51 protein-coding genes, 1 rRNA gene and 1 riboswitch (1 of these 53 running past the window's edge) are annotated in these 57,671 nt (G+C 55.1%); of the genes, 27 read left to right on the forward strand and 25 right to left on the reverse strand.

Translation table 11 applies throughout. From position 1 onward, the window contains the following. A partial coding sequence (locus tag V3C63_RS06405) for an IS3 family transposase (RefSeq protein ID WP_329886973.1) occupies positions 1 to 180 on the forward strand: 180 nt, incomplete at its 5' end. A gap of 67 nt (positions 181 to 247) precedes the next feature. Here the strand turns inward: V3C63_RS06405 and V3C63_RS06410 are convergent. From V3C63_RS06410 to accB, 11 genes are all read right to left on the reverse strand, one after another. Then, complete coding sequence (locus tag V3C63_RS06410) at positions 248 to 694, reverse strand: MarR family winged helix-turn-helix transcriptional regulator (protein WP_329886974.1); 447 nt, start codon at positions 692 to 694, stop codon at positions 248 to 250. Between the two features lie 49 nt (positions 695 to 743). Beyond that, on the reverse strand, positions 744 to 1,190 hold the full coding sequence (fabZ, locus tag V3C63_RS06415) for a 3-hydroxyacyl-ACP dehydratase FabZ (RefSeq protein ID WP_329886975.1): 447 nt from the start codon (positions 1,188 to 1,190) through the stop codon (positions 744 to 746). A gap of 1 nt (position 1,191) precedes the next feature. Then, a complete protein-coding gene (gene fabF, locus V3C63_RS06420; protein WP_329886976.1) occupies positions 1,192 to 2,436 on the reverse strand; it encodes a beta-ketoacyl-ACP synthase II in 1,245 nt (414 codons plus the stop codon). A 24-nt stretch (positions 2,437 to 2,460) separates the two neighbouring features. Continuing rightward, positions 2,461 to 3,219 (reverse strand): 3-oxoacyl-[acyl-carrier-protein] reductase, encoded by a 759-nt coding sequence (gene fabG / locus V3C63_RS06425; RefSeq protein ID WP_329886977.1) that lies wholly within the window; start codon positions 3,217 to 3,219, stop codon positions 2,461 to 2,463. A gap of 25 nt (positions 3,220 to 3,244) precedes the next feature. Then, entirely contained in the window at positions 3,245 to 4,168 is a 924-nt protein-coding gene (gene fabD / locus V3C63_RS06430) for an ACP S-malonyltransferase (RefSeq protein ID WP_329886978.1), read from the reverse strand. Positions 4,169 to 4,192: 24 nt separating this feature from the next. Further along, a complete protein-coding gene (locus tag V3C63_RS06435) occupies positions 4,193 to 5,128 on the reverse strand; it encodes a nitronate monooxygenase (protein WP_329886979.1) in 936 nt (311 codons plus the stop codon). A 65-nt stretch (positions 5,129 to 5,193) separates the two neighbouring features. After that, a complete protein-coding gene (locus V3C63_RS06440) occupies positions 5,194 to 6,150 on the reverse strand; it encodes a beta-ketoacyl-ACP synthase 3 (RefSeq protein ID WP_329886980.1) in 957 nt (318 codons plus the stop codon). Beyond that, positions 6,147 to 7,142, reverse strand: a complete 996-nt coding sequence (locus V3C63_RS06445; protein WP_329886981.1) for an acetyl-CoA carboxylase carboxyltransferase subunit alpha — start codon at positions 7,140 to 7,142, stop codon at positions 6,147 to 6,149. Before V3C63_RS06445 ends, V3C63_RS06440 begins: the two co-directional genes overlap by 4 nt. A gap of 13 nt (positions 7,143 to 7,155) precedes the next feature. Further along, complete coding sequence (gene accD / locus V3C63_RS06450) at positions 7,156 to 8,025, reverse strand: acetyl-CoA carboxylase, carboxyltransferase subunit beta (RefSeq protein WP_329886982.1); 870 nt, start codon at positions 8,023 to 8,025, stop codon at positions 7,156 to 7,158. Next, positions 8,022 to 9,416, reverse strand: a complete 1,395-nt coding sequence (gene accC / locus V3C63_RS06455) for an acetyl-CoA carboxylase biotin carboxylase subunit (RefSeq protein WP_329886983.1) — start codon at positions 9,414 to 9,416, stop codon at positions 8,022 to 8,024. Before accC ends, accD begins: the two co-directional genes overlap by 4 nt. 3 nt (positions 9,417 to 9,419) lie before the next feature. Continuing rightward, positions 9,420 to 9,869, reverse strand: coding sequence for an acetyl-CoA carboxylase biotin carboxyl carrier protein (accB, locus tag V3C63_RS06460; protein ID WP_329886984.1), 450 nt, complete (start codon positions 9,867 to 9,869; stop codon positions 9,420 to 9,422). A 379-nt stretch (positions 9,870 to 10,248) separates the two neighbouring features. Between accB and V3C63_RS06465 the strand changes: the two genes are divergently transcribed. The 13 genes from V3C63_RS06465 (at position 10,249) to V3C63_RS06525 (ending at position 26,054) form a co-directional block, all read left to right on the forward strand. Beyond that, positions 10,249 to 10,410, forward strand: coding sequence for a hypothetical protein (locus tag V3C63_RS06465; protein WP_329886985.1), 162 nt, complete (start codon positions 10,249 to 10,251; stop codon positions 10,408 to 10,410). A 179-nt stretch (positions 10,411 to 10,589) separates the two neighbouring features. Continuing rightward, positions 10,590 to 11,774 (forward strand): acetyl-CoA C-acetyltransferase, encoded by a 1,185-nt coding sequence (locus V3C63_RS06470; protein WP_329886986.1) that lies wholly within the window; start codon positions 10,590 to 10,592, stop codon positions 11,772 to 11,774. Between the two features lie 29 nt (positions 11,775 to 11,803). Beyond that, complete coding sequence (locus V3C63_RS06475) at positions 11,804 to 12,580, forward strand: enoyl-CoA hydratase-related protein (protein WP_329886987.1); 777 nt, start codon at positions 11,804 to 11,806, stop codon at positions 12,578 to 12,580. Positions 12,581 to 12,656: 76 nt separating this feature from the next. Beyond that, positions 12,657 to 13,502 carry a 3-hydroxyacyl-CoA dehydrogenase family protein gene (locus tag V3C63_RS06480; protein WP_329886988.1) on the forward strand — a complete coding sequence of 282 codons (846 nt, stop codon included), beginning with the start codon at positions 12,657 to 12,659 and terminating at the stop codon, positions 13,500 to 13,502. A 187-nt stretch (positions 13,503 to 13,689) separates the two neighbouring features. After that, entirely contained in the window at positions 13,690 to 14,649 is a 960-nt protein-coding gene (locus V3C63_RS06485; protein ID WP_329886989.1) for an NAD(P)H-dependent glycerol-3-phosphate dehydrogenase, read from the forward strand. A 496-nt stretch (positions 14,650 to 15,145) separates the two neighbouring features. Further along, positions 15,146 to 18,289: a SpaA isopeptide-forming pilin-related protein gene (locus tag V3C63_RS06490; protein WP_329886990.1), complete on the forward strand. Its 3,144-nt coding sequence runs from the start codon at positions 15,146 to 15,148 to the stop codon at positions 18,287 to 18,289. 115 nt (positions 18,290 to 18,404) lie between these two features. Beyond that, positions 18,405 to 19,994: an isopeptide-forming domain-containing fimbrial protein gene (locus tag V3C63_RS06495; RefSeq protein WP_329886991.1), complete on the forward strand. Its 1,590-nt coding sequence runs from the start codon at positions 18,405 to 18,407 to the stop codon at positions 19,992 to 19,994. A gap of 83 nt (positions 19,995 to 20,077) precedes the next feature. Further along, positions 20,078 to 20,950 (forward strand): class C sortase, encoded by an 873-nt coding sequence (locus tag V3C63_RS06500; protein ID WP_329886992.1) that lies wholly within the window; start codon positions 20,078 to 20,080, stop codon positions 20,948 to 20,950. A 50-nt stretch (positions 20,951 to 21,000) separates the two neighbouring features. Beyond that, positions 21,001 to 21,885, forward strand: a complete 885-nt coding sequence (locus V3C63_RS06505; protein WP_329886993.1) for a class C sortase — start codon at positions 21,001 to 21,003, stop codon at positions 21,883 to 21,885. A gap of 4 nt (positions 21,886 to 21,889) precedes the next feature. Continuing rightward, a complete protein-coding gene (locus V3C63_RS06510) occupies positions 21,890 to 22,651 on the forward strand; it encodes a hypothetical protein (RefSeq protein WP_329886994.1) in 762 nt (253 codons plus the stop codon). Positions 22,652 to 22,836: 185 nt separating this feature from the next. Continuing rightward, positions 22,837 to 23,877 (forward strand): helix-turn-helix domain-containing protein, encoded by a 1,041-nt coding sequence (locus tag V3C63_RS06515; protein ID WP_329886995.1) that lies wholly within the window; start codon positions 22,837 to 22,839, stop codon positions 23,875 to 23,877. A gap of 68 nt (positions 23,878 to 23,945) precedes the next feature. Next, a 5S ribosomal RNA gene (gene rrf, locus V3C63_RS06520) occupies positions 23,946 to 24,062 on the forward strand. A gap of 78 nt (positions 24,063 to 24,140) precedes the next feature. Further along, positions 24,141 to 26,054 carry a bifunctional metallophosphatase/5'-nucleotidase gene (locus V3C63_RS06525; RefSeq protein WP_329886996.1) on the forward strand — a complete coding sequence of 638 codons (1,914 nt, stop codon included), beginning with the start codon at positions 24,141 to 24,143 and terminating at the stop codon, positions 26,052 to 26,054. A gap of 70 nt (positions 26,055 to 26,124) precedes the next feature. Here the strand turns inward: V3C63_RS06525 and V3C63_RS06530 are convergent, their stop codons facing one another. From V3C63_RS06530 to thiC, 7 genes are all read right to left on the reverse strand, one after another. Beyond that, the gene (locus V3C63_RS06530) at positions 26,125 to 27,366 is read right to left on the reverse strand and encodes a cation:dicarboxylate symporter family transporter (RefSeq protein WP_329886997.1); all 1,242 of its coding nucleotides are present in this window, start codon (positions 27,364 to 27,366) and stop codon (positions 26,125 to 26,127) included. Between the two features lie 160 nt (positions 27,367 to 27,526). Next, positions 27,527 to 29,011, reverse strand: coding sequence for a B12-binding domain-containing radical SAM protein (locus V3C63_RS06535; RefSeq protein WP_329886998.1), 1,485 nt, complete (start codon positions 29,009 to 29,011; stop codon positions 27,527 to 27,529). 27 nt (positions 29,012 to 29,038) lie between these two features. Continuing rightward, positions 29,039 to 30,391, reverse strand: a complete 1,353-nt coding sequence (bzaD, locus tag V3C63_RS06540) for a B12 lower ligand biosynthesis radical SAM protein BzaD (protein WP_329886999.1) — start codon at positions 30,389 to 30,391, stop codon at positions 29,039 to 29,041. 13 nt (positions 30,392 to 30,404) lie between these two features. Next, positions 30,405 to 31,955, reverse strand: a complete 1,551-nt coding sequence (locus V3C63_RS06545; protein ID WP_329887000.1) for a DUF2284 domain-containing protein — start codon at positions 31,953 to 31,955, stop codon at positions 30,405 to 30,407. Between the two features lie 4 nt (positions 31,956 to 31,959). After that, the gene (gene cobT, locus V3C63_RS06550) at positions 31,960 to 33,033 is read right to left on the reverse strand and encodes a nicotinate-nucleotide--dimethylbenzimidazole phosphoribosyltransferase (protein WP_329887001.1); all 1,074 of its coding nucleotides are present in this window, start codon (positions 33,031 to 33,033) and stop codon (positions 31,960 to 31,962) included. Between the two features lie 81 nt (positions 33,034 to 33,114). Beyond that, positions 33,115 to 34,407 carry a B12 lower ligand biosynthesis ThiC-like protein BzaB gene (gene bzaB, locus V3C63_RS06555; RefSeq protein WP_329887002.1) on the reverse strand — a complete coding sequence of 431 codons (1,293 nt, stop codon included), beginning with the start codon at positions 34,405 to 34,407 and terminating at the stop codon, positions 33,115 to 33,117. Between the two features lies 1 nt (position 34,408). Further along, a complete protein-coding gene (thiC, locus tag V3C63_RS06560) occupies positions 34,409 to 35,722 on the reverse strand; it encodes a phosphomethylpyrimidine synthase ThiC (protein ID WP_329887003.1) in 1,314 nt (437 codons plus the stop codon). A 114-nt stretch (positions 35,723 to 35,836) separates the two neighbouring features. Then, positions 35,837 to 36,035: riboswitch (cobalamin riboswitch) on the reverse strand. A 65-nt stretch (positions 36,036 to 36,100) separates the two neighbouring features. Here thiC and V3C63_RS06565 point away from each other — a divergent pair. Further along, on the forward strand, positions 36,101 to 36,298 hold the full coding sequence (locus V3C63_RS06565; RefSeq protein ID WP_329887004.1) for a hypothetical protein: 198 nt from the start codon (positions 36,101 to 36,103) through the stop codon (positions 36,296 to 36,298). 127 nt (positions 36,299 to 36,425) lie between these two features. On the opposite strand, the gene V3C63_RS06570 is transcribed toward V3C63_RS06565, so the two are convergent. From V3C63_RS06570 to V3C63_RS06585, 4 genes are read right to left on the reverse strand one after another with little or no spacing between them, the layout of a single operon-like run. After that, positions 36,426 to 37,559: a metal ABC transporter permease gene (locus V3C63_RS06570; protein ID WP_329887005.1), complete on the reverse strand. Its 1,134-nt coding sequence runs from the start codon at positions 37,557 to 37,559 to the stop codon at positions 36,426 to 36,428. After that, positions 37,556 to 38,437, reverse strand: a complete 882-nt coding sequence (locus V3C63_RS06575) for a metal ABC transporter permease (protein ID WP_329887006.1) — start codon at positions 38,435 to 38,437, stop codon at positions 37,556 to 37,558. The genes V3C63_RS06570 and V3C63_RS06575 overlap by 4 nt, the downstream gene beginning before the upstream one ends. Next, on the reverse strand, positions 38,424 to 39,155 hold the full coding sequence (locus V3C63_RS06580; RefSeq protein WP_329887007.1) for a metal ABC transporter ATP-binding protein: 732 nt from the start codon (positions 39,153 to 39,155) through the stop codon (positions 38,424 to 38,426). The genes V3C63_RS06575 and V3C63_RS06580 overlap by 14 nt, the downstream gene beginning before the upstream one ends. Before the next feature lie 34 nt (positions 39,156 to 39,189). Beyond that, complete coding sequence (locus V3C63_RS06585; RefSeq protein ID WP_329887008.1) at positions 39,190 to 40,134, reverse strand: metal ABC transporter solute-binding protein, Zn/Mn family; 945 nt, start codon at positions 40,132 to 40,134, stop codon at positions 39,190 to 39,192. Between the two features lie 219 nt (positions 40,135 to 40,353). Here V3C63_RS06585 and V3C63_RS06590 point away from each other — a divergent pair, with 219 nt between their 5' ends. Together V3C63_RS06590 and V3C63_RS06595 are read left to right on the forward strand one after the other, a co-directional pair. Then, the gene (locus V3C63_RS06590; RefSeq protein WP_329887009.1) at positions 40,354 to 41,877 is read left to right on the forward strand and encodes a chitobiase/beta-hexosaminidase C-terminal domain-containing protein; all 1,524 of its coding nucleotides are present in this window, start codon (positions 40,354 to 40,356) and stop codon (positions 41,875 to 41,877) included. 35 nt (positions 41,878 to 41,912) lie between these two features. Beyond that, complete coding sequence (locus tag V3C63_RS06595) at positions 41,913 to 42,674, forward strand: formate/nitrite transporter family protein (protein ID WP_329887010.1); 762 nt, start codon at positions 41,913 to 41,915, stop codon at positions 42,672 to 42,674. Positions 42,675 to 42,789: 115 nt separating this feature from the next. Here V3C63_RS06595 and V3C63_RS06600 read toward each other — a convergent pair whose 3' ends face one another. Next, positions 42,790 to 43,416 (reverse strand): hypothetical protein, encoded by a 627-nt coding sequence (locus V3C63_RS06600; RefSeq protein ID WP_329887011.1) that lies wholly within the window; start codon positions 43,414 to 43,416, stop codon positions 42,790 to 42,792. Between the two features lie 211 nt (positions 43,417 to 43,627). On the opposite strand from V3C63_RS06600, the gene V3C63_RS06605 reads away from it, so the two are divergent. The 3 genes from V3C63_RS06605 to V3C63_RS06615 all read left to right on the forward strand — a co-directional run bounded on the left by V3C63_RS06605 (position 43,628) and on the right by V3C63_RS06615 (position 45,316). Beyond that, the gene (locus tag V3C63_RS06605) at positions 43,628 to 44,416 is read left to right on the forward strand and encodes a helix-turn-helix domain-containing protein (protein ID WP_329887012.1); all 789 of its coding nucleotides are present in this window, start codon (positions 43,628 to 43,630) and stop codon (positions 44,414 to 44,416) included. A gap of 172 nt (positions 44,417 to 44,588) precedes the next feature. Beyond that, positions 44,589 to 45,179: a hypothetical protein gene (locus V3C63_RS06610; RefSeq protein ID WP_329887013.1), complete on the forward strand. Its 591-nt coding sequence runs from the start codon at positions 44,589 to 44,591 to the stop codon at positions 45,177 to 45,179. Between the two features lie 5 nt (positions 45,180 to 45,184). Then, positions 45,185 to 45,316, forward strand: a complete 132-nt coding sequence (locus V3C63_RS06615) for a hypothetical protein (protein ID WP_329887014.1) — start codon at positions 45,185 to 45,187, stop codon at positions 45,314 to 45,316. An 84-nt stretch (positions 45,317 to 45,400) separates the two neighbouring features. Here the strand turns inward: V3C63_RS06615 and V3C63_RS06620 are convergent, their stop codons facing one another. After that, positions 45,401 to 48,169 (reverse strand): UPF0182 family membrane protein, encoded by a 2,769-nt coding sequence (locus V3C63_RS06620; protein WP_329887015.1) that lies wholly within the window; start codon positions 48,167 to 48,169, stop codon positions 45,401 to 45,403. Between the two features lie 153 nt (positions 48,170 to 48,322). Next, a complete protein-coding gene (gene mutY / locus V3C63_RS06625) occupies positions 48,323 to 49,417 on the reverse strand; it encodes an A/G-specific adenine glycosylase (RefSeq protein WP_329887016.1) in 1,095 nt (364 codons plus the stop codon). Positions 49,418 to 49,783: 366 nt separating this feature from the next. Here mutY and V3C63_RS06630 point away from each other — a divergent pair, with 366 nt between their 5' ends. The 7 genes from V3C63_RS06630 to V3C63_RS06660 all read left to right on the forward strand — a co-directional run. After that, positions 49,784 to 50,371: an ANTAR domain-containing response regulator gene (locus V3C63_RS06630; protein WP_329887017.1), complete on the forward strand. Its 588-nt coding sequence runs from the start codon at positions 49,784 to 49,786 to the stop codon at positions 50,369 to 50,371. A gap of 1 nt (position 50,372) precedes the next feature. Next, positions 50,373 to 51,791 carry a sensor histidine kinase gene (locus V3C63_RS06635; protein WP_329887018.1) on the forward strand — a complete coding sequence of 473 codons (1,419 nt, stop codon included), beginning with the start codon at positions 50,373 to 50,375 and terminating at the stop codon, positions 51,789 to 51,791. 160 nt (positions 51,792 to 51,951) lie between these two features. Next, positions 51,952 to 53,403 (forward strand): ethanolamine ammonia-lyase reactivating factor EutA, encoded by a 1,452-nt coding sequence (locus V3C63_RS06640; protein WP_329887019.1) that lies wholly within the window; start codon positions 51,952 to 51,954, stop codon positions 53,401 to 53,403. 28 nt (positions 53,404 to 53,431) lie between these two features. Further along, positions 53,432 to 54,799 (forward strand): ethanolamine ammonia-lyase subunit EutB, encoded by a 1,368-nt coding sequence (locus V3C63_RS06645; RefSeq protein WP_329887020.1) that lies wholly within the window; start codon positions 53,432 to 53,434, stop codon positions 54,797 to 54,799. Between the two features lie 15 nt (positions 54,800 to 54,814). Further along, positions 54,815 to 55,711, forward strand: a complete 897-nt coding sequence (eutC, locus tag V3C63_RS06650; protein WP_329887062.1) for an ethanolamine ammonia-lyase subunit EutC — start codon at positions 54,815 to 54,817, stop codon at positions 55,709 to 55,711. Between the two features lie 10 nt (positions 55,712 to 55,721). Continuing rightward, positions 55,722 to 56,372 (forward strand): ethanolamine utilization microcompartment protein EutL, encoded by a 651-nt coding sequence (gene eutL / locus V3C63_RS06655; protein WP_329887021.1) that lies wholly within the window; start codon positions 55,722 to 55,724, stop codon positions 56,370 to 56,372. Positions 56,373 to 56,390: 18 nt separating this feature from the next. Then, positions 56,391 to 57,671, forward strand: partial view of an acetaldehyde dehydrogenase (acetylating) gene (locus tag V3C63_RS06660; protein WP_329887022.1) — the 5' portion only. 201 nt of this gene lie beyond the right edge of the window; 1,281 of the gene's 1,482 nt are visible here — the first part of the coding sequence; its start codon is at positions 56,391 to 56,393; the stop codon falls past the right edge of the window.

A 57,671-nucleotide genomic window follows, 5' to 3' on the forward strand; every position in this document is an offset into this window, starting at 1 on the left:
ACATTCTTTGGCAGGCTTAAGAACGAAATGTATGATGACTATGAAAGGGAATACCAATCGTTTGATTCCTTCTCCAAAGCAGGAAGGAACTATATAAACTACTACAATAACGAACGGATCCAGAGCAAAACAAAATGGATGCCTCCTGTAAAATACAGGGGAACATCCATCTATTGCTAACCTAGGTTCCAATGATGTGTCCAGGATTTTGGGTACATATCATCGTTCAGCACCGTTTTTTAGTGAATTATTTGACGGGAAAAGGCTTAACCAATTCTTCGTTGATCGTGGTTAGAAGTTCGTTGAGCTTTTCGAGCTCGTGGGTCGGGAAATGCTCGCCGATGCGCTTCATGGTTTCGTCATAGCCGCTCCTGTTCATGGCGTGATAGCGCATGTATTTCTCGGTGGGTTGCAGATAGTATTCCCGTTTATCCTTGGGGGACTGAATTTTCTCGAGATAGCCCTTGGCGATCAGATGATGGATTTTATAGGTCGCGTTGGGAGAAGAGATATTCATGAAATTGGCAAACTGGGCAATGGTGGGATGATCCAGCGCATAGATGGACTCCATGCAAAAGGATTCGGTGATGGACAGGCCGTTGTCCTCGCGGTTGGTGTGCAGGGCCATTTCCCGGTAAAAATACAATTTGAGTTTGCGGTAAATTTCATCCAAAGGTTTTTCAAATGCGTTCATTGTCGTGCTACCTCTAAAAATTGTAAAAAGTGCAGAAAAAATGTGTCGATTAGGCCGGATCGGAAAGGGCGAAGGTGATTTCGGCGCGGCAGGCGATTTTGCCGTCGACGCGCACGATACCCTGACCGGTGCCGACCGGCCCGCGCATGCCGGTGATCTCGGTTTCGATGGTCATCATGTCGCCGGGCGTCACCTGTTTTTTGAAGCGGGCGTTCTTAATACCGCCGAAGAAGGCGAGTTTGTCGCGGTTTTCCGGCATCGAAAGCAGAGCGATGGCACCGACCTGGGCCATCGCCTCCACGATGAGCACGCCGGGCATCACCGGATAACCCGGGAAGTGGCCGAGAAACTGCATTTCATTGGCGGAGACGCACTTGATGCCGCAGGCCCGCTCGCCGGGGACGTGATCGGTGATGCGATCCACCAATAGAAAGGGATAGCGGTGGGGCAGGATCTGCATGATTTCGTCGATGGTTAACGGGTGGGGTTCGGCCATGTCAGTCCTCCCATTTTTTCATGACGACGACGGCGTTGTGACCGCCGAAGCCCAGCCCGTTGGACAGGGCGTAATGCAGATCGGCCGCGCGGCCTTCGTTCGGCACGATGTCGAGATCACATTTGGGATCCGGCGTGCGGTAGCCGATGGTCGGCGGGATAAAGCCGTCGCGCAGCGCACAAAGGGTAAAGATCGCTTCAATTGCGCCGGTGGCTCCCAGCAAATGGCCCGTCATGCTCTTGGTGGAACTCATGGCCAGGGCCTTGGCGTGGTCGCCGAAGACGCCCTTGACGGCTTTGGTTTCGATGGCATCGTTCATGCTGGTGCTGGTGCCGTGGGCGTTGATGTAGTCGATGGCGTCCGGTGTGATGCCCGCGTCGCTCAGGGCCTTTTGCATGGCGACGATGGCGCCGCGGCCTTCCGGCTGGGGAGCGGTGATGTGGTAGGCGTCGGTGGAAGTGCCGTAGCCCACGACCTCGCCGAGAACGGCGGCCCCCCGGGCTTCGGCGTGTTCCAAGGATTCGAGGATCAGCGCGCCGGCGCCCTCACCCATAACAAAGCCCGAGCGATCGGCGTCAAAGGGCGTGGAGGCGCGATCCGGATCGTTGGTGGTGCACAGGGCCTTCATGCTGGTGAACCCCCCGATGCATAGCGGCGTGACACTGGCTTCCGCCCCGCCGGCCATCATCACGTCGGCATAGCCGTCGCGGATCTGGCGGAAGGCGTCGCCGATGGCGTTGTTGCTCGAAGCACAGGCGGTGACGACGCAGGTGCTGTAGCCCTGAAAGCCGTAGGCGATGGCGATTTGTCCGGCGGCCATATTGGCGATGCTCGACGGGACAAAGAAGGGGGAAACCCGGTCGAATCCCTTGTCGCGGCCTCGGTCCTGGGAGTCGGCGATGGTGCCGATGCCGCCTATGCCGCTGGAAAAAATCACCCCGCAGCGGGTGGGATCGGCCTCCTGGGCCATATCGAGTCCGGCAGCGGTCACCGCTTCGTGGGCGGCTATCATGGCGAACCGGGTGAAGCGATCCATGTGGCGGGCATCCTTGCGGCTGATGACCGGGCTGATGTCCAGGTCTTTTACTTCGCCGGCGATTTGCACCTTCAAATCGCCGGCGTCGAATTGGGTGATGGGGCCGATGCCGTTTTGTCCGTCCCTGGCCGCGGCCCAGCTGGCGGCCACGTCATTGCCCAGCGGGTTGACAGTCCCCATCCCGGTGATGACAACACGTCTTTGATTCATAAAAAGTCCTTTCGTCTTGAATGCTTAAACGGCCATGCCGCCGTCCACCGCCAAAACCTGACCGGTGATATAACCGCTGTCTTCATCTGCGAGAAAGGCCACTGCGTGGGCCACGTCTTCCGGAGTGCCCAGACGCTTTAGGGGGATATCCCCAGCGGCGGCGGCCTTTTGTTCGTCATTTAGGGCATCGGTCATGTCCGTCTCGATAAAGCCCGGAGCTACGGCGTTGGCGGTGATGCCCCGACTGGCCAGTTCTTTGGCGACGGACTTGGTCAGACCGATGATGCCGGCCTTTGAAGCGGCATAGGTCGTCTGGCCGGCATTGCCCCGCAGCCCGACGACGGAGCTCAGGTTCACAATGCGCCCGTAACGCTGCTTCATCATCAGGCGGGAAACCGCCTTGGTGCACAAAAAGGCCCCGCGCAGGTTGGTGGCGATCACGGCGTCAAAATCCTCGGGCTTCGTCATCATGATGAGGTTGTCCCGGGTGATGCCCGCGTTGTTGACCAGCACGTCGATGTGGCCGAAATCTTTCTTGATGCGGGCTATCATGGCGGTGACGGCGTCCGCATCGGCGACATCGGCCTGAATGGACGCCGCTGCAATACCGGGGTTGGTATCGCGGCAGGCGGCGACGGTTTCGGCGGCGGCGGCTTCGTTGCCGGCGTAGTTGACGGCGACGTTGAGTCCTTTGGCGGCCAGCGCCAGGCAAATGGCCCGGCCGATGCCCCGGCTGCCGCCGGTCACCAGGGCCGTGCGGATTTCTGTTTGATGTTCGCTCATAAATTCTCCTTTGGCCATCGGCCGATTAAGCTAAAGCAGTTTTCAACACTTCAATATCATCCGCGGTTTCCACCCGCAGGGGTTTGGTGCCGCGGAGGGTTTTTTTGATAAAACCGGAAAGGGCTTTGCCCGGGCCGATCTCCACAAAGGTGTCGACGCCCAGGTCGGCCATCCGGCGGATGGTCTCTTCCAGATAGACCGGGCTTTGCACCTGTTTTTCGAGCAACTCGGGGATGCTCACGCCTTCGGGTTTGACGTCGCCGAGGGTGTTGAAGAGCACCGGAATGCGGGGCTCGTTAAAAGGGATCGTCCGGAATTTCTGGGCCAAGGCGTCGCCGGCTGGTTTCATAAAGCTCGTGTGAAAGGGGCCGGACACAGCCAGCGGCACACAGCGGCGCGCGCCGGCCGCTGCCGCCAGCTCGCAGGCGCGGTCGACGGCAACTTTGTCGCCGGAGATGACGATCTGCCCCGGACAGTTGAAGTTGGCCATTTCCACCACGCCGGCCGAAGTGGCTTCGGCGCAGACAGCGGCAAGGGCATCGCGGCCTAAGTTCATCACGGCGGCCATGCCCACATCGAGCCCTTCGGAGGCCTTGGCCATGGCCTGTCCGCGAAAGGCGATGAGGTCAAGGGTGGTGGCGGCGTCCCAGACGCCGGCAGCGTAGAGCGCCGAGTATTCGCCGAGAGAAAGCCCCGCGGCCACGTCGGGCATGATGCCGGCTTCCCGCAGCACATTGGTCGCGCCGATGGCAAAGGCGACCATGGCCGGCTGGGTATAGGCCGTCTGATTGAGTTTTTCGGCTGGGCCGTCAAAGCAGAGGGCCTTCAAGTCGAAGGGCAGCTTCGCTTCATCAAAAACTTTGGCAAAAGCCGGGTAGCGTTCGTAAAGATCGGCCCCCATGCCGACGTGCTGGGCTCCTTGGCCGGCGTATAAAAATGCGATGGTCATGGGATCTCCTTGGAATTGAACAATTTAAACAAGGGTTTGCAGCCGGGCGATTACATCCCGGGACTCGCGGTCTAAGGACTCGAAGATTTCGGTCAGCGGGCGGATTTCGTGCACCAGGCCGGCGATCTGCCCGGCCATCAGGCTGCCGTTTTTCACGTCGCCGTCGAATACGGCTCTGCGCAGGCTGCCCAGGGTGAATTTTTCCAGCGCCATCAAATCGGCGCCGGCGGCTTCTTCCTTCAGATAAGCCTTGGTCATTTGATTTTTGAGGACGCGCACCGGGGCGCCGGAGCTTCGCCCGGTGACGACGGTGCTGCGATCCTTGGCTTTGAGCACAGCCTTTTTGTAATGCTCGTGAATCGGGCATTCCTCGGAGGCGAGTAGAACAGTGCCCAGCTGCACCCCGGTCGCGCCCAGCGCATAGGCCGCGGCGACCCCCCGGCCGTCGGCAATACCGCCGGCGGCGATTACCGGGACATCCACCGCGTCAGCCACCTGGGGCACCAGGGCCATCGTGGTGATGTCGCCGACGTGGCCGCCGCTTTCGGTGCCTTCGGCGACGACGGCGTCTGCGCCTTCGGTGACGAGGCGGCGGGCGAGGGTGGCAGAGGCCACCACCGGTACGATCAGAATGCCGGCGGCTTTCCAATCAGCCATGTATTTGCCGGGGTTGCCGGCGCCGGTGGTGATCACCGGGATCTTTTCCTCGATGGCCATGCGGGCAATGTTGTCCACGTCGGGGTTCATGAGCATCAAATTCAGGCCGAAGGGATGATCCGTGAGGGAGCGACATTCCCGGACTTCTTTGCGAATGGTTTCGGCGTCGAGGCCGCCGGAAGCGATGAGGCCGAGCCCTCCCGCATTGGAGGAGGCAGCGGCGAAGCGCCCGGTGGCGATATTGGCCATGCCCCCTTGAATGAAGGGATAGCGCGTGTGCAGCAGCGTATTGATTCGTTCCATAAAATTCCTTTCAAGTACAGTCGATGGGCATCCTATGCGTGATGCGAAAAGCGAGGGTTTGGCGGTTAGCCTTCCGGACCGCGGTAGGTGATGGCGGTGCCGCCGTAGGTCAGGCCGCCGCCGAAGCCGGCGAGCAGCAGCCTCGCGCCGGGCTCAATGCGCCCTATTTGAACCAATTCGTCCAGCGCCAGCGGAATGCTCGCGCCGCTGGTGTTGCCGAAATGGTCGAGGTTCTGATAAAACTTTGCGGGATCGGCCTTGAGTTTTTTCACCGCGTGATTGATGATGCGGCTGTTGGCCTGGTGGCAGATCACCTGGTCGATATCGTCCAGCGTCTGACCGCTCATGGCGAGCATATGACGGATGATCCTCGGGATGATGCGCACGGCGAAGCGAAACACCGGCCGGCCGTCCATCGTGATGTGGCCGTCGGGATTGCTTGCGCCGGGCACGCCGATGGCCTCTGCGTATTCGGCGCCGAGCCAGCTGTGAAAAGCCGCGTCGGGATCGGCTTTAACGACCGCCGCGCCGGCCCCGTCGGCAAAGAGCACATAGGTAGTGCGGTCGGTCATGTCTGCGGAGCGCGAGAGCGACTCCGCGCCGATCACCAGGGCGTAAGGCCGGTCGCTGTCGGCGGTGACGAGTCCCTGGGCCACGCGCAGGGCATAAATAAACCCGGTGCAGGCCGCGCCGATATCGAGGCTGGGAATGTCTGCCGGCAGTTCCAGTGCCGCGGCGACTTTATTGGCCGTGCTCGGGGTCATGGTGTCCGGGGTGATGGTGGCGACGACGCAGGCGCCGATTTGATCCGGCGGGATGCCCGATGCCTGAAGGGCACGCCAGCCGGCCGTGATGGACAGGCTGGTGGTGCTTTCGTCTCCGGAGATGAAGCGGCGGCGGCGGATGCCGGTGCGTTCGGCGATCCATTCGTCGCTGGTGTCGACCAACCGGGCCATATCGTCGTTGGTGACCACCTTCGCTGGGGTGGCCGAGCCGGTCGCAATGATGCTGATGCCGTTCATGCGTCTCCTTTCTTGGATGCCGTTTTGGGCGTCGTTGCTCCGTAGGCGCGGAACCGGGCGTAGCGCTTGTTTATCAATTCCGAAGCGCTCATTTTATTTAGTTCCTTCAGTTCTTCGGCTAATATCCTGTCGAGGGCGGTATAAACCGCGCCGGGGTTGCGGTGGGCGCCGCCCAAAGGTTCGCGGATAATGCGGTCGGCCACCCTGAGGTCCTTCAGATCCCGGGCGGTGAGCTTCATTACCGAGCACGCCTCGTCACTGCGGTCGGGATCCTTCCACAGGATGCTGGCGAAGCCCTCGGGGCTCAGGATGGAGTAGATGGCGTTTTCAAGCATAATGACGCGATTGCCCACGCCGAGAGCCAGGGCACCGCCGCTGCCACCCTCACCGGTGAAGACGGCGATGATGGGCACCGGCAGTCGGCTCATGACGGCCAGGTTGCGCGCGATGGCCTCGCCTTGTCCGTTTTCTTCGGCTTCCTTGCCGGGATAGGCTCCTGCCGTGTCGATGAAAGTGATGATCGGTCGCTTAAATTTGGCGGCCTGGCGCATCAGGCGCAGGGCCTTGCGATAGCCCTCGGGGCAAGGCATGCCGAAATGGCAGGCCAGGTTCTCGTCGAGGGTTTTGCCCTTGCGGGTGCCGACGACGGTGACCGGTTGCCCGTGAAAGCGGGCGATGCCGCCGTAAATGCTTGGATCTTCTCGAAAGAGGCGGTCGCCGCGCTGTTCAAAAAAATCGGTGAACAGATGGTCGACGTAGTCCACGACGCCGGGACGCCCGGCGTGACGCGCAAGGAAAACCCGATCGGCGGGATCGGGATGAGCGCAGAGGTGGAGCAGTTCGGCGCGATCCCGTTCAAATTGCCGGCGCTGAATGACCTGAGCCGGCGTGATGGGGTCGCCGATATCGGCGAGGCGCTGATCGAGGTGATCAATGCGGCTTTCCAGCTCCCGCAGGTTGATTTTGGATTTATCTGTGCTTGTTGATTTCAACCGTGATCCCTCCTCAGGCCTTGTGTAATCCCAGCAGCCGGCTTAACGTGTCGCGCATGACATCCCGGGGAACAATCTGATCCACAAAACCGTGCTCCTGCTGAAATTCTGCGCGCTGAAAACCTTCCGGCAGTTGTTCGCCGATGGTCTGCTCGATCACCCGGGGGCCGGCAAAGCCGATGAGGGCGCCGGGCTCCGCCAGGGTGATGTCGCCGAGCATGGCAAAGCTCGCCGTGACGCCGCCGGTGGTCGGGTGGGTGAGGCAGACGATGGACAGGCCGCCCTTTTGGGAAAAGCGCTCCATTGCCGCCGAAGTTTTGGCCATCTGCATCAGCGAGATGATTCCCTCCTGCATGCGGGCGCCGCCGCTGGCGCAAAAGAGAATCAGCGGCCATTTCTTTTTCGTGGCGTACTCGATGGCCTGGGTGATGCGCTCGCCAACGGCAGAGCCCATGCTTCCCATAAAGAAACGAGTATCCATCACCGCGACGACGACGCTGATGCCGTCGATTTTGCCCTGGGCTGTGGCAACGGCCTCGGTGGAGCCGGATTTTTGACGCTGCACCTTGAGTTTATCCGGATAACCGGGGAAGTGCAGCCAGTCAAAAGGTTTGATGCCGCGGCCGAACTCCCGGATGGTGCCGGGGTCGAGCACGAGCTGGAGCCGATAGTGGGAGCCGATGGGAAAATGATAACCGCAGCGGCACACGTGCAGATTCTTTTCCAATTCGTCGAGGGTCAGGGCGTGACCGCATTGAGGACAGAGGGTGGTTTGCTGCTGAACGGGGATGGCGTCGGGCATCGTAGTGATGCTGCGGCGTTCCCGCATCGCTTTTAAATTGAAGATTTCCTGTTTGCGTTTTTGAAAAGGATTCTTGCTCATTGCTTCACCTCGATGGGATCGAGTCCGGCACCGACGCGGTTCCATTTCATCAATTCATCCATTTCGCTTTCGAGAAAGCCGGTGTTGTAATTGCCGCGCACAAAAATCGGATCGTGCAGAATCAGATAGCACAGCTCGACCGTAGTGGGATAACCGTCGATGACGATTTCCTCCAGGGCGCGGCGCATGCGCTGAATGGCCTCGAGCCGGTTGGCCCCGTGGGCGACGACTTTGGCGACCAGACTATCGTAAAAAGGGCTGGGGCTGTAGCCGGCATAAAGGGCAGACTCGACGCGAATGCCGCAGCCGCCGGGAAAGTGCAGAAAGTTTGTCTTCCCCGGAGAAGGGCGGAAGCCGTTCATCGGGTCTTCGGCGTTGATGCGGCATTCGATGGCCCAGCCCCGCTGGCGGATGTCGGCTTGTTTGTAGGCAAGGGTCAGTCCGGCGGCCACGCGAATCTGCTCGCGCACCAAATCGACGTCGCAGACCATTTCGGTCACGGGGTGCTCCACCTGAATTCGGGTGTTCATTTCGATGAAATAATAATGAAGGTCATCGTCCATCACGAATTCGATGGTACCCGCGCCTTCGTAGCCGGCGGCCTTGGCAGCCGTCACGGCGGCGTCTCCCATGGCGGCGCGGACTTCCGGCGTCAGCAGATGAGAAGGGCTTTCTTCCATGAGTTTTTGGTTCTTGCGCTGAATGGAGCATTCGCGCTCGTCAAAATGGACGACATTGCCTTTGCTGTCGGCCATCACCTGAAATTCGATGTGGTGGGGATTGACGATGAGCTTTTCGACGTACATTTTGTCGTCGCCGAAGTTGGCCATGGTTTCGGATTGGGCTTCGGCGAAGAGAGCGGCGAAATCCTCCGGCTTGTCGACCCGGCGCATGCCCCGGCCGCCGCCGCCGGCACTGGCTTTGATGAGCACGGGGTAACCGATTTTTGCCGCGACGGCCGCACCGGTTTCAACATCCACATTGCCGTCGCTGCCCGGCACCACCGGTACGCCGCTTTTCTGAATCAGGCTGCGGGCTGCCGATTTATTACCCATCTGACGGATAACGTCGCCGGTGGGCCCGATAAACTTGATCCCTTCCGCCGTGCAGCGATCCGAGAAGACGTCGTTTTCCGACAGGAAGCCGTAGCCCGGATGGATGGCGTCGCAGCGGGTGGCGATGGCCACCTGCAAAATCGCATCCATATTGAGATAGCTTTGACCGGCCTGAGGCGGGCCGATGCAAACCGAGCGGGTGGCCAGCTGCACGTGGAGGGCGTCGGCGTCGGCGCTGGAATAAACCGCGACGGTTTCGATTTCCATTTCCCGGCAGGCACGGATCACGCGGACGGCAATCTCCCCCCGGTTGGCGATTAAAACTCTTCGAAACATGGATTACAGCTTTCTGACGCGCATCAGGGGTTCGTCGTAGGCGGCGAGTTGCCCGTTATCCACGAGGATCTCTTCGATCACGCAGTCAAAGGGAGCCGGCACTTCGCTCATCATCTTCATCGCTTCGATAAGACCGATGGTTTCGTTCTTTTTCACTGACTGGCCGACGGTGACATACGGCGGATCATCGGGAGAAGCGGCATGATAAAAAGTGCCGACCAGCGGCGCGTTGATGGTGTCGCCCCGCGCGGGAGTGGATGTTTGATCGTCGGCCGGTACTGCGCTTTGGGCGGCCGGCGTTGCCACGGGTGCGGCGACGATGGTTTCAGTTTTGGGCGCGTAGGCTTCGGCCTTTTTGAGCGACAATTCGTCATCGCCCAGTTTGATCGTCATTGATACCGATGCGCTTTGCTCAAAACGATCAATCAAATTTAAAATATCCTTTAACTCCATAGAACCTCCGAAATGTAGGTGCACTTTCTCATCACGTTACTCTGACAGAAAAGCTTAGCTAAAAATTTTTAGTCATTATATCATTGGTGAAAAATTTTCACAAGCAGCAATTATCGGCAGCAATTTTAATCCTTTCATAAATTTATGATGCCTTTGGCGAACGAAAAATGAAAGCAATATATAAAAATGATTTTCACCAGCGAAGACAGCAGAGCTTGCCTAGTGATTCAATATGCAATTGATTAAATCAAACAACTAAATTATATCGTGTTTTAGGGTAAAAAACTATTAAAATTTAAAATTATTTTAATGGTGTTATGTTTCAGAGCAATATGCGCAGAAAAAGGCAGCGACAGCGCGGAGAAATATAGGGGAACGCTTGAGCGCTTTAAAAAACAAAAATCGGATAGACAATCAGCAAAAACATGATAAAATAAAAGTACAATATTATGTAAACTATCACAGTATTGTTGAATCGCTTCAAATTTCAAATTATGATGCTAAGCATGTCGAAATGGAAAAAGGAGGAATGTGTGCGTGAAGTTGGTCCGACCAATTTTGAAAAAATCCTTAAAGGATCATCCAGATAGAGGGATAATATTGTTATCTTCTTGACAAGAAAGAAAAATGTGATATGATTGTTATATATTTAACAGGTTATCAACACAGCCCTGTTAATTGGTTTTAGCATTCACAAAAATAGTGATGGAGGGAAATTTTATGGCTAAAGAAGTTGTTGTTGTTAGCGGTTGCCGTACAGCGATTGGTTCCATGGGTGGTTCTTTAAAGAACACACCGGTTGTCGAATTGGGATCGACGGTTATCAAGGAAGCGATCAAACGCGCGGGCATCAAGCCGGAAGATGTCGATGAAGTACTGATGGGGTGTGTTCTTCAGGCGGCCCAAGGGCAATCTGTTGGGCGTCAGGCAGCGGTTTACGCCGGCATTCCGGTCGAAAAACCGGCTTTGACCCTGAATAACCTTTGCGGTTCCGGGATGAAGTGCGTCAATCTTGCTGCCGATATGATTATGGCCGGCGATGCCGATGTCCTGGTTGTCGGCGGGATGGAAAACATGACCAGAGCACCCTATGTGGTTCCGAATGGCCGTTATGGTTACAGAATGGGACCTGGTGAATTCCTGGATACCATGATTTGCGATGGCTTGGAAGACACTTTCAACCACTACCACATGGGTATGACAGCTGAAAACATTGCTGAAAGATATAACCTGACCCGTCAGGAATGCGATGAAATCGCCGTGATGTCTCAGGAAAGAGCTGTGGCCGCCATTGACGCCGGCAAATTCAAAGATGAAATTGTCCCGGTTACCATCAAACAAAAGAGAAAAGAAGTCATCTTCGATACCGACGAACATCCGCGCCGCGGCGTGACTTTGGAAGGCATCAGCGGCTTGCGTCCGGCCTTCAAAAAAGACGGTGTGATTACTGCGGCTAACGCTTCTGGGATCAACGACGGGGCTGCGGCTTTGGTCATCATGTCTGCAGAAAAAGCGGAAGAACTCGGTGTGAAACCGCTGATGAAATGGATCGGCGGCACCTCCGCCGGCTGCGAACCGGAAGTCATGGGCTTAGGTCCGATTTACGCCGTTCGTAAACTTTGGGAACGCACCGGTCTTTCCATGGACGATATGGATCTGATCGAACTGAACGAAGCGTTCTCCGCTCAGGCGCTGGCCTGCATCCGCGATCTGAATGTCCCGATGGATAAATGCAACGTTAATGGTTCCGGGATTGCTCTGGGTCACCCGGTAGGCTGCACCGGTGCGAGAATCGTTGTCTCCCTGATGTATGAAATGGCGAAGAGAGGCTCTAAGAAGGGCTTGGCTTCCCTCTGTGTCGGCGGCGGCATGGGCGTTGCCTCTGCTTGGGAAAACCTGCAGTAGTCACATTTTAACCAGGAAAGAAGCGAATCATGAGTTTTGTTAAATACGAAGCGAAAGATCTGATCGGGATTATTACCATCGATCGTGAAAAAGCTTTAAACGCGTTGAATTCTCAGGTGCTGGACGATCTGGAAGCCGTGGTGGACGCGGTCGATTATGACGCCATTCGCTGCCTGATTATCACCGGCGCCGGCAGCAAATCCTTTGTTGCCGGAGCGGACATTGCCGAAATGGCCGACGATAATAAGGCCGAAGGCAGAGCTTTTGCCGAACATGGCAACAAATTATTCCGGAAAATTGAAACCCTGCCGATCCCGGTGATCGCAGCGATCAATGGTTTTGCGCTGGGTGGCGGCTGCGAACTTTCGATGGCCTGCGATATTCGCCTGGCAGCAGACAATGCCGTTTTCGGGCAGCCGGAAACCGGCCTCGGTATCACGCCGGGCTTTGGCGGCACGCAGCGCTTAATGCGCCGCATCCCGGTGGGCATGGCCAAGGAAATGATCTATGCCTGCAACAATATCAAGGCGGAAGACGCTTTGAAGTGGGGGCTTGTCAATGCGGTTTATCCGCAGGAAGAACTGATGCCCGCCGCTGAAAAACTGGCTGGCAAAATCGCCAAGAACGCTCCAATTGCCGTCCGCATGTCCAAAGCGGCCATGAACGAAGGCATCGAAGTGGATATGGATCAGGCGATCGGCATCGAATGCGATCGCTTCTCCGCATGCTTTGAAACAGCCGACCAGAAGGAGGGCATGACCGCATTCCTCGAAAAGAGAAAGCACGAGCCGTTCCAGAATAAATAATCCGTCACGGCGATAAATTGCGGGGAAATCACAATGATTTCCTCGTCTTTGGTATTTTGAATTTGGAGGTAAGTTAATGAAAGTTGGCGTTATTGGTGCGGGCACCATGGGAGCTGGCATTGCCCAGGCCTTTGCCCAGACAGATGGTTATGAAGTGGTTCTTTGCGATATCAAACAGGAATTTGCCGACGGCGGGAAAGCTAAAATTGACAAAAACTTGAGCAGAAGCGTTGCCAAAGGCCGCATGGAACAGGCAAAAAAAGATGAAATCATGGGCAAGATCGTCACAGGTCTGGTTGAAAAGGATCTGGTTGGCGACTGCGACCTCATTGTCGAAGCTATCCTTGAAAAGATGGATCTGAAACACGAAATGTTCCAGAATCTGGATAAGATCTGCAAACCAGAATGTGTTTTCGCATCCAACACCTCTTCGCTTTCTATCACGGAAATCGGTCAGGGCGTCGAACGTGACGTGATTGGTATGCACTTCTTCAATCCGGCTCCGGTCATGAAGCTGATTGAAGTGATCGCCGGCTACAACACAACCGACGAAACCGTCGGAAAAATCAAAAAGATCTCAGAAGAAATCGGCAAGGTGCCGGTTCAGGTTCAGGAAGCGGCCGGCTTTGTCGTTAACCGCATTCTGGTGCCGATGATCAACGAAGGGATCGAAATCTACGCAGCGGGCACCGCTTCTGCGGAAGATATCGACACTGCGATGAAACTTGGCGCAAACCACCCGATGGGGCCGCTGGCTCTGGGCGATTTGGTCGGCCTCGACATCGTGTTAGCCGTTATGGAAGTGCTTCAGGCTGAAACCGGCTCCGATAAATATGCGCCGGCTCCGTTGCTGCGCAAGATGGTGCGCGCTGGTGCTCTCGGCGTTAAGACAGGCCACGGCTTCTACGACTATACCAAATAAGACCATTCGGTCTTCTAAAAACACCTGCTCTCCATCCGGAAAGCGGGTGTTTTTTCGTGCATGATCTTAAAAGGAAGCAACCGGTTCCGGATCGCGGGCAGAAAAGATGGCCGCGGCGCGATGCGATCGGGTATTCGCGGTTATAATGAGAGCAAGTGACAGGACATGAGAGAGGAGTGTGTTAAAAATGAAGATCAGTGTTTTAGGATGTGGACGATGGGGGAGCTTTCATGCCTGGTATGCCGATCGTCTCGGGCATGAGGTGACGCTCTGGGGGCGGCCGGGATCGGCACGACTTGAAGCATTGCGGGCTACCCGGCGCAACGATTATCTGGATCTGCCGACTTCGGTAGCGCTGACAGATGATCTGACAACGGCCCTGTCGGGATGCGGCCTGTGCATCATCGCCATCAGCGCACAGCAGCTGCGCGCCTTTGCTGGGGATTTGAGGCGCACCGGCGTTCCGCTGACGATGCCTTTTATTTTGTGCATGAAGGGGCTGGAAATCGGCAGCGGCAAACGCCTGACCGCGGTGATGCAGGAAGAGCTGGGCCGGCAGATCCGAGTGGCGGTCTGGGTTGGGCCGGGACACGTGCAGGATTTCGTGCAGGGGATGCCCAACTGCATGCTGATGGCATCAGAAGACGGGACGCTGACGCGTCAGCTGGTAGCGGCGCTGGATGGCCCGCTCATCCGGTTCTATTATGGCCGGGACCTTCTGGAAATTGAAGTCGGTGCGGCGGCCAAAAATGTCATGGGGATCGCGGCCGGGATGCTGGACGGCCTGCATTTGTCGAGCCTGAAGGGGTCGCTGATGGCGCGGGGGACTCACGAGCTTTCGGTGTTGATCGCGGCCCTGGGAGGCGATGCCCAGACGGTGTACGGATTGAGTCACCTGGGGGATTACGAGGCGACGCTATTTTCGGCACACAGCAATAACCGACGCTTCGGCGAGGATTTTATTTTGGGCAGGCCTTTTGACAAGCTGGCGGAAGGGGTTTACACGACAAAGGCTCTGCTTGATCTGTCGGCGCAAGTGGGCGTGGAGCTGCCCATCACCCGGGCGATACAGGCTATTGTGGCGGAAGGCGCCGATCCCCGGCAGGAGTTGGAAAAATTATTTTTGCGGGCAACCAAAACAGAATAGCAACCAGTCAAATATCGGTCCCTGTCGCATGACGGGGATTTTTTATTGGCAAAAATCGCCTTCGGCGGGGATCGGCACGGCAAAGGCGTGTGACGGGCGAGGTTGCCTTAATAAAAGCTTGAATTTTAGCCAAATGCGATGAAAAAGCTATTTGGAATAAAAAATGGCGATTAAAAGCAAGGATTGAAAACGACACAATAGAAAGCGGTCATCATTGGATGAAATATCGAAGAAATGGGGGAGAAAAAGGTCAAAGTGATGAAAATTATGACAGTTTGGTCATGAACCATGGCAGCTGATGATGATCGGGAGATTGCTTTCATTAAGTTTCAACCGCTAAACGGATAAAAAACTTCATTCGGGTTATATAATTCAGGAAATTTTATTAAGTCCTTTGAGTAAGGGTTGCTATTCTTTTCAGGATCTGTTAATTTACCCATGAAGTTTAGAAAAAAAGTTATCGGAAATTCAGAACGTTTGTCGAAGGAGACATGGGATGAAATCGAACCTTGTCACAATTAAGAATAAAAAAACCTGGGCCTTGGCCGGCTTTGTCTTTGCATTGGTGCTCTGTATTTTGCTGGGAAGCAAGAGCTTATGGGTGGAGGCGGCCCCGGGAGAGGTCAATACCGCCGATAGCCGGGCGGACGGTATCACGATGAATCTTTTCGATTATTGGGGAAGAGATTATTCGGGAAAAACCTTAGACGATGGTGGGAATGTGCCGCCGAGTCCCTTTAATGTGGGCATTAATCAAAATCATTCTTTAAAGTTCACTTCCTATGGCGTGAAAGGATCGGGCATTAACCATTTTACCGGGGCGAACCAGCCCGCCAGAACAGGGATTGTGAAGAAAACGCTGGGAAACGATGGTTACCCGGTGCTCTCCGGCGGGAGCGAGAGTCTCAAATACCTATTTGATACTAATAATATTAATAATGCCAAGAATACCTATGCCAATGTTAATCATCTGATGACGCGGGACGGTCAGGGAACCTACCAGTACGACAGTAATAAAAACTATGCGTACTACAATTCCAGCCAGGGTAGCGGCGGCAATTTTAAGGTCTATAACGGGACGTACAACACATCGAATAACAGCAGCTATAAAATCGGATTTTTTCCCTTTACCGATTATAACAGCAGCCAAACGTACATCGATAATAACACGCCGAATCAGCCCTATAGTAATATCAATCACCAATACTACAACCACCATTTCGGGATGACGATGAATGCGAACTTTTCGCTGCCCCATAACGGCAAACTGCCGAACGGGAAGGATATGGTCTTTGAATACAGCGGCGACGACGATATGTGGCTCTATATCGACGGGGTGCTGGTGCTGGATATCGGCGGCATCCACGAGCCGGTGCACGGCACCATCAACTTTGCAACCGGCGAAGTGAAGATCTGGCCGCAAAACAACCCGAGTAATGTGAAGACAACGACCCTGAGTGCCATTTTTGCCGAACAGGGGATTAACTGGCGCAACGACACCAACCACAAATTCGACATGTTCTATCTGGAGCGGGGCGGTCAGTATTCCAATCTGGCGCTCACCCTGAACATTCCCATCACCAAAACCGTGACGGTGAACAAATCGGTGGAGGGCGAACAAAGCGCGGATTATCTGAACAAGGACTTCCAATTCCAGGCGCTGGTGGATAAGGGCGATGGTCGTTATGTGCCCTACGAAGGCAACGTCGAAATTTACGGCAAAACCAAACATGTGTCTGACGGCAAATTCACATTGAAGCCCACTCAGAACGCCAAACTGCTGGATATGAAATCCAATTGGAAATATAAAATCGTTGAGCTGGGACTGGACGGCAGCCATTTTTCCGGTGTAGATATCAGCGGTAGCGATACGCAGACAGTCAATTTGTCTGACGGGCAAAGCAGCTTGACGGCCAGCAGCGCCGGAGTGAGTGCCAACGCTGGCAATAATGTGCTGAATTTCAAGAACAAGATCCGGGAAGAAAAGAAAAACATTACCGTTGAAAAAAAATGGGAAGGGGACAGCGCGTCCGAACGGCCGGCGAAAATCCAATTTCGGCTGTATCGCATTAAGAACGGGGATACCGCGCATAAAGAGGTTTACCGAGATGCCAGCGGCGCGACAACCTTCACGCTGACATCGAATGACGGCTGGCGAAAAACATTCGGCGGATTGGTAATGAAAAGCGGAACGGATAACTATACCTATGAGGTGGAAGAAATTTCCGTGCCAACTGGTTATGTGGTGAGCTATTCAGAAAGCTCCGGTCAATCGGGCACCACGCTAACCATTAAAAACGAGATGAAAACCAAGGTAAAGGTGGAAAAAAAATGGCAGCAGGCCGACGGATCACCCTTGGAGAGTCCGCCGGATAAGGTAAAAGTCCAGCTTTACCAATACAAAATGGCCGAGAAAACGACGACGGTCCCCAATCCGCCGCCGACGGAAACGGTGCCGGTGACCTTTACGACCAGATATCATGGTGCGGCCGGAAGCAACGGCGGCAACAGCACCAGCTTAGGCCTAACGAGCGGTGATTTGGGCGATTTTACTTATCAGGTGCCAAAAGGCGGCAGTATTACCTTTACTGTCCGGAGCCGATCAACAGGATTTGGCGTCCATCAGGTAAAAGCAGGCGAACAGACGCTTTCTGCGACAAATCCAGTGGATACGGATATAACCAATCGGTACCAGGATGGGGGACAATGGAAAAATATGCGCGTGCAGGCGACCTACACGCTTTCCAATGTCAACAATGCGACGACCGTTGAAACGGATATGATTGGTTGGTTGCAATGGGTTTCAGGAACGCTGTCACTGAAAGCCAGCATGGACTATATTGAGATCTCCACTGCCGGATCTTCGTCGGGGGGAACGACGACCATTACAACCAAACCGACACCGCCGAAAAAAATGTCGGATATTCAGGATACTGAGAATCTGAAGGCATATCCGAACGGGGAAGCGACATTGACAGCCAATGGTTGGTCACACACATTTGGTGATCTGCCGGTGCAGACAACGGAGAATGGCAAAACTTATTATTATTTCTATTACGTGAAGGAAGTGGATGGTCCGTCCGGTTTCACCACGACCTATGAAGGAAATGATGGCACCAGCGGCAATGTAACCATTAAAAATGTGAAGGATTATTTCCCGTTTGGATTTACAAAGGTGGACAGCACCGATAACAATAAGTATTTGGCGGGGGCAGAATTTTCACTCTATAAAGACGAAGCATGTCAGAATATTGTTGGAGTGTATCTCACAAAAGAAATGCAAGGGGACAAGGTAACCACTTTTTCGTCGGATCAACAGGGAAATGTGAGGGTATTTGGCCTGAAGCCGGGTGTCTATTATCTGAAAGAGATCAAGGCGCCAAATGATTATTATCTGATTGAAAAACCCATGAAAATCGAGATCGATCAGGACGGCAATGTCACCGTGCTGATGGGCAATCCGAACATTGGAATAGATTCTGCAAGCCATGCGGTGCTGGTAAAAGATAATCCCATTTATGAGCTGCCGAACGCCGGCGGTATCGGCACCCATGTGCTGACGCTGTTAGGCAGCATGATGCTGACAATAGGAGCACTCATTCTTTACAGCCAAAAGAAGCATCCAAAGTGTCAGCGATGATTTAATCATTCAGAGAAATATAAATACAGAAGGGACGTGATGGACAGACGGGAACAAAAAGAGGAACGGGATATAAAAGACAAAACATGTAAAACAAACGAAAAGGAGAACAAGTATGCAAAATATCAAAAAGAATATCAGTGCCATCTTGATCGCGCTGGTCATGATGCTGGCGATGGCTGTTCCGGCGTTCGCGGCGGAAGTTAGCGGCACCATCACCGTTAAAGGCGTGGAACCCGGTGTGACCGTCCAGGCATATAAAATTGTCAAAGCGGAATACAGCAATGGGGAATTTGTCAAATATTCAGAAGTAAAGGCTGGTTCCATTGCCGACAAGACGACCTTCAAGCCGACGGCAGCGGAAATTAAGGACCTGGTTGCCGCAGCCAATGGCGGTCAGCTTGGAGCGCCGATCGATTTGGCCGCTTCCGGTTCGGACTATTCCAAATCCGGTGTGGCTGCAGGGGAATACCTGATATTGGTGAAGGGCGTCGGCAGCGGCAGTCCGGTCGCGGTTTACAATCCGATGCTGGTTAGCGTCAACGTGAAGGGCGATAGCCACGACGGCACGGTCACAGCCGGCAAGGACGAACATCTTTACGGAGATGCGAACGCCTATGCAAAGAAATCCGAACCTTCCATCACCAAAAAGATCGTCGACAGCAGCAAGGAAGACAAGGGTGATACGGCCGCCATTGGCGACACCGTGAAGTTTGAAATCGGGACGACCATTCCTTCTTATGCAGGAAACTACACCAATCCGAAATTCACCGTATCCGATACGGTAAAAGATGGTCTGGAAGGCATCGGCAATGTTGTGGTTAAGGCGGGCAGTGATACGCTGACCAAAGATACGGACTACACGTTGACCAATAACGGGACCAGCTTTACCGTTGACTTTAAAGCGGATTATATTTCTGCCCACGGCAATCAGGCAATCACAATCACTTATAACGCTAAATTGGGCAACAATGCGGCGGTGAATTTTGATCCCAACGACAATACGGCAAAAGTTACCTATTCCAATTCTCCGAGCACGACAAAGGATTCTGACGAAGTCACCACCCATCACTATACCTTTGAAATTAACGGGAAGTTAAGCGGGAAGAATCCCTGGAACGAAAAACGCACGCAGGAAGTCATTAAGGTTGACGACAAAGGCAACAAGACGGTCATCAGCACCAGTGAAATTACGTCGGAAACCAAATACGGGGATGCCAATGCGCTGCCAGGTGCTGAATTTGCCATCTACAAACAAGGCGCGGACGGCCATAAAACAGGCGCGCCCCTAATGACGGCCAAATCAGACGCGACCGGTCGGCTGATTGGCTTCAAAGGTTTGGATGCCGGCAAGTATGTGATTGTTGAAACAAAGGCTCCCGATGGCTACGCGTTAAATGAAACGGAAATTCCGGCTGAAATCACGGCGGATATCGATGCGGCAACCGGTTTGCTGAAATCCTACAAGGTGACCATTAACGGGAATGCGTCGGAGTACACAGCCACTTATACGGGGACGACCATTACGACCATCGACAAAGGGACTGAAAACAAGACGACATTGATCGAAAATAAGACCATCGGCACGCTGCCGAACACCGGGGCCATGGGGACCTATATCTTCACAGCCATTGGCGTCGCCATCATCGCGATTGCTGCAGGCCTGTACTTTTCGAAAAAAAGAAAAAACCATCAGTCTGAATAATTAAAATTGAACTTTAAAACGGCAAATAGAATTTGGTGGCCGACCGAAAGATCGGCCACCGTTACAATATTATGGAGAGACCTATGAAGAAGCGACAAATCAATTTTAGCAACCTTCTGGTGCCGTTGCTTTTTTTAATAGGGTTGTCCATATTGTTGTATCCAACCATCAGCAACCGATGGAATGCCTATATCAGCGAGCAGACCATCGGGGACTACAATCACGATGTTCAAAAGATGGATCATAAAGATCTGGATCGTGCCTGGGAACAGGCCAAGGCCTATAACGGCATTTTGAACGAACCTTCGGTGCCGGATGCCTTTTCGATTCGTGACGGTATTCGAGATCCTTACTATGAAAAATTACTGAACATCAACCGCGATGGCATTATGGGATACATCAGCATTCCGTCTATCCATGTGAAACTGCCGGTTTATCATTACACGACGAAGGCCGTGATGCTTAAAGGCGCGGGGCATTTGCTGGGCTCTTCACTGCCAGTCGGCGGCAAAGGGACGCACGCCGTGATATCAGCGCACAGAGGCTTGCCTTCTGCGAAGATGTTCACGGATTTGAATATTCTGAAAAAGAAAGATCACTTCTTTCTGCATATCCTCGACCGCGTGCTGGCCTATAAAGTCGACCGTATCGTGACCGTGAAGCCCGAGGAAGTGAAATCTCTGGCGCCCGTTAAAGGGAAAGATTATGTGACACTGGTCACCTGCACACCTTACGGGGTTAACACCCATCGGCTGTTAGTCCGGGGACATCGGGTGGCCTATTCGCCGAAACTCGAACATCGGGAAGGTCAGAATAGAAAGTTTGGATTTGGCCACGGGATTCTGGAAGTGCTCAGTGCCGCAGCGGGAATGATTGGCGCATGGTTATTGTTTAAACTGTACCGAAAGATGCAGAATAAACGACAGAAAAGAAATACCGGAGAAGAATCAAAATAAAAAATTGCATTCCATATGAGATCAAGGAAAGAGGGAAATGATAATCATAGATGACAAGTAATAAAACGAAGGGCGGCGGAAGGGGACACGGCATTAATGCGCTCGCATTATTGCTGGCGGTGGTTGGTATTGGCGTGCTGTTTTATCCGACCATCAGTGATTTGTGGAATCGACAGTTTAACGCGCAGAACATCCACCAATATCAGGAAAAGGCAGAACAGCTGACTTCGGAACAAAAGAAGAACATCTGGGAAGCGGCCTGGCAGTACAATGCGGATCATCCGACGAATACCGTCACCGACGTTTTTTCCAAAAAAAAATCGTCGATAACAAAGGACGAAAGATACAACACTGTGCTCGATCCGTCCCGCAACGGGATCATGGGCTCGGTGGAAATTCCGAAGATTCGGCTGCAGCTGGCCGTTTATCATGGCACTTCGGCCGCCGTGCTCGAAAAAGGCGCGGGCCATGTGCAGGGCACCAGCCTGCCGGTCGGCGGCAGCGGCACCCACGCGGTGCTCGCGGCCCATCGGGGACTGCCCAGCGCCAAGCTCTTCACGGATTTGGATCAAATCAAAAAAGGCAATCATTTTTATCTGGTGATCATGGGACAGACCCTGGCTTACCGGGTGGATAAAATTTCGGTGGTGAGCCCAGAAGCCCTGGACGCGCTGGCCATCGAGCCGGGCAGGGATCTGGTCACGCTGCTCACGTGCACGCCCTATGGCGTGAACACCGAGCGGCTGCTCGTGCGGGGGCATCGGGTACCCTATGTGCCTAAAATCCGAGCGGCAGAAAAGGGCCCGCTCATCGATCGCAGCCTGGCATGGAAATTGCTGCTGGCGGGACTGGTGAGCGTGGCGGTGATTTTAACCATCATGAAGCGGCGCATGGCCGATCGTCAGGCGACAAAGGAAAGAGAAACAAAGGAGTAGAAGCATGCGCGGAAAGTCAATCTCTATTAAAATGGCAACGGCAGCCATCATGAGCCTTGTGCTGGGTGCGCTGCTTCTGATAGTGCCCGTCTTTGCGGATGATAACCGCGTGCCGGCGCTTTCCGGTGAAAAGAGCAGCATCACCGTAAAGTTTTGCTATGTCGACGGGAGCCGCAGCGTGCCTATCGCCGGTGCGCGGATGGCGATTTATCAGGCGGCAAGCTTACAGGTACGCGGGGGCGGCGCGGTTTATACGGCGACACCGACCTATGCCTCGGCCGGCATTCATTACGAAGGAATGACCGCGGCCGCCTCGAACAGGGCGGCGATCAAGCTGGCGGGACTGGCGAAAAAGCAAAGCCCTCGGGCAGCGGCCTCCACGGATGCCAGCGGTCAGGCTCGGTTTACCGGTCTTGATCCGGGCATCTATTTGGTGATGCAAACGGGAGCTGAAGGTGCGGCCCGGGGTTACGAAACGCTGGCGCCGTATCTCATCATGGCGCCGGCAGTGGTTCAAACCGATAGCGGCAACCGCTGGCAATATCAGGTGGTGAGCCTGCCCAAACCGGGCGTGGTGCCCAAGACAGCGCCGCCGGTCAATCCGCCGAAACCCCACCATCCGCCGAAATCCCGCCGGGTTAAAACAGGAGATACCGCCCGCACGTCGCTGTGGGTGGGCACGCTGCTGATGGCGGCGGCCGCGGCGCTCATGGCGGCTGATTGGCGCCGCCAAAAAGCGATTGACCAAAGAACCGTCGACAATTGAATAATATGGATGAGAAATCGGAGAACTAAAGCTGTTGTGCTGAGAGGCCAGCAGCTTTTAACGTGGCGGCCCGCGAAGCCAAGAATCATGAAAAACCAAACGGATATAAACGGCCGGATCATCGGCAGAATAAAAACCATTTAAAATATTGGGAATAGTAGTGTCGGATGATAGAAAGAAAAGCAATGAGTGATCAAAAAATTGATATTCGTGATGAACAAACTTTATTAAAGACAATAGGCGCGTGCCAACATGCGAAAAGCAAGGCGGTGACGATTCCGATTCCGGGAGACGAAGATCGGGACGGCTGGATCCAGACGTATCTTCTGGCCGACGGTTTTTACCTCATGAATATTGATATCCGCAGTGAGCAGATCCCTCAAATTGCCGCAAGTTTGGCATGGGACCGGGCACTGATCATTAACTATTGCTTTCATGGCCGCTGCGAAGTGCCCTTGACGGACGGCAGCTACACCTATCTTTCCGACGGTGAGTTGTCTATCGATATCGGTCCGGTCAAAACGGATTTTTATTATCCGTATTCGGAATACGAAGGGCTGGAGCTGATGATTCAGATGGATGCGGATTGGGATATGGATTTTCGATTGCTGGGTGAAGATTTTCGCGCCCCGACGATGCTTTATGACGAAGTGAAGGATGAGAACCCGCCCTGTGCTTACCAGGTGGATTCGCCGATGGTCAAAATGATGCGGGACCTGCGGACCTATATGGGTTGCCATGAAGACCGTCACATTGTGGCAGTGAAGGTAGCGGAATGGCTGATGATGTTGGCAAAACACCAGAAGCATCTGATGAAGATAAAGAAAACCGCTTATACGCAATCCCAGGTGACGATTGCGAAGGGTGCGCAGAAGATTATCATGGCGGATCTGAGCAAGCGCCACACGGCCCGGGAGCTCGCCCAACGGTTTAATGTGAGCGAGACAAGTCTCAAAACGTATTTCAGACATGTTTATGGCTGCGGCTATGCGGCATATCAGCATAACCAGCGTATGAAGCGGGCGGCGAGACTGCTTGTGACAACCAGCCAGAAAGTTTCAGAGATTTCGACTTTAGTGGGCTATGTGAGTCAGGCAAAGTTTGGTAAACGCTTTAAGGAGACTTATGGTGTGACGCCATTGGAATATCGCCGGAACGCAAGGCTTGACAGGGATCAGTATATTGGAAACATTGGAAACGTTCCTTCCGATCACTGTCATCGATGAAGCAAAAAATTTTTTCACGATTAAAAAGCTTGCATTTGCAATAATTATTTGCTAATATAAACATTAAATTCCGTGATAACGGCAAAGAGGCCACACCTGTTCCCATCCCGAACACAGCAGTTAAGCTCTTTAGCGTCGAAAGTACTTGGCGGGCAGCTGCCTGGAAGGATAGAACGTTGCGGGATCTTTTTTTATTGTTTGAACTTTGCTATAATACTCGACATGAACAGCGGCAACAGCGAGCCGCGGACGAGAGGTGTGTAATGGGGAAAGATCAAAGAATCAAACGGTGGCTTGGCATTTTGGTGGCGCTGATGCTTTGTTGGGGCAGCGGTGCGTCGGTGCAGGCGGCGGAAAAAACCGGGACCGCAACGCTGCGGGTGATTTTTACCACGGATCTGCAGGCGCAGCTGACGCCAACGGCCAAGGGCAGGGGCAGTGTTGGAGGCTACAGCCGGCTGGCCAGCCTGATCGCGGCCAATAAAACAGACAGCGCCGTCGTGCTGGACACAGGGAATTATTCCCAGGGGTCGTTATTTACCACGATTGGCGCGACGGACAATCCGGGCCTCAAACTGATGGGCACGATGGGCTATGACGCGACAACGCTGGGCAGCGACGAATTGGCGCAGGGCGTTTCGGCATTGGCAAAGGCCTGGACGGTGCCGGGGCTCACAGCTGCGCACGCGCCGATGGTGCTGGCCTCCAATTTAACCTTTGGCAAAAGCAAAGACAGCCGCACGCTGAAAAAGGCCTACGCCTCGGTGGGACGGAGGACCAAAGTGATCCATGCCGGTAAAATAAAAGTGGGCGTCTTCGGACTGATGGGCAAAAATGCTGCGGCCCAGATCGCCGACAGCGGCGATCTGAGCTTTGCCGATCCGGTTAAAACCGCGAAAAGTTGTGTAACCGCTCTGAAAAAAAAGGATGTGGATTGCATTATCTGCCTGTTTCAGGGCGGCGGCACGACAGCTGAAGCCGAAACGCTGGCCGATAAGGTCGACGGCATCAATGCTATTTTGCTCGGCGGAACAGGCCGAGCGCTGGCGGATCCGCTGACGGCAAACAACGCGGCCATCGTTGCGGCGGGCACCCGAGGCGAAAAACTCGGCGTGCTGGATCTGAACGCAAAAAGTGGTGCCGTCAAGGCCTACGGGCTGGTGCCGGTGACCGAAAAAATCAAAGCGGACGAGACGGTGGCCGGGCAAATCGCCGATTATCAAAAGACCGTTCAAAAACGGGCGCTCGACGCGCATCAGTTGAATTTTGACACGGTGATTGCCCGGAGCAACAAAAGCTTCGTGTCGGCTGCAAAAGTGAAGCGGCAATTCGGCGATGCGGATATCGAAAACCTGCTGACGGATGCCTATCGCCATCAGGCGCAGAATGGTAAAAGGCAAAACGTTATCGGCATTGCGGAGGCTGGCGGGACACGCGGCAGTCTTTCGGCGGGGGATCTCACCGCGGCGGATCTGTATCAGGTCACGGCGCCGGGAGAAGGCAGCGATCACAGCGTCGGCGCGTCGATGATTGTGGCCTATCTCACCGGAGAAGATCTGCGCAACCTTTGCGAACTCGACTTGACTCAGGGGAAAAACGGCGGGGCTCATCAGCTTTTCTTCTCCGGCTTGCGTTATACCTATGACCGCAATCGCACCCCGATGAATCAGGTGACGCGGGTGCAGGTGCAGACCGCGTTGGGCCGATGGCAGGAGGCGGGCGGCCATAAGCGCTATGCCGTGACGATGAACTGGACGCTGGCCAAACGGCTGAGCCGACTGGCTGCCAAATCAAAAAGTTTGGTGAGCGTTTCCTTTGAAACCAAGACGGGCAAGGAAATTCAGTCGCTGCGGGACGCCGTCCTGACGGATCAGGAAGGCCGGGAAGTGAAAGACTGGCAGTGCCTTGTGACTTATCTGAAGGCACAGGCGCCGGACGCTTCTGGCAAGCCGGTGGTGCCCGCAGCCTACAACCAGGTGCGTAAGGGCAAAATTGCGGTTTCCGGGACGAATGTGCAGCGCTACCTGGGGAATCCCTCGCGCATCGGCTGGCTCACTTATGGCGTCGTTGCATTGGCGGTGATTTTGGTGGCGGTGATCGTCGCCCTCATCGTGACGGCCAGACGGCGGGGCGGCCGAAGGCAATCTCAGAATTACCGGCGCAGCCGAAAATTCTAAACAAAAAATGCCGGCAATCAAAAACCGGCGCTCATTCAGGACGAATGGGCGCCGGTTTTTATGTGCGGATTTAGACATCGGATGTCTCGGAAAGGCGAGGGGTCTTTTGGCGGTCACGCTGATCGATGCGGTTGACGATCGCTGCGATGGCCTGATCGCCGGTGATGTTGCAGGCGGTGCCGAAACTATCCTGCGACAGATGCAGCGCGATGATGAGCTCTCCCATGCCGGAAGTGAAGCCGAGCATGGATTTGATGATACCGAGGGCCGCCATGACGCCGCCGCCGGGGACGCCGGGAGCGGCAACCATCGTGATGCCCAGCATAAAAATGAACGGGGCATACATTGCGAGGGTGGGCGTCGTGCCGGTGGCGATGAGGATGCCCATAGAGCCGAGCACCAGGCAAATGGTGTCGCCGGCCAGGTGAATGGTGGCGCACAGCGGGATTACAAAGTTGCGCACATCGCTGCCGATGCTGTTGTTTCTGGCGTTTTCAAGGTTGACAGGAATGGTCGCCGCCGAAGATTGGGTGCCCAGCGCGGTAAAATAGGCCGGCATGATGTTTTTCAGGTCGCGCCAGCGGTTTTCCTTGTTGTAGAGGCTTGCCACGGTGAACTGCACGAGGATATAGGCCCATTGCAGCGCGAGGATCATGGCATAAAGCTTTGCGAACATGATGATGGTGGGCACCAGTTCGCCGGAAGCGGCAATCTTGGCAAAGGTACCGGCGATGTAATAGGGGATCAGCGGGATGATGATCCCTTCGAGCACCTTGGTGATGATGGCCTTAAAATCCTGCATCAGGTTCATCATCGTAGGGGTGTCGGTGTTGGCCATGGCCAGCCCGAGCACAAAAGCGAGAACCAAGGCCGTCATGATCGGGAAAACCGGATCCACCGTGATGGCAAAGAGCACTTTAAATTCCGTGCCTTTCACCACGCCGCCGGTGATGTGGGCGATGAGTGACGGGAGCAGCGCCTTGCCGAGGATAAACGAGATAAAACCGGCGGTGATCGTCGACAGATAGGCCAGGGCAAGGGTGATGCCGAAAAGTTTGTTGGCTTTTTTGCCGAGCTCGGCGAGGCCGACGGCCACAAAAGCCAGGATGAGCAATGGGATGATAAAATTGAGGAAGGTCGAAAACAAGGCGGTCAGCGTTGCGATAAAGCGGATGAAACAGACATAGGGCGCGGTTTTGCCGATGCTGAAAAGGCCGCCGACACTGCCGATGAGTATCCCGGTGGCGATGCCGATAAGCAGGCGGGGCAGCAGACCGAGCCGCCGGCGTTTTTGGGTGGTGGATTTGTTCAAATGAGAGCCTCCTTCAAATGGCGAAATGCATGAGCAGATCAATAGCTTAATCTTTTTTATTATATTGAATTTTGGCGCATCAGTCAATTTTACCGGCGTTAAAAAGGCTATTGGCAGGTAAAAAAATCACAAGGCGCTTCAAGAACGCGCGCGGTCCCAGCTAAGCCATGACTGCGTCGATGGCTGCCGTCTGGCGGGCCAGCAGGGCGTCGGCCTGCGCCAGCAGCGCGGGATCGTTCAAAATGGCACCGAAGCTTGCCACCAGGATTCGGTTCATCCCGGCATAGCGGCGGCGCGTGTCGGGGTCGCCCGCAGCGGCCGCCTGCCAAGTGTCCATCATCCGGTCAAAAATATGGTTCGTGAGGCTTCGCATGAAGGCGGCGAAGGTGTCGACGGCGGGGTCGAGATAATCCGTTTCGGCCTCGTAGACCGAATGGTCGGAGATTTTAAGCCGCCCCTGGGCAGCAAGCTCGACGTAGGATGCGCTGCCGGCGAGGATAATCTGGTGGTGATAAAGCACGTTGACGGCGACTTCCAACCGGTCGAGCAGGTGGTTGCGCTTTAAGAAGGCGAAATTTTCCCGGAGGTCGTCGAAGCTGGAGTCGGGCTCGAACATGATAAAGCCGACGTTGGGCTCGATGCCGTGGCGGCGCAAAATGGCCAGAGCAGCTTCATTCTGGGAGACGGTGGTGTGCTTGCCGAGCCGGTCGAGGGCCTCCTGACGGCCGCTCTCGAGCCCGACGAGGATATCCGTGAGGCCGGCATCCACCAAAGCGGCGGTCACGGCGTCATCGATATCGTTGGCTCGGGCCTCGATGCCAAAGGTAATCGGCCGCTCGGCCAAAAGGGCAGCCAGGCGCAGCACCCGGTCCCGGCCGGCTTTCCCCGGGCCGAAGAAGTTGGGATCGGTGAAATAAAAATAGCGGTGATCGGTCTGGGCGATGATTTGATCGATCTCGGACACGATGTTTTCCGGAGAGCGGCCCCGCCAGTGCGGGCAGCCGGCCGTATCGCCGTAAAAGGGGTTGATGTAGCAAAAGGTGCAGTTGTTGTAGCAGCCGCGGCTGCCGAAGATGTTCACCTCGCCGTCGGGGTAGGATGTGGCCTTGCGGATGGGAAAGGGCAGGGCGTCCAGATCTTCGATGGGTGCGCCGAAGGAGGCGGCAAAACCACCGCCGGCTTCGCGGAAAGCGAGCCCGCGCAGATTTTGCCAATCATCAGGATGCTCGGCCAGGGCGACGACGGTGTTTTCGTTCTCGCCGAGCATCGCCGAATCGATGGCCGGGCAGCGGGTGAGCACCTCCTCGTAGGCAAAGGTGGGATAGTAGCCGTAGGCGCTCAGGTGGGCGACGGCGTATTGTGCTTTGAGCCGCGTTAAAAAATCAAAAAGCCGGTGGTTGTCCTCCCAGTTGTAGACCAGGTGGACGGCGAGAAGCTGTGGGCGAAAGGTGGCGACCTTCGCCTCGATGGCCTCGTAGCTCAGGTTTTCCATATAGCCTTCGACCAATTCCACCTGATGGCCGCGCGTTAAGAGATTTGCGGCCATATAGCCGGAGTTCAGACACGAGGCCAGGGTGGTGTTGGCGATGTCGTTGCGGCGCGCCTTCGAGGGGACGCGGGGGTGTTCGAGTAATAAAATTTTCATGAGGGTTCCTCTTTTTGGTGATGGTGGTCACGGCGCAAAGCCGTTCCACATGGCGATGTTTTTCTGTTGGTGATACACCTCGAGCTCGTAGCGCAGGGTGCGGTAGGCCGCCGGATCGTGATACACCGGATAGAGCAAATCGGTGTCCGGGGTGATTTCCCCGCATTCTAAGGCCAGGCGCTCGATTTTGGTGTCCGGCATGATGCGCACCAAATTGAGCACGATGGTGCCCAGGTTTTTGGTGCCGCAGTGGATGTCGTAAATCGCGTCGATCATTTTTTTGGATTCCCGGACGGTCTTTGCCGATTCCCCCGGCAGGTTCACCAAATAATGGTAGACGGTGGTGATGCCGACCTGCGAGAGGATCTCGGCGGTGGCGAGAATATCCTCGACGCGGATGTGCTTGTCCAGCAGGTCGAGGTGCTGTTGGCACAGGCCGTCCGGCGAGAGGGAAAAGGATTCGCAGCCCGACGCGGCATAAAGCCGGGCGTTTTCCGGGGTAAACAGATCCTCCCGGAAGAAGCCGGACCAATGGATGCCCGTGTCCCGGCGGAGCAGTTCCTCGCAGATAGCATTGAGATGGTTTGTCGGGAAATTGACAATGGAGTCGGTGAAGTGGATGCGGGTGACGCCGTAGCGCTTTTTGAGATCGATGATCTCGTCGACGACGGCCTTCGGATCCCGCAGGCGCATGCAGCGGCCGGAAAGCTTGGGATAGGAGCAGTAGCCGCAGTGATAACAGCAGCCGCGTTTGGTTTCGACGCCGATGCTCTCCACGTATTTGTTCACCGCAAGATAGGGGATCGGATCGTTGAGGTCGCGGTCGATCGGCTGGTAGGCGCCCATATCGAAATCGCTGGCCGGTGGGGTCAGGCGCAGGCCAGCTTCCGTGCGCCGGATAACCCCGGGGAGGTCCGGCGGGGCGCTGCCTTCCGCCAGGGCGTCGACCACGGCAACGGCGCTCAGCTCCGCCTCGCCGACGATGCCGCAGGTGATGGCGGGAAAGTCGCGCATCAGCCGCTCGGGAAAGAGGGCGAAGGCGGTGCCCCCGGCCATCAGCGGCCGGTCGGGCGCGAATTGCCGCAAAAAATGCAGAGTCAGCGCGAAAGGCACGATCAGCGACGTGGTGCGGTTGCCCAGCGGGTCGAGGTTGCGCAGGGAGATCCCGAGCACATCGGGGTTGTATTCGGCGATGATTCGTTTCAGCCCGGCGTAGGGATTAGCGGCCATGTTCATGTCGAAGATGCGCACGGCGTAGCGGCCGCTGCGGTGAATGATGGTGCCGAGGGTGGTGATGCCGATGGGATACACCCGTTCGATATTCATCCCTTCCATAGAGATGGCCTGAATGAGCAAAACTTTTTTGTGTTGATGGGTCATGATTCTTTCCAAATTATTCAAGCAGGAGCAGCGCGTAATATTTGACGACTTCTCCTTTGTGGTCCAAGGTGTGCAGGGTTTCGCCGGCGCGGGCCACGGTGGCATAGACATCGATGCCGCTGCCCTCCATCGAGGGGCGGCGATGGCCCGCGTTGGCGCAGGGCGCAACCGGATCGCAGTCGGGGCAGATGCTGCAGGGGCCGGCCCAAAAGACAAAGGCCTTATAGAAGCCGTCTTTGAAAGCCAGGGCCTCGGCTGCAAGGCAATTGCGCTGAAAATCGCCGGTGGGCGGCTCGGCGCGCAGCAGCAGCGCCTTTTGGTAGGAGCGCACCAGGCGCTGGGCGTCTTCAAAGCTCATCGCGTCGTTGACGGCGCAGGTTTTGGTCCCGGCGGAGCTGCAGCCAAAGGCGCATTTGTGCCGGGCGAACTCGGCGAAGACCACCGCTTTCGGATCAAAGGGGATCGCGTCCAGAAACCCGCAGGCTTTAATCGGCGTGATGAGCTGGGCGGCACGGTCGAGGGCCAGCCGCGAAAGCGTGGCCGGGTTTGCCGCCGCGAAAACCACAGCCGTATCGGTGGCAAGCGGCGCCGGTGCGGTGGCCGTGAGCCCTGTGGCTTCAAGGCCCTCTTTGACCCAGGCGGCGCTATAGGCCCGTCCGTTGTAGGTGTTGACCATCATATTGATGTCGGAGAGCCGGCTTTTGAGCGGGCGGTGCTCGGTGAAAAAGTCGTGGATGAGGATAAGTCCGCCGGGGGCGAGGTGGCGGACCGCCTCCGCGAGAACGGCTGCCGATTCGGCTTTGCCGGTGGCGTGTACGATGTTCGAGAGGATGATGAGATCGTAGTGGCCGGCGTCCCAAGGCGTCTTAAGAATGTTTTGCGTCCGCAGGGTGACGCGGCGGTTGAGGGCCTGCGGACGCTTGGCATTGACCGCGGCCATAATGGGCAGCATTTGGCGGATATCCATCAATGTGGCCCGGGCTTCGGGCAGCGCTTCGAGAAAGGCACAGCCGAAAGCCCCGCTGCCGGCGCCCACATCGAGGATGCGGGCATTTTTTGGCAGGGCGGGCAGCGCCATCGGCAAAATTTCTTCTAACTTGCCGGTGAGCACAGCGTCCATCGCGCTAAGATAATCCCGGCGCCGCGCTTCCATGGCGGCGTCGCTCGCGGCTTCGCCGGGAAAACGGGTGCGGGTGCCGGCAGCGAGCACGGCGGGCAGGGCGGCCCACTCGGCCTTGAGGGCCTCACGCCAGCGAATATTGGCACATTGTTCGTGGGAGGATCCGGTAACCAGATAATGGCTGGCCAGGGCGGTGTTAAACCACCGGCCGCCGTAGTGATCGACAAGCCCGAGCTCCCGGAGCAGGGCTAAAAAGCGTTCGGCGAAGTCCGGCGCCCAGCTCAGCCGGGTCGCGATGGCAGCGGTTGTGGCAGACCGGATATCTTCCAGCAAATCGAAAAGCCCTGCTCCCAAAGCGGTGAACAGGGCCTCGGATGCCCAATAAGCGGTTGCCAAATCTTCGAGGTATTGGCTCGCGTCTTCGTGGGGATCGTAATGAATCATGGCGTCAGTTCTTTTCGGTCACGGCGGCTTCCTCAAAGGTGAGGATGTCGGTCATCGAGCGGGCGGCGCACGCCACGATGTGCATGGCCACGGCCGCCCCGGTGCCCTCGCCCAGGCGCATGTCGAGATCGAGCAGCGGGCGGATGCCCAGGGTCTGCCACATCAGTGTGTGCCCTGGCTCTTGGGATTTGTGGGCGGCGATCATGTAGTCGGCCGCCGCGGGGCACAGGGTCTTGGCGATGAGGGCGCCGGCGGTGGAGATAAAGCCGTCGACCAGCACCGGCGTGCGGTGGTAAGCCGCGCCGAGGATGGTCCCGGCGATGCCGCCGATATCGAAGCCGCCGACCTTAGCCAGCACGTCGAGCCCGTCCTCCGCGTCGGGGCGGTTCAGCGCGATGGCGTCTTCGATCACCTGAATTTTGTTTTGTAGGCCGGCGGCGTCCACCCCGGTGCCCCGTCCGGTGACGTCGGCGACGGGAAAGCCGCCGATCACGGCGAGAATCGCCGCCGAAGGTGTGGTGTTGCCGATGCCCAGATCGCCGGTGGCCAAGAGCTTCACCCCGTCTTCGGTGACGGCCTGACTGGCCTCATTGATGCCGGCTTCCAGGGAAGCAACAGCCTGTTCGCGGGTCATTGCCGGGCCTTTTCGCATGTTGTTCGAACCGTAGGCGATTTTGCGGTCGATGAGCACGCCCTTTGCGATGAGATCGGGGAAGTCGCCCTTCACGCCGAGATCCACCAGGTGCACCTCGGCGCCGGCCGCCCTGGCCAGGATGTTGATGGAGGCCCCGCCGGCGGCGATATTGGCGAGCATTTCCTGGGTAACCTGCTGGGAAAAGGCAGAGACGCCTTCGTCGGCGACGCCTTCGTCCGCGCCGCAGGTGATGACCAACTTCTTCGAAACGTCCGGGGAGAGGGTGCGCTGCATGCTGCAAAGCCGCACGCCGATTTCCGACAGGCGGCCGAGGCTCCAGGGCGGCACGGCTAAAGCCTCCACCCGGCCTTTGGCCTTGGCCTCCCAATCCTTATCCGCGGGGGTGATGCCGGCGAGAACGGCGTTCAGGGATAATTTTGCCATGATTTTGCTCCTTTATGCTTTGTGTTTGGTAAAACGCGAACAGGCAGGCGCTCTTGCCGCTGCCTGTTCGGCAATTAACGGTCAGGCGTTGTCGCCGAAGAAATAATCGTAGGCCACGTCGGCGGGGCAAAGCCCCTCCGAGCAGGCCGCGCAGTGGCCGTGTTTCGGCTCCTTCGCAAGACGCTCGCTCAACACTTCTGGCATCAGGGCGTTGTCGATCTGTGCCGGCACATCATTGTCGACCCGGGCCTTAGCCATGGCCAGGGAGCGGTTCCAGGCGCGGCCGCCGCGGCGCAGCACGTTGGCGCAGTCGGCGGCGATGCGGGCCGTGCGCACGCCCATCACCACGTCTTCTTCCGTCGGCAGGCCGAGATGCTCGGCCGGGGTGAGATTGCACAGGAAATCCGCGCCGTGCATCCCGGCAAAGGCGCCGCCGATGGCACCGGTGATGTTGTCGTAGCCCGGCGCGACGTCGGTGGCCAAAAAGCCGAGGATGTAATAGGGCACGTTGTGGCAGAGGCGCTTTTGCATTTGCATCGTGGTGGCGATATGGCTGAGCGGCACATGGCCCGGCCCTTCGATCATCACCTGCACGCCGGCTTCAATGGCGCGTTTGGCCAAATCGCCCGCCACCATCAGGCCGGCCATCTGGGCCGCGTCGAGGGAGTCGAAATTGGCCCCGGGACGGATGGCGTCGCCGATGGAGAGCACGGTATCGGTGGATTTGAGGATTTCGAGCACTTTGTCGAATTCGGTATAAAGGGGATTGTCCTTTTGATTGTAGTGCATCCAAGCGGTCATGATGGAGCCGCCGCGGGAGACGATATTGGCCAGCCGGCCGGTGCTTCTCAAAATATCGAAAAGCTGCATGTTGTAGGCGCTGTGAACGGCCATGAAATCCATGCCGTCTTCGCATTCCTTTTCGATCACGTCGAGCAGATCCTGGCTGGACATGGCGACCATGGAGCCGTGTTTTTCGATGGCTTCGTTGGCCGCCTGATAAACCGGCACGCAGCCGGCGGCGATGTTGGAATTGGCGATGGATTGTTTGCGCATGCCGTCGATGTCGTCGCCGGTGGACAGATCCATGAAGGCGTCGGCGCCGGCTTCCTCAATCAGCTGGAGCTTGCGCTTTTCCATGGCCTTGTCGTTGCGGTCGGAGGACGTGCCCATCAGCGAGTTGACCTTGATGTCGAGGCCCTCGCCGATGCCGCAGATTTTGCTGCGGTTGTGGCGGGTGTTCTTCGGGATCACGATGCGGCTGTCGGCCACGCGCTCGCGGATGTATTCCGGCGTCACGCCTTCCTGGAGGGCGACCCGTTCCATTTCTTCAGTGGTGCGCCCGGCGCGGGCTTCTAACATTTGTGTGCTCATTTTAGGCCTCCTGGGATTCAAAGGTCACGGCGTCTTCGCCGTTCATCACTTTTTCGACGATGCGGGCGGCGCAAAGTTTGCCGCACATCGTGCACTCGCTGGCAAAATCGTCGGAGCGTTCCCGCCACATGCGTTCGGCGGTTTCCGGATCCATGGCCAGCTTGAATTGTTTGGGAAAGTCCATGGCGACGCGTGCTTCGGACATCTGTTTATCCCAGTCGACGGCGGCGGGAAGCCCTTTGGCCACATCGCCGGCGTGACCCGCGATGCGCGAGGCCATCACCCCTTGATAGACGTCGTCGGCAGAGGGCATGCCGATGTGTTCCGCCGGGGTGACATAGCACAGGAAATCGGCGCCCTGCCAGGCGGCGATGGCCCCGCCGATGGCCGAGGTGATGTGGTCAAAGCCGGCCGCGGTGTCTGTCGGCAGCATGCCGAAGATAAAGTAGGGCGCGCCGTGGCAGAGCTTCTTTTCGAGCTGGACCGTGCAGGCGATCTCGTCCATCGCCACGTGGCCCGGCCCTTTGACCATCACCTGGACGCCGGCTTCTCTTGCGCGGCGAACCAGGGTGCCGATGAGCACGAGCTCTTCCACCTGGGCGGCGTCGAGGGAATCGGCGACACAGCCCGGGCGCATCCCGTCGGCGAAGCTGAGCACGACGTCGTAGCGGTGACAGATGTCGATGATCCGGTCGAAATAGGTGTACATCGGGTTTTCTTTCTGATGATGGATCATCCAGCCGATGAGGTGGGAACCGCCGTAGGACACCAGCGGGTCGATGCGGCCTTCCTCCTTGGCGCGCCGGATGACGTCCAGGGTGGTCGCCGGGTGCATGGCGAGAAAGGCCACGCCCTGGCTCGCCTGGCGTTCAATCATTTCGAACATGTCGTCTTCGGTCATGGCCATGGCGGTGCCGTGTTTGTCGGCGGCTTCTGCCAGAGTTTCGTACATCGGCAGGGTGCCGACGGGGCAATCGACGGTGGCGAGGACCTTTTCGCGCATGGCCTCGATGGGCCCGCGGACGGAGAGATCCATGATGGTGTCGGTATGGGCTTTGATGGCGGCGTCAATTTTGGCCATTTCGCCGTCGACGGTGTCGCCGGCTTCATACAGGCCCACCGAGGCCGAGATCTTGGTAAAGAGGCCCTTGCCCACAGCGACGGGGCGGATGTTTTCTCTAAAACTGTGAAGAATGACGATGGTGCCGTCGACCATGCCCTGGCGAATCACTTCGGGATCGATGCCTTCGTGCTCCGCACAAGTGCGCATTTCGTCGGTGATTTCGCCAGCGCGTGCTTTTTCAAGTAATGTCATCTGCTTCTCCTTTGATTTGTGAAGTGTTGGTGCCGTTTCGGCCAGTGCCGGGCTTTCGTGACATCAAAAAAGCCCATAGCCGAAAAAAGTTCGACTATGGACTTTACCGTCATCCATGCATCATCATTCAAGGCAGGTCTCCTGACTGACAGCCGGCGCTATGCGCGCCAGGTCCGCCCCTTCCCGCCGGCGATGTGCTGTCGGCAGTGGTTAACAGCGGATCCCAACTGATCACAGTGATGGGTTCGCTCGGGATTTGCACCCGATTCCCTATTCTCCCCGTCGCCGGGGCACCTTCAATGGGTAATCTTATTATAGAACAAGCCATGCGTGAAAACAATGTTAATTTGTGCGCTGTTTTCGGAGACGGCGCAGGTTTTGGATTTGAATTTGACGGGAGAAACGGCAGGCGAAATCAAAAGAACATTTTTAAACGCATTCAGAGAAAAAATAGCGGAAGAAAAAAGCGCATTGCGCGGAGCGCAGGCGCACAAAAAAATGGCAATAAAAAAATGCCGGTGTAGGCGCACCGGCGGAAGTAATAAATCAGCAACATTTAATTCATACTTCAATTAAATTTTACGACAGACCTGAAAGCCTTTCAAGCAGTTTCATAATGAAAATGCGCACATATATTTTAGGTTAAGAAAAAAATAAACGCGTTAACGGTTATTGAAAAGCGACGGCTTGCCTTTTGAAAGGATCAGAGATTCTGCCGGAGCCTGTGATATCGGCAGAGTCCCTTTGGCGTCAGCAGGTACTGCTGGTTTTGGACAGTCAGCAGACCGTCGGCCGCGAGGATGCCGGCGTGGCGTTCGATCATCGACGGCTGCCAGTGCAAATGATGTTTGATCGTCAGGACCCCGTTTTCGCGGAAGGCGTCGGGGGTGCCCATGTGATTGCCGATGTGTATCGTCAATAAATCAAGATAAAGGCGGCGGCGCTGCTTTCGCCTGCGAAGCAGGGTGGTGACCAGGCCGTCCTTGTGGAGGAAGAAGGTCAGCAGGGTGGTGCCGCCGGCCACAGCGGCGGTCATGCCGGAGACGGATACATTCGCTGCGAGGGCCAGCAGATAACCGATGATCGTATTGGCTGAGGCATAAAGCACGCTGATGAGAAGCATCTGCCGGAGATCCTTGCTGAGCATGTAGGCGCTGGCATTGGGCGCGATCAAAAAGCTGACGACCAGGATGGCCCCGACCGCGTCAAAGGCGATGACGGCCGTTAGGGAAGAAAGGGTCATCAGAGCATAAAATAAAAAGGGAGAGGAAAAGCCGAGGGTGATGGCAAATTCCCGATCGAAGGCCGTTAGCTTGAGCTCCTTAAAAAAGATCAAGATAAAGGTCAGGTTGACACAAAAAACCAGTCCCATGGCGATCAGCGATTTGGGCAATGAGTAACCCAGCACGGTTATTCGGTACAGGGGTGCCATGATAACCTCTCCCATGAGCACCATGTCCGTATCGAGGTGGACGTTGCGGGCATATTTTGTGATGAGGATCACTGCGAGCGCAAAGAACAAAGGGAAGACGATGCCTACGGCGTCGTGATTGCGGATCAGGCCGGTTTTGGAAAGCTGCTCCACGGCCATCACGGTCAACACGCCGAAAACAGCGGCCCCGATGACAAGCCAAGGCGAACGCAGATCGTGCACCGCAAAAAAAGCCAGCACAATGCCCAGCAGGACCGAATGAGAGATGGCGTCTGAGACCATCGAGAGGTGCCGGAGGACCAAAAAAGAGCCAATGAGCGCACAGGTGACGGCAGTGAGCCAGAGGACCCACAGGGCTTCGTTGCCCATCAAAAAATCTTTTAGCAGGGTGATGGCGGTCATCATCGGTAGCGCCTCCTGATTCTGAATCTGGCAAGGCCGCCCCGGGGGCCGAAGACCAAAGAGATCAGCGCCATCAGGCTCATCACCACGATGATCACGGGTCCGGTGGACATGCCATTGCATATCGTCGATATATAAGTGCCGACAAGCGAAGATGTTCCGCCCGAAAAGGCGGCAATGATCATCACGCGGTCGAAGCGACTGCTCCACTGCAGGGCGATGATGGCCGGGATGACAAGCAGCGAGGCAATCAAGATTGCGCCGATCAGTTTTAATCCCGTGGCGATCACGCTCAGGGTCATCAGCACGGTTATCCCCGAGATAATTCCGGAAGGCAGGCCAATGACGGCGGCATATTCGCGGTCAAAAATAGAAACCTTTATTTCCTTATAAAACAGGAGCAATAGCAGCAAGATTCCCAGCGCAACGGCGAAGATGACTTTGATATCGCCGCGCATGATGAATGCGGCCTGCCCGAAAATATAGTTTTGAAGCCCTGCCTGGGAAGCCCGGCCATAACGGGAATTTCCCTGGATATAGCTTTTGAGAACCATGCCCATGCCAAAAAAGGCGGAAAGCACGACGGCCAGAATCGCATCGAGATCAAGCTTGGAATGTGTGTTCAGCAATTGAATAAGCAAGTATGCGACGGCGCCGGTAAAAAGAGCGCCCAGGAGCAGCACGGCGGGACTGCGCTGCAATGCCAGCATAAAAGCAAAAACCACACCGGGAAAGGTGGCATGGCCGATGGCATCCCCGATCAGAGATTCGCCCCTGAGAACATTGATGCAACCAACGGCACCAGCGGCCGCCGCGAGCAGAGAGGTTCCCAGGGCTACGACGATAAAGGCATAACTGGTTAAAACATTAACGTTGAGCATAGGATCCTCCCACCATCATCGCCCGCTCGAGGTTGGCCGGCGTCAAGACATCGCTCACGGGCCCCTGGGCGATGACGTTTCGGTTAAGAATGACGACGTGGTCAAAATAATCCGCCAGGGTGTTTAAATCATGATGAACGACAATGGCGGTGCGTCCTTCCTTTTGCAGGGTTTTAATGAAATCAATGATGATACCCTCGGTTTTTTTGTCGACGCCGGCCAGGGGTTCATCCATTAAATAAATGCCGGCATCCTGGGCGATGGCCCGGGCGATAAACACCCGCTGCCGCTGGCCGCCGCTGAGCTGCGCAATCTGTCGATGCTGAAGATCCGTAAGGCCCATTATTTCAATGGCTTGGGAGGCGGCCTGTCGGTCCCGGCGGCCGGGCCTTCGGATCCAGCCGACGCGGTTGTAGCGCCCCATCAAAACGACGTCCAAAACATTGGTGGGGAAATGCCAGTTGACTGTGCCTGTCTGCGGGATATAGGCGATTTTTTTCAATGCTTTTTTGATTGGCAGGCCGTCGATTAACACCTTGCCCGATAAAGGGCGCTGAAGTCCCAGAATACCCCTGAGCAAGGTGGACTTTCCGGCGCCGTTAGGCCCGATGATGGCCGTTCGCGATCCGGCCGGAATCTGGATGTCCACATCCCAGAGAACCGGCGCATCGTGATAGGCCATGGTCATATCCTCAATGGTGACGATACTGTTGTTCATCGCATTTCCTTTCAAAGCTGTTCGAAACTGCCGGTTATTTCAGGTAGCGGACTATTAAATCTACATTGTGGCGGTACATGCTCACATAAGTATCGCCCGCCTGTCCCCTGGGTGCCAGAGAATCGGAGAAGAGTTGTTCGCCCTCAGACTTGACCACTTTCACATTAAAGCCTTTGGCCCGGCAGGCTTCTCTGAGCTTTTCCATCCGGGCAGGATCGGTGGTGGACTCGGCAAAGATGGCTTTGATGCGGTGGGCAACGATAAAATCGGCGGTGTCCTCAATGTCTTTGTTGGCTACTTCGCTGTCTGTGCTGACGCCCTGGGGCGCGCGAACGAGAATGGCGTAGCGTCTCGAGAAATAATTAAAAGCATCGTGCGGCGTGATAAGATAACGTTGTGATTTTGGAATTTGTGCGAGTTTCGATTTATTTTCCCTATCGAGGGCCGTTAACGTTTTGAGATAAGCATCCCGATTTTTTTCGATTTGTGCCTTCTTTTCGGGCATGGTTTTAATCAAGGCGCTGGCGGCGTTTGAAGTCGCTTCTTTATAAAGATCGATGTCGAACCAGAAATGGGGATCCTGAACGCGCTTCCCTCCTTCTTCCATGCTGCCGATTTTTTCGAGGTTAAAGGTTTTGCTCACGGCATAGCCTTTTCCTTTGAGCGCATCCTGCATTTTTCCCTCAAAGTGAAGCCCGTGGTAAAGAACTAAGTCCGCGCTTTGAATTTTCCGAAGGTCCTCCGATTTGGCGACATACAGATGCGGATCTTCTCCGGCGGGAATAATAAGTTTGAGGTGGACATTCTCACCAGCGAGATGCTTAACCATATCGTACAAAAAGGAGGTCGTGACAGTAACCGTCTTTTTCGACCTTTTCGACCGATACTCGTTGCGTTGATGATTTTTTTCGGATATTCCGCAGGCGGCGACAGCTAAGAGAGTGATGCTGATCGCACAGATCGCTAATAACTTTTTCATGAAAACCTCCAATAAAAAACATTAAGTTAGAAATGCCTAACATCATTCTGATTGTACGATAGGGTTATCAAATTGTCAACCAGCAAATCAAAAACGTCCTAAAAAACGACAGAGGTTAAAACGCACAGCCGGATCGAACGGATTTTAAATGCTTTCTTAAATGGCAAAAAAGAACTTGTGCTATAATAAAATAAATTAAAACAAGAATGGAGAGAAAAAATGTTCTGCAGACATTGTGGAAAACCGATCATTGCAACGGATCGTTTTTGTAAGCATTGCGGCAGTCCCAACGCATTATTTCATTCCGACGAATTGGCGCCGTCTGATCTAGATCGCGATCAGGGAAAGGCACTCGATCTGTCGGAAGTTGAGGCGGTTGTGCGTCCGGCATCCAGGGAAGGAAACACAGCAGTCGGGAAGCGTCGCTGGCGAAAAAGGATGAGCGCACGGCAGGTGTCGGGGGCCCGACCCGGCGACGAGGAAGCAAAGCCTGAGCAAAAGATTGTGCCGCCGGTTAAAAAGAAAAAGCCGAATCTAAAGGCTATTGCTGTGGTGGCGGTGTTGATTTTGGTGGCAGCTGCGGCTGGCGGTTTGTTTTTATGGCTGCAAAACAACCAATACACACATGCGATGCGTGCCGGTGACAGTTATCTAGATGCGGCCAAATACAAAAACGCGAGAGCAAGCTATGCCCAGGCGTCTCGGATCAAAGCGCGCAAGCCCGACGGTTATGAAGGACAGGCTGCGGCAGATATTGGTCTGGGTCAATATCCGAATGCGAAAAAACAACTTAACGCGGCGGCTAAACGCGAAAGCACCACTTATGGCAAGGCGCTGTGGGCGGCTCTTTACACTCGGACGAACAGCAAACGGGCGGCTGTGGCTAAACTCAATCAGGTGGCAAAAGCCGATGACATCAACCGGCGTGCCGGTGTGACAGCCGGAGACGTGGCCAGACGTCTGGGGAAATACAACACGGGGATCAAGATTGTCAATAAGGCTTTGAAAAACGTGACATCTAAGAAAGATAAAAAATATTTGTATGATACCTTGATCGATCTTTATGTGACGGCCAATAAGAGTAATGACGCCATCAGCGATTTGCTGAATCGGGCCGCAAAAGCCACCGGCGATACGAGCTATATTGACCGCCGGGAAACGCTGCTGGTGGGCAAGCCGGTCTTTAAAGACGCGTCCGGCACTTTTAACGCCGGATTTAAGCTGGGTATCAAAGCCGGAAAATCCGGAGAGACCATTTATTACACGACCAATGGGGATGCACCAACCAAGGCATCCACGCGCTATACCGGGGCCATTGTGCTGCCGCCGGAAAATACGACGGTGATCCGCGCGGTGGAATACAATAGCAGCGGCCGCAAAAGCCGGACGGTTAAAGGTGTTTATACCATTCGGGCTCTGTCCGCGCCGAAGGCCCAGACCTGGAAGGATGTGGAAGATGTGAACGGGATGGACGCCAAGAGCTTTAGCTGGAACAAAGTTTCCGGCGCAACGGGCTACGACACAAGCATCACCCTGCTGCAGCCGGGCACATCAAAGGTGATTCAGGGCGAAAACCGGGAGGCCGACAGCACTGCGGTGACCGTCACAACGAGTGATGCCGGTTATATGCTTAAAGGAAAGGTGCGGGCCTACATCGAAATTGACGGCACGCGATATTATTCGGCGTGGAGCAACGAAGTCAGCGTCGACAACGGTTATGAGGCGACGCTCAGTCATCCGTAAAAGGCGGGCATTGCAAGCGATTGAAGGAGAATACCATGTTTACGGAAACCTATGACGCGACGGCCCGCGCAGCCGCGGGGAAAGTCCAATTTTTAAAAAGGAATCCGCTGGGTTATTGGATGATGGCGATGATGGCGGGCATCTATATCGGGATCGGGGTGCTGCTGAGTTTTACCATCGGCGGCCAGCTGGCCGGCGCATCCTATACAAAAACGGTGATGGGCCTTGCTTTCGGGGCGGCACTGAGTTTGGTGGTCATTGCCGGTGCAGAACTTTTCACCGGGAATAACCTTGTGATGTCCGCAGGGCTTTTGCAGAAAAAAGTGACCTTGGCGGAAGTGATTCGCCTTTGGGTTATCTGCTGGGCGGGAAATCTGGCCGGCTCCTTTCTGTTGGCGCTCATTTATCGAGCAACCGGCCTGGGAACCGGCGCCGTGGCGGCCTTTATGGCGAACGGGGCGTTGGCAAAAATGAGCGCCGGCTTTGTGCCGCTTTTGATGCGGGGCATTTTGTGTAATATGTTGGTCTGCCTGGCCGTGTGGTGCGGCACAAAATGTCAGTCGGAGTCCGGCAAGCTCATCATGATTTTCTGGTGCCTGCTCGCCTTTATCACCACCGGCTTTGAACATAGTGTTGCAAATATGACCTTGCTGAGCGTCGCGATGTTCAGTCCGGCCGGTGCGGCGGTTACCTGGTCCGGCTATTGGTTCAATCTGGGTGTGGTGACGCTGGGGAATATGATCGGCGGCATCGTTTTGGTGGCCATTCCCTATTTTTTGGCGTCCCGGAAAAAATAAAAAACAGTGGATATTTCCTGGGAAATATGGATAACAGGCATCAAAAAAGGCTGTGACAAAAGTCACAGTCTTTTTTTGATGCCGATGCTTGGAAGTGGAACGAACGGTTACCTGTTTACTTGAAATTGTTGATGACGCTCTGGAAAACGCCGAGCATTGTATCGAGCATTTTATCGTTTGGATCTTTGATTTTCCATTCGTCTTTGACCTTTTCCATTTTGATCGTGACGGTTTTACTGGCGAAGTTTTTATCCTTGGCCGCTTGGTCAATATCGGTTTTCAGGATGTCGACGGTCTTTGCCATCATGGCATTTTCGTCGGTGGCAATCGTGGGATTCGCTGCCGCGTAGATCACAAAGTTCTTGTACCATTTGGGAACGACCTTGTTCATATCCACATTGGTTATCTTGACGCGGAGAGTCACGTTGTTGTCGTTGACTTTCTTGGATGAGAGAATTTTGTAGTCGAAATGGGCAAACAAGCTCTTGACAATTTGCCGGGCGGCCTTTTTTGAGCCGAAAATTTTATCGGCATCGCCGTAAAAATCCTTTTTGCCGTTGTGTTTGCTAAGGGTCTTTGCATCTGCCGATTTCAGGGTGAAAAAGGTTTTTTCCAAAGAGGCCTTGGCCTCCGATTCGGGATCGGGCCCGCAACCAGTCAGAGAGAAGACCAAGACCAGGGCGAGCAGCAGTCCGGCCAGGACACGCCAGGTTATTTGGGCGGTTGTTTTCTTTTGCATCATGATGAATCCTTCCTTTCTTAATTCCTAAATTTGGATTTCTTGAACGACGGAACGCGGACATTTGTGAGAGACCGCAAATCGGAGATGCGATCCTGTTTATTCTATATGTATAATGAAAACGTGAAAAAGAAAGATGTGCCAAAGGACTGTCAATGACAAACCTTTGGCACAGAAGGCAGCACCGGGGAATCAACTGTGGAAAGGATACGTCATGTTCAGTGAGAGACTCAATCAACTCATGGCCGTTCTCGGGACGAATAACTCCGAATTGGCGAGATACGCGGGATTTGACCACACCAATATCAGCCGAATGCGCAGCGGTGCCAGGGTGCCGAAAGCTACGAGTGCCAGTTTGTCTAAATTGGTGCAGGGGATCGGTCAATTGGCCAGAGATCGGGGGAAGTGGGCGCGGTTGGTTTCCGTAACAGATCAGGACGAGGCGGCAGATTTCGAACAGGGTCTTGCGGATTGGCCGCTTGAAGGGGAAGAAACCTCCCGGAATCAGGTGCCATCGACCGGAACGGCAGGCCCCTTTTATCGTTTCGGCGAAGAGTTGGATGCCGTTATGGGGCTGGTGGGGATGGCCAATGTGAAGCTAAGCCAGAAGCTGAATGTGGATGCCTCGCTGATCAGCTGGTTTCGCTCCGGAGCGCGTTCGCCAAAATCCAATCCGGCACTGGCGATCCGGCTGTGTGATCTGCTTTACGACCGGGTAACGGCCATGGGCCGGCAAGCCGCCTTAGCTCGGCTGATGGGAGTGGGAGCGTCGGAGGCGGACGAGGGCCATTTTTTCTGCTGGCTTTGTGATTTTGACGCCTTTGAAGCGGATTGGGCGGCGGCAGCCGGCCGGCTATTAACGGCCTTTGATGCGGATTTTTCCGAAGCCGGCGAGGGACAAATGCCGCCGCTGGATGCAGTGACAGCACCTGATTCAGCCGGTGCTCAGCCGGCATTTATATCGGGGCGGCTGGGCTTCGAACGGCGGTTCTTCGCATTTTGAGGACGGCCCTTTGCCGAAATGCCAAAATGCTTTGGCCGTATTCCGATCAGCCCGATGGATTGGCTGGTGTCGGATTCGGCCTTCCACGCAAAATGGGCCGCGTTGATGTGGCCTGTGTTAAAAGGGGCATGCGCATCCGAATGATCCACAGCATCGACCGGGGCTCGGCGAGATGCGGCCCGCCATTCGCAGCTGGCTGCCCCTTTATATGTCCGGGATGATGGAGCCTTTTTCCACACCTTCTTTTTATGTCCGGGCGTTGCCGCAGTTACGGCTTGCCATGTGGCAGGCTGCGAGGGACGGGTCTCTATCATTACCACGAGGCGGTGTCAAGCCTCGTATCCGTCGAACGGGCCTATTGCGGGCTGTTCGCCCAAGCGAAACCATTAATGTGTATCGGCGAGACGGCGGCGTCTCCGATGCCGAAAGCGGGGTGACGGTGATCCAAAGCGGGCCGTCGCTGGCGACCATGCCGGAGGATTTGCCCGCAAGCTTTGGCTCGGAAACTCTGATGGCAGCGTGGCGAAAGCAGCAAAAACATTATGCGCATTGGCTTCAGGAAGGCTATGTCTGTGAGTACTGGCCCCGGGCGTCCGACGCGGCGGTTGCGGCCGGACAGATACGGGGGGGGGCGGCGCCGAGCGAATTGATAGTTTATACGCCGTCACAATACGAGGCGCATCTGCGTCATCTGAAAGCATTGCCCAAGGCCCACGCCAACTATTATTTGTATATCCTGCCGGCGTTGCCCCTTCGCCGGTGAAACTGGTGATCGGCTCGGACACGACGCTGGTAATGCATCAGTCGCCGCCATTGGTGACCTTTCAACTCGATCATCCGGCGTGCCGGGCGTTTCAGGCCTATGCCTATCAGATGGAAGCACAGGCGCAGCTCTTTTGAAGTTGAAAAGGGGGAAATAAAATTGCATAAATAAAAATCCCATGCGACAGTTACGGCGCATGGGATTTTTGTGTTGCGGTGTGTCTATTTGGTCTGCTCGGAGAGTTTGGCCAGCACCGATTTCAGCGCTTTGATCTTTTCGCCATAGGTGGCCCAGTCACCGGCCTGCTGGGCTTTGGTGGCCTCGGTGTACAAGGTGTTGGCCTGCTTCACCAGCGCTTTGATGCTCTGGCTTTGTTTGCCGGACTGGTTTTGCGTTTCGGCGGCCGTCGGGGTGTCGGCCGCCGCATTCGTGTCGAATATTTTGGCCAAGGCATCATCGAGGGTGCCGGCCATCACAATTTTATTTTGGTAGCAGACGATCACTTCTTTGACTTCCGGCAGGTTGTTGTCGCCGGAATCCGCCTGGATATAGATGGGCTTGACATAGATCAGGCCCTGCTCGATGGGGATCATCAGCAGGTTTCCCCGCATCACATTGGAGCCCTGCTGCCCCAGCAGGGTGAGCTGCGGGCTGATGGTGGTATCCTGGTCGATGCGCTGTTCCACCTGCATCGGGCCGTATACCAGGCTGGATTTGGGGAATTGATAGAGCAGCAGCCGGCCGTAGTCGTCCCCGTCGGAGACGCCGGCGAGCCAAGCGATGGCGTTGTCTTTGTTGCGCGGCGTGAAGGGTTTGGTCAGCATGAACTCGGTCTGCCGGCCGGGCAGCTTCATAATTTGATAGTTGGAGCCGATGGCCTTCTCGGTTTTGCTGGTGCCATAAAACTGATGTGCTGCGCTCCAGGCGTCTTCTTTGTTGTAGAACACCTGGGGATTAGTCATGTGATAGGTGGCGTAGATTTTGGCCTGCACATCGAAAACCGTTTTGGAATAGCGCAGGTGCGCGCGCAGCCCCTTGGGCATCTGATGGATGTTCTTGACGAGTCCCGGAAAGATTTTGGCATAGGTGCTCAGAATCGGTTCGTCGGCCACCTGGTAGAAAGTTACGTCGCCATTGTAGGCATCGACCACCACCTTTACCGGATTCTTGAGGTAATTATGGCCTGCGCTGTCGTAGGGCTTGGCGTAGGGATAGCGGTCGCTTTTCACAAAGGCGTCGGCGATCCAGTACAGCCGGCCGTCCACGATGGTCATATAGGGATCGTTATTATAGGCCAGGAAGGGCGCGATGGTTTTGATGCGCGCCATGACGTTGCGATGGATCAAAATACGGCTGTCGCTCGAGATTTCAGAAGAAAAGAGGATTTCCGGCGAGCGCTCGTAAAGGGCGAAGGCCAGCCGGTTAAAGAAGTTCAGCCGGATGCCGGCCCGGCCGGTGTAACGCGTTTCGGCGTTGTTGTCGCCCTTGGGATAGTCAAATTCTTTGGAGGCCGCGTTCACCACGCAGTATTCGTAATGTCCCTCGCCGAAATAAATCCGCGGCTGGGTGATTTTGAGCGCGGCGGCGCGGCTTTGGGGCGGGATGTTTTTAACCGTGAGCTCCGGCTGGCCGACCTCGTTGACCTTGTTGACCGGGGACACGGCCATGCCGAAACCATGGGTGTACTTCAGATGCTGGTTGACCCAGGTCTTGGCGTCGCTTGCGAGGGCGCTCGTGTCCATTTCCCGCTCGCCCACGAAAACTTCGGTGAGATGGCCGGCGATGGGGTAGCGGTCCACGTCGACATCGTCGAATTTATAATAATTGCGAATGCCCTGCAGCGAATTGTACATATCCCGAGTGGGCTTTTGGTCGTTGATGGGAATGTTGGCGATGGTGGTGCGGTTGTTCTGAATATCGGCAGCGGTGATTTTTTGGGTGGGCGCGTATTCTTTGACGGTCACGTCGTCCAGGCCGTAGGCATCCCGGGTGGCCTGGATATTTTTCTCGACATAGGGTTTTTCGCGATTGTATTGGTTGGGCACAACCGCGGCGTATTCATAAATACTTTGAGTGATGCCGCCGAGGATCATCACGGCGATGAGCACGGCGGGACCGATTGCCAGGCGGCGCAGTTGCCCCCTGCGGCCGTGGATGACAGAAAACACGGCGAAGAAGAGACAGAGCATGATGCCGATGATCAGCACCGGCCGGCCGATGGCAATATCCGAAGCGCCGGCGCCGAAGACCATGCCGGTTCCGCCGTAGACCATTTCGAACAGACGGATGAGCAGGCCGAGGGCAGCGAGCAAAAAGAAAATGCCCACAAAGCGTCCGAGCTGATCCGCGATGAGGTGCAGGAAGGATTTGCCGGCGCGCTGCAGCGCGTCGCCGAGAGCCGGGCCGCGTCGCCAGGTGCCGGGATCCAGATCGCTGTCGCGGTAGAGCGCATAGAGGATGTAAAGCAGGGTGAAGAGCGCCAGGACGGCAAAGCAGCTCAGCAAAACGGTATGCAGCGCTTTGAGCATCGGCAGCGTGAAGAAATAAAAGGAAAGGTCCAGCCCGTAAAGGGGGTCGGTCTTGCCAAAGCCGGAGGAATGGGTGGAGAGCAGCCATTCATTCCAGGTGCCGGCGGCCACTTTCTGCGCGATGAAAAGCGCGACCAGGGCCATCACCAGCCGCAGCCCCAGCCGCTCGGAACGCTGGAGCACCCGAGGCGATCTTTGGGTATATCGGTCGGCCAATGCCCGCAGATAGCGCAGATAAAAATGCAGGACCACCAGCAGGACCGCAAAGACGGGGGTGCCGATAGCCAGCTTGGTCAAAAGTTCCTTCCAAAAGACATTGAGATAGCCCATTTGCCGGAACCAGAGAAAGTCGACGTAAAACCGGTCGCCGGCCATCAGCAGGCCGAGGATGATCAGGACGACGAGCAAAACCGCGCCGGCGATTTTGCGGTTGGAGTTTAATCGGGATAGACGGGATTTCATGGGAGACCTCTTTTCATCAAATGTGCGGCACGCCGCAAAGGAATCTAAAATTCTATTTTTAAATATTATACGCCAATACCCGGGGTTTTGAAAGCAAAATCAAAGTGTTGAAATCGACGCGGTAAAAAACGCCCGCTCAGCGGGCGTGCGGCGTCACGATTGTTTGAGCAGCGGCAGCAGTTTGGAAAAGGCCGTGGGCAGGGCGTAGGTTCGGCGCAAATCGTTGCGGTCGGCGACGACGCAGCCGTCGGGGAAGGCGTCAACCGTGTAGTGATAAACGCGCATGCGCCAGGTGCGGTGGGTAAAGACGTGCTTGGCCGTACCGAGATAAAGGCCCTGCATCGGTTGGTCCAGCCGTGCGCTGAGGGCGGCGTTCAAGGGGGCGGCGCTGTCATCCGCTTCGACAATGGGCAGGCCCCACAGTCCGGCGAGGAGGCCTCCCGTCGGGCGTTTTTCAATTAGCAGGCGGCCGCCCATATCGGTGACGAGCGCCACGGCCATGGTGAGGGTGCGATGGCGGACTCTTTTGGTTTTGACGGGCAGAGATTCGGTGCGGCCGCAAGCCAGTGCCCGGCAATGAATCCGCCAGGGGCAGAGCAGGCAGGCAGGGGCGTTTGGCGTGCACACCAGTGCGCCGAGCTCCATCAGGGCTTCATTAAAGTCGCCGGGGGCCTCTTTGGGCATCAAATCAGTGACGACGGCGCCGATTTTCCTTTTGGCGTCGTTGCCCGCGATGTCGACAGGCCAGTCGGCGAGTCGGGTGATGACCCGCATGACGTTGCCGTCCACCGCGGCAACCGGCAAGCCAAAGGCGATGGACGCGACGGCACCGGCGGTGTAGGGCCCGATGCCGGGAAGGGAGAGAATATCGGCGTAGGTCGCCGGGAAGCGGCCGTTAAAATCGCTTTGGATGGTCTGGGCTGCCTTGCGCAGATTGCGTGCCCGGGAATAATAGCCCAGGCCCTCCCAGGCTTTGAGCACAGCATCTTCTTCGGCGGCGGCTAAGGTCGCGACATCTGGAAATTGATGGATAAAACGCTCGTAATAAGGAAGCAGGATGTCGATCTGTGTTTGCTGGGCCATGATCTCGGAGATCCAGATGGCATAAGGATCTTTGCGGCCCTGCTCGTCAGCATGGCGAAAGGGCAGATCGCGCTTGTTCTCGGCAAACCAGGTAAGGAGTGCCTTTGTGATGAAAGGGATGTTGAGGTCGCAGAAAATTTTAGACGAATGGAAGACAGTTGGCATGTTAATTTCCTTGATTGTGAATGCGTGCGGTCCGTGCAATTAAGAACGATTTTAGTTTAGCATAGATGGGGATATACATCTCAAAAATTTGCAAATAAGCGCTGATAATCTTTAGAAAAATCGTTGACAAGAAAAGAGGGAGATGGTAAACTATTACATGTAAATTACAGACCTGAAATATGAAAATAGCAATACAAACATTGCGGCGATCTGCGGAAGATGACAAATAAATAAATGATTGAGTGATGTAGCCCTTTCAAATGATTTACGGCAATGCTGCTGTAATGCAACTTGAAAGGGTTTTTTTGCTAAAGTTTAACAGATGGATTTGCTTGCTACAGGAGCAAAAACAGAAGGGGAAAAGTCATGGATCGATTAAAAAAGGTATCGCTTGTTATCGCGGATGACGAACCAATTTTACGGATGGATTTACGGGAAATGCTGGAGGATCAGGGATACGAAGTGGTCGGTGAAGCGCCGGACGGCTTTGATGCCATTGAAATTTGTCGAAAGACACATCCAGATTTGGTTTTTCTCGATATCAAAATGCCGATTGTAGGTGGATTGGAGGCGGCCAAGGTCATTAACGAAGGGCACCTTGCCGATGCCATTATTATGCTGACAGCATTTACATCGCTGAGTTATGTCGAACAAGCCAAACAAAACGGTGTTTGGGGATATCTGGTAAAACCCATTTCGGAAGGGGATCTGATGCCGGCGATCGAAATTGCCCTGCGACGAAGTCAGGAAATTAAGCAGTTGAATCGGCAAATTCAGAAAGTGGAAAATCGTCTGAAACATCGGATTCAAATTGAACGAGCCAAAGGATATTTAATGGATAAAGGAAAATGCTCAGAGAATAAAGCATATCATATCATTAGACAATTAAGTCGCGAAAAGAATGTTCCTATGGAACAGGTGGCCTCAGTAATTTTGCAGCGGGTGTCAATCTGATATGAGGTTGGAATCATTATTGCGCCGGCATACGACATTGACAAATGATGATATTAAACTGCTGGTTTCCGTTGAGAATTTACTGCAGTCCATTGCGAACATGACGGAATGCGACGTCTTTATTGACTGCGTGACGAAAGATCATAGCGTTTTAGTAGTGGCCATGGCGGTACCGGAGACGGCGCCAAGTGCTTATTCTTCAACTGTCGTTGGGCAATATGCTTTGGCGAAGGATGAGCCCGGGGTTGACCTCACTTTTAAGACCGGAATGGCGACGCGCAAAATGAGAGGAGTCACCCAGGAAGGGAATCCGGTGGTTCAGTCAGTCGAACCGATTTACAACCAGTCGCGGCTCATCGGGGTGCTGATACAAGAACAGCGCTTTCAAAAATCAATGGAATCCGAAAACGTATTAGACCTTGATGGTTTGGATCAATTTATCCCGCAGGCAGAACCGGCATCGTTTGCCGGCTATAAAGATTCCCTTTATCTAACAAAATACATTGAAGAGGGATTGCTCATTGTCGATGAAAAGGGAAGAATTCGCTTTTGTAATCAATATGCGGCTGATATTTATCGGAGTTTTGGCTTTGGTGAACATTTGACGGGACAAAGCTATCGCGATTTTTGTCTGGTGAATTGGGATCCGTCGACATCGGAAAAAGTTACCAGCCAAGAGGTAGAGATCAGCAATAAGTATTTCATTATCCGCCATATTCACTTGAACCTTGAAAGAGGGGGGGAGGCAGCGGTTCTTATTAAAGACGTGACAACAGAAAAAGAACAAGAGCGTGAACTGGCTTATAAAACGCTTGCGATGCAGGAGATTCATCATCGCGTTAAAAACAATCTTCAGATGGTCGCTTCCATTTTGCATTTACAGGGAAGACGCAGCCGGAATACGCAGACCCGAGAAGCACTGAAAAAATGTGAATTGCGAATCATGTCCATTGCGGCGACGCATGAACTTTTGTCTAAAAGCGGTCTGAACGATGTTAAGATCAAACGGGTGCTTCAAAGCGTTCGGCAGAATATTCTCAACGCGGTGGATCCGGAGCTGGAGCTAAGGATTGAAATTAAAGGTGACGATTTTGAGTTGAGATCAGACAAGGCAACCAATATCGCGCTTGTGGTGAATGAAATTCTTCAGAATTCGGTTAAACACGCTTTTGTCGGCAGAAGCCATGGGAAAATTAAAATTACCATCGTCTGTGATCAGACCATCTGTGGTCTGGACATTTGTGATGATGGATGCGGCTACGATGTTAATCAGCCGCATAAGGACAGTCTTGGCATATCCATTGTCAGTTCAATTATCTCAGATAAGTTACACGGTCAGGTGCAGGTTGATTCTGATGAAACGGGAACACGAACCGCTATTTGCTGGCCGATAGAGACAACGGAAGAAACAAAAATCTAAATACAACAAAATCAGCCGATGCGGGGCAGCATCGACCGAGAATCCGAGGCGGCGCAGTCCGGGAAACGAAAGGTTATTTTTCGTATCCCGGATTTTTTGTTGCCTTGCAGCACTGCCCCGGAGAGAAGCCTCATGATAGCAAAGCAAAAAGAAAGCAGGGATGTTAACAAAAATGAGCATGGAAGAAAAGATCAAAAGTGTTGGCATTGATATCGGCACATCGACCACGCAGATGATCTTCAGTGAATTGACTATTTGCAATACAGCAGGCAGTTATACTGTGCCGCGTATCCACATTGTCGACAAACGGGTGGTTTATCGGTCGCCCATTTATTTTACGCCACTTATAGGGGAGGCATTGATTGATACCAAGGCTATCGAAAAGATCTTGCGAAAAGAATATGCGAAAGCGGGCGTGGCGCCGGAAGATCTGCAGACGGGCGCAGTCATCATCACCGGGGATTCGGCGCGCAAGGAGAACGCAGACAGCGTGCTCCAGGCATTGAGCGATCTGGCCGGCAATTTTGTGGTCGCCACCGCTGGACCAAGTCTGGAATCCGTGCTTTCGGCAAAGGGCGCCGGCACGGATGGCCTTTCAAAAGAAAAGCGAAAGGTGATCGCCAATATCGACATTGGCGGCGGGACGAGCAATATCGCCGTGTTTGACCGAGGGAAACTGATCGCGACGGCTTGCCTCGATATCGGCGGGCGTCTGGTGCGCGTCGATGACGGCCGCATCACGGCCGTCTTTCCCAAGATTGCCGAACTGGCTCAACGCCGGGGCGTTCCTTTACACGTTGGTGAGCCGGCAGATCCGCAGCAGCTTGAAAAACTTTGCGATGTCTTGGCCGACCATCTGATTCAAGCCGTTAATGGCCTGGCGCGTACGCCAGATCACGACAGCCTCTATACGAATGATGGGGCGCCGCTGCCCCAGACGCTTCATATGGATGCATTGACTCTTTCGGGAGGCGTAGCGGAGAACGTGCGCCGGCTCAATGCCGGTGAATCGTTGGAATCCTTTCTTTATGGAGACATCGGTGTCCTGCTGGCAAAGGCACTGAAGCATCGGTTTGAAAAAAGTGAAGCGCCGGTTTATGAAGCCCGGGAGACCATTCGGGCGACAGTAGTCGGCGCCGGCAGCCATACGGTGAATGTCAGCGGCAGCACGATTCATTACGAAGCGAACACGCTGCCCATCAAAAATATACCAGTTTTAAAAATAGGAGAGGAGGAAGCAACAGATCCCAAAAAGATCACGGAGACCATCCGCAACAAGCTGTCGCTGTTTGGAGGGGGTGAAAGCCCGGTAGCCATTGGGCTCTCGGGGATGGCCTTTTCGACCTTCGCCGCGATTCAAACGTTGGCCGAAGCCATTGTAAGCGGGGCGAAAGCCGTTATCGAAGGATCAGCGCCCCTGATCGTCATTGTGGAAAATGACATCGGGAAGGCGCTGGGCAATGCGATGGCGCTTCGAATCGGAGCGCATAAGCCGATCATCTCGCTGGACGGCATTTACGCCGCGGCCGGCGATTATATCGACATCGGCGAGCCGGTGGTCGGCGGACGGGTCTGTCCGGTGATTGTCAAAACCATTATTTTTAACACTTAGAATCAAAGAGATGTTTTGAGGAGGAAAAATGATTTTAAAAACGAAGTTATTCGGACATCATTATCAGTTTGGTTCCATCCGGGAAGTCATGGCGAAAGCTAATGAAGAAAAATCCGGAGACAAGCTGGCGGGTATTGCGGCAGACTCCGCCGAAGAACGGGTGGCCGCCAAGGTGGTGCTGGCGCATCTGACCTTGGAGGATTTGCGCAATTGTCCGGCCGTCCCCTACGAAGAGGATGAGGTGACGCGCATCATTCAGGATGATATCAACGAACGCATCTATGGCGAATTCAAGCACATGAGCGTCATGGAATTTCGGGAATGGCTGCTCGATGAGCACACGACAGGCGCCATGATCCGCCGGACGTCCCGGGGGCTGACCAGTGAAATGGTATCTGCGGTGACCAAGCTCATGGGGAACCTCGACTTGGTTTACGCGGCGAAGAAAATCCGGATCGCGGCCCATTGCAATACCACGATCGGGCTTCCGGGAACTTTTTCGGCAAGACTGCAGCCCAACCACACCACGGACGACATCGACGGCATCATGGCGTCGGTGATGGAAGGCTTCAGCTACGGCGTCGGCGATGCGGTGCTCGGCCTGAACCCGGTGGATGATTCGATGGAAAACATCGCGCGCATCATGAAAAGCTTTCATGAATTTAAAGAAAAATGGGAAATTCCGACCCAATGCTCCGTCCTCGCCCATATTCAAACTCAGATGGACGCGATCGAAAAGCTGCACGCGCCCGTAGATTTGCTCTTTCAGTCCATCGCCGGATCTCAAAAAGGTAATGAAGCCTTCGGGATTACGACGCAAATGCTCCAGGACGGCCGGGATCTGATGCGCGTTCAGGGCGAAAGCGTCGGCCCCGACTTCATGTATTTCGAAACCGGGCAAGGCTCCGAGCTTTCGGCCGAAGCCAACAACGACTGGGATCAGCTGACGATGGAAGCGCGCTGTTATGGTCTGGCCAGACACTATGCTCCATTTCTTGTGAACACGGTGGTGGGCTTCATTGGGCCGGAATACCTTTACGATTCCAAGCAGGTCACCCGTGCCGGTCTTGAAGATCATTTTATGGGCAAGCTTTCGGGCATCCCCATGGGCTGCGACGCTTGCTACACCAATCATATGAAGGCGGATCAAAACGATATTGAAAATCTGGCAGCGCTTTTGGTGGCGGCGGGCTGTAATTATGTGATGGGCGTTCCCCAGGGGGATGACTGCATGCTGATGTACCAATGCACAGGCTATCACGACACGCCGGCGCTGCGCGAAACCTTTGGGCTGCGGCCGGTGCCGGAGTTTGACGCCTGGATGGAAAAGATGGGCTTTAGCAAAGACGGCAGGCTGACCGCGCTGGCCGGCGATGCGTCTGTCTTTTGTGAATAAGGGGGTGAAATTGTGATTCAGGAAAGTGCCGTTAAGGATATTGTCAAACAAATTATTCAGGAAATGGATCTGGGTGCTGTTTTAAACGAAGCGTCTTTGCAGAATGTGTCGGAAGTGCAGCCGACGGGTTGTGAAGCGGCCGAAGCAGGCGAAATTCCAGACGTGGCGGCGGTGGATCTTCGCCAGCAATATCTGATTGAAAACCCGCGCAATAAAGAAGCCTATATGGCCATTAAAGTTAAAGCGCCCTGCCGCCTGGGTATCGGCAAGGCCGGCGCGCGCTACAAAACCGATCCGACGCTGCAGTTTCGGGCGGCGCATTCCGCGGCGCAAGACGCTGTTTTTACCGACGTCGGCGCGGATTTCGTCGAAAATCAGCTGGGATTTTTTACCGTGCAATCTCGCTGCGAAAATAAGGATGTTTATTTGACCCGGCCGGATTTGGGACGCCAGCTTTCGGAAGAAGCGAAAAAAATCATTGCGGAAAAATGCAAGAAGCACCCGAAGGCGCAGCTCGTCGTCGCCGACGGTTTGAGCTCGGCGGCGATTGAAGCGAACGCCGGCGAGGTTTATCCGGCGATTGTGCAGGGGCTCGAGAGTCAGGGCATTGATGTCGGTACACCGTTCTTTGTGAAATACGGCCGCGTCGCCATCATGGAAGAAATTGCCGAGATTGTGGAGCCGGAGGCCATCTGCGTGCTCATCGGCGAACGCCCGGGGCTTATCACCGCGCAGTCCATGTCGGCCTACATGGCTTATCATGCGGAAAAGAATATGCCGGAGGCGCGGCGCAACGTCGTTTCCAATATTCACAAAGAAGGCACCAACCCGGCGGAGGCCGGCGCCCACATTGCGGACGTCTTGAAGATGATGCTCGACCAGAAGAAGAGCGGTACGGATTTAAAGTTATAGGAGGCGCCCGATGAAGGGAGATATCTTACAAACCAAGGTGTTGGCCACCAAAATCATTCCGAATGTGGATGCGAGTCTTGCGGCCTCTTTGAGCTTGCCCAAGCATCTGAAATCCATCGCGTTGATCACGGCGGATTGCGACGATGTGACTTATACCGCTTTGGATGAAGCGACGAAAAAAGCGGATGTCGAAGTGGTCTATGCCAAAAGCTTTTACGGCGGCGCGGACAACGCGAATACCAAGCTGGCCGGAGAAATCATCGGCATTCTGGCCGGCCCTGATCCGGCGGAGGTGAAGAGCGGCCTCGACGCTTGTGTCAATACGATCGAGAACGTGGCCCACTTTATCTCGGCCAACGAGGACGACAGCATCGTTTATTACGCCCACTGCATCTCGCGCACCGGCTCCTATCTTTCCGCCGGTGCCGGGATCCAGGAGGGGGAAGCCCTGGCCTATCTGATCGCGCCGCCCCTCGAGGCGATGTATGCGGTGGATGCGGCGATGAAAGCCGCCGACGTTTCCCTTTGCGAGCTTTACGCGCCGCCGTCCGAGACCAACTTTGGCGGGGCCCTGCTCACCGGCAGCCAGTCGGCGTGCAAATCCGCGTGCGACGCCTTCGCCCGCGCCGTTGAATATGTGGCGGACCGGCCGATTGATTAAGCGCAGAAGGGAGAACTCATGCAATTATACGATAAAGATCTGCTGTCGGTGCAGGAGGTGCGCAAGCTTTTAGAGGATGCCAAACAGGCCCAGCAGAAGCTTGCGGCATCGGATCAGCAAGCCGCGGATAAAATTGTCAAAAGCATCGCCGAAGCCGGCGTGCGCAACGCGCGCCGTTTAGCAGAAATGGCTCATGAAGATACCGAGTTCGGGATTGTCGGCGACAAGGTGATTAAAAATATTTTCGCCAGCAGAGGCGTCTATGAATACATCAAAGATGCCAAAATGATGGGGGAAATCGACCGGGATCCCATTCGTCAAGTGCGCACCATCGCCGTGCCCGTCGGCGTGATTGCCGGTTTGGTGCCCTCCACAAATCCGACATCCACCGTGCTTTATAAATCGGAAATCGCCATCAAGGCGGGCAACGCGATTGTCTTTTCGCCCCATCCCAACGCCCTGCGCTGTATCTTAGAAACGGTTAAAGTCATTCGGCAGGCGATCGCTGAAGCCGGCGGTGACGAAAACCTGGTGTCATGCATTTCCATCCCCACGATGCAGGCGACAGACACCCTGATGAAGCATCCCAACGTGTCCATGATTTTGGCAACGGGCGGCTCGGCGATGGTCCGCGCGGCGTATTCTTCCGGGACGCCGGCCATTGGGGTCGGACCGGGAAACGGGCCGTGTTATATCGAGAAAACGGCGGATATTCAAGCGTCAGTAGCACAGATTATGGCCTCGGAAACTTTCGACAACGGCACCATTTGCGCTTCGGAACAATCGGTGGTCTGCGACGCCGACATGGCTGAAGAAGTCCAGCGTGAGATGACCAAACAGGGCGCCTACTTTTTGGACGATCAGGAATACAAACAGCTCGGCCGCTTCATTCTTCGGGCCAACGGCACGATGAATCCGATGATTGTCGGGCGCTCGGCGCAGAAAATCGCGGAGCTTGCCGGCCTGACCATCCCGGAAGGGACCAAGGTGCTGGTGGCCAAAGAAGACGGCATCGGCATCGGACATCCCTATTCCAACGAAAAGCTCTGCCCGATTCTCGCCTTTTATACGGCGAAGGACTATCGTGCGGTTTGCGAACTGGCCCAGGAAATTCTGTATTACGAGGGCGCCGGGCACACCTTCAGCATTCACACGGAGGACGATACCATTGTCGATTATTTTGCCGCCCGGGTGCCGGCGTCACGCATTATTGTGAATACGCCCAGTGCACTGGGAGGCATCGGGGCGACCACAGGCTTAATGCCATCGCTGACCCTGGGCTGCGGGGCCGTCGGCGGC

This window comes from Pseudoramibacter faecis (assembly GCF_036289405.1).
In the GTDB taxonomy this organism is placed as follows: domain Bacteria; phylum Bacillota; class Clostridia; order Eubacteriales; family Eubacteriaceae; genus Pseudoramibacter; species Pseudoramibacter faecis.

Coding starts and splice junctions, on each gene's coding strand:
- V3C63_RS06410 (WP_329886974.1), bottom strand. CDS start 694: ATGAACGCATTTGAAAAACCTTTGGATGAAATTTACCGCAAACTCAAA.
- fabZ (WP_329886975.1), bottom strand. CDS start 1,190: ATGGCCGAACCCCACCCGTTAACCATCGACGAAATCATGCAGATCCTG.
- fabF (WP_329886976.1), bottom strand. CDS start 2,436: ATGAATCAAAGACGTGTTGTCATCACCGGGATGGGGACTGTCAACCCG.
- fabG (WP_329886977.1), bottom strand. CDS start 3,219: ATGAGCGAACATCAAACAGAAATCCGCACGGCCCTGGTGACCGGCGGC.
- fabD (WP_329886978.1), bottom strand. CDS start 4,168: ATGACCATCGCATTTTTATACGCCGGCCAAGGAGCCCAGCACGTCGGC.
- V3C63_RS06435 (WP_329886979.1), bottom strand. CDS start 5,128: ATGGAACGAATCAATACGCTGCTGCACACGCGCTATCCCTTCATTCAA.
- V3C63_RS06440 (WP_329886980.1), bottom strand. CDS start 6,150: ATGAACGGCATCAGCATCATTGCGACCGGCTCGGCCACCCCAGCGAAG.
- accD (WP_329886982.1), bottom strand. CDS start 8,025: ATGAGCAAGAATCCTTTTCAAAAACGCAAACAGGAAATCTTCAATTTA.
- accC (WP_329886983.1), bottom strand. CDS start 9,416: ATGTTTCGAAGAGTTTTAATCGCCAACCGGGGGGAGATTGCCGTCCGC.
- accB (WP_329886984.1), bottom strand. CDS start 9,869: ATGGAGTTAAAGGATATTTTAAATTTGATTGATCGTTTTGAGCAAAGC.
- V3C63_RS06470 (WP_329886986.1), top strand. CDS start 10,590: ATGGCTAAAGAAGTTGTTGTTGTTAGCGGTTGCCGTACAGCGATTGGT.
- V3C63_RS06475 (WP_329886987.1), top strand. CDS start 11,804: ATGAGTTTTGTTAAATACGAAGCGAAAGATCTGATCGGGATTATTACC.
- V3C63_RS06480 (WP_329886988.1), top strand. CDS start 12,657: ATGAAAGTTGGCGTTATTGGTGCGGGCACCATGGGAGCTGGCATTGCC.
- V3C63_RS06485 (WP_329886989.1), top strand. CDS start 13,690: ATGAAGATCAGTGTTTTAGGATGTGGACGATGGGGGAGCTTTCATGCC.
- V3C63_RS06490 (WP_329886990.1), top strand. CDS start 15,146: ATGAAATCGAACCTTGTCACAATTAAGAATAAAAAAACCTGGGCCTTG.
- V3C63_RS06495 (WP_329886991.1), top strand. CDS start 18,405: ATGCAAAATATCAAAAAGAATATCAGTGCCATCTTGATCGCGCTGGTC.
- V3C63_RS06500 (WP_329886992.1), top strand. CDS start 20,078: ATGAAGAAGCGACAAATCAATTTTAGCAACCTTCTGGTGCCGTTGCTT.
- V3C63_RS06505 (WP_329886993.1), top strand. CDS start 21,001: ATGACAAGTAATAAAACGAAGGGCGGCGGAAGGGGACACGGCATTAAT.
- V3C63_RS06510 (WP_329886994.1), top strand. CDS start 21,890: ATGCGCGGAAAGTCAATCTCTATTAAAATGGCAACGGCAGCCATCATG.
- V3C63_RS06515 (WP_329886995.1), top strand. CDS start 22,837: ATGAGTGATCAAAAAATTGATATTCGTGATGAACAAACTTTATTAAAG.
- V3C63_RS06525 (WP_329886996.1), top strand. CDS start 24,141: ATGGGGAAAGATCAAAGAATCAAACGGTGGCTTGGCATTTTGGTGGCG.
- V3C63_RS06535 (WP_329886998.1), bottom strand. CDS start 29,011: ATGAAAATTTTATTACTCGAACACCCCCGCGTCCCCTCGAAGGCGCGC.
- bzaD (WP_329886999.1), bottom strand. CDS start 30,391: ATGACCCATCAACACAAAAAAGTTTTGCTCATTCAGGCCATCTCTATG.
- V3C63_RS06545 (WP_329887000.1), bottom strand. CDS start 31,955: ATGATTCATTACGATCCCCACGAAGACGCGAGCCAATACCTCGAAGAT.
- cobT (WP_329887001.1), bottom strand. CDS start 33,033: ATGGCAAAATTATCCCTGAACGCCGTTCTCGCCGGCATCACCCCCGCG.
- bzaB (WP_329887002.1), bottom strand. CDS start 34,407: ATGAGCACACAAATGTTAGAAGCCCGCGCCGGGCGCACCACTGAAGAA.
- thiC (WP_329887003.1), bottom strand. CDS start 35,722: ATGACATTACTTGAAAAAGCACGCGCTGGCGAAATCACCGACGAAATG.
- V3C63_RS06570 (WP_329887005.1), bottom strand. CDS start 37,559: ATGATGACCGCCATCACCCTGCTAAAAGATTTTTTGATGGGCAACGAA.
- V3C63_RS06575 (WP_329887006.1), bottom strand. CDS start 38,437: ATGCTCAACGTTAATGTTTTAACCAGTTATGCCTTTATCGTCGTAGCC.
- V3C63_RS06580 (WP_329887007.1), bottom strand. CDS start 39,155: ATGAACAACAGTATCGTCACCATTGAGGATATGACCATGGCCTATCAC.
- V3C63_RS06585 (WP_329887008.1), bottom strand. CDS start 40,134: ATGAAAAAGTTATTAGCGATCTGTGCGATCAGCATCACTCTCTTAGCT.
- V3C63_RS06590 (WP_329887009.1), top strand. CDS start 40,354: ATGTTCTGCAGACATTGTGGAAAACCGATCATTGCAACGGATCGTTTT.
- V3C63_RS06595 (WP_329887010.1), top strand. CDS start 41,913: ATGTTTACGGAAACCTATGACGCGACGGCCCGCGCAGCCGCGGGGAAA.
- V3C63_RS06600 (WP_329887011.1), bottom strand. CDS start 43,416: ATGATGCAAAAGAAAACAACCGCCCAAATAACCTGGCGTGTCCTGGCC.
- V3C63_RS06605 (WP_329887012.1), top strand. CDS start 43,628: ATGTTCAGTGAGAGACTCAATCAACTCATGGCCGTTCTCGGGACGAAT.
- V3C63_RS06610 (WP_329887013.1), top strand. CDS start 44,589: ATGCGGCCCGCCATTCGCAGCTGGCTGCCCCTTTATATGTCCGGGATG.
- V3C63_RS06620 (WP_329887015.1), bottom strand. CDS start 48,169: ATGAAATCCCGTCTATCCCGATTAAACTCCAACCGCAAAATCGCCGGC.
- mutY (WP_329887016.1), bottom strand. CDS start 49,417: ATGCCAACTGTCTTCCATTCGTCTAAAATTTTCTGCGACCTCAACATC.
- V3C63_RS06630 (WP_329887017.1), top strand. CDS start 49,784: ATGGATCGATTAAAAAAGGTATCGCTTGTTATCGCGGATGACGAACCA.
- V3C63_RS06635 (WP_329887018.1), top strand. CDS start 50,373: ATGAGGTTGGAATCATTATTGCGCCGGCATACGACATTGACAAATGAT.
- V3C63_RS06640 (WP_329887019.1), top strand. CDS start 51,952: ATGTTAACAAAAATGAGCATGGAAGAAAAGATCAAAAGTGTTGGCATT.
- V3C63_RS06645 (WP_329887020.1), top strand. CDS start 53,432: ATGATTTTAAAAACGAAGTTATTCGGACATCATTATCAGTTTGGTTCC.
- eutL (WP_329887021.1), top strand. CDS start 55,722: ATGAAGGGAGATATCTTACAAACCAAGGTGTTGGCCACCAAAATCATT.